Origin of the sequence: Burkholderia sp. 4NA327C6, assembly GCF_005502655.1 — a bacterium.
Classification (GTDB): domain Bacteria; phylum Pseudomonadota; class Gammaproteobacteria; order Burkholderiales; family Burkholderiaceae; genus Burkholderia; species Burkholderia contaminans.
In genome coordinates this window covers 1-56,018 of record NZ_SCNZ01000015.1, presented here as the reverse complement: position 1 = coordinate 56,018, position 56,018 = coordinate 1, and the positions used below count along the sequence as shown (strand labels likewise).

The 56,018-nt window shown below is 68.8% G+C and carries 51 protein-coding genes (1 of these 51 running past the window's edge); 20 read left to right on the top strand and 31 right to left on the bottom strand.

Features of this window, described 5'->3' with window-relative positions:
- The 5 genes from FFS49_RS17190 to FFS49_RS17170 form a co-directional block, all read right to left on the bottom strand.
- Positions 1-104 carry the 5' end (the start) of an SDR family oxidoreductase gene (locus tag FFS49_RS17190; protein ID WP_105817412.1) on the bottom strand. 640 nt of this gene lie to the left of the window's left edge, so the window shows 104 of its 744 coding nt (coding positions 1-104); it begins with the start codon at positions 102-104; the stop codon falls past the left edge of the window.
- Between the two features lie 59 nt (positions 105-163).
- Positions 164-1,288 carry an amidase gene (locus FFS49_RS17185; protein ID WP_105817217.1) on the bottom strand — a complete coding sequence of 375 codons (1,125 nt, stop codon included), beginning with the start codon at positions 1,286-1,288 and terminating at the stop codon, positions 164-166.
- Positions 1,289-1,319: 31 nt separating this feature from the next.
- A complete protein-coding gene (locus FFS49_RS17180) occupies positions 1,320-1,841 on the bottom strand; it encodes a nuclear transport factor 2 family protein (RefSeq protein WP_105817216.1) in 522 nt (173 codons plus the stop codon).
- Positions 1,842-1,849: 8 nt separating this feature from the next.
- Positions 1,850-2,227 carry a hypothetical protein gene (locus FFS49_RS17175; protein ID WP_011356094.1) on the bottom strand — a complete coding sequence of 126 codons (378 nt, stop codon included), beginning with the start codon at positions 2,225-2,227 and terminating at the stop codon, positions 1,850-1,852.
- 102 nt (positions 2,228-2,329) lie between these two features.
- The gene (locus FFS49_RS17170; protein WP_105817215.1) at positions 2,330-3,523 is read right to left on the bottom strand and encodes an acyl-CoA dehydrogenase family protein; all 1,194 of its coding nucleotides are present in this window, start codon (positions 3,521-3,523) and stop codon (positions 2,330-2,332) included.
- 144 nt (positions 3,524-3,667) lie between these two features.
- On the opposite strand from FFS49_RS17170, the gene FFS49_RS17165 reads away from it, so the two are divergent.
- Positions 3,668-5,251, top strand: a complete 1,584-nt coding sequence (locus FFS49_RS17165) for an ATP-binding protein (protein ID WP_105817214.1) — start codon at positions 3,668-3,670, stop codon at positions 5,249-5,251.
- A gap of 59 nt (positions 5,252-5,310) precedes the next feature.
- Here the strand turns inward: FFS49_RS17165 and FFS49_RS17160 are convergent, their stop codons facing one another.
- Positions 5,311-5,697, bottom strand: coding sequence for a tautomerase family protein (locus FFS49_RS17160; protein ID WP_105817213.1), 387 nt, complete (start codon positions 5,695-5,697; stop codon positions 5,311-5,313).
- Between FFS49_RS17160 and FFS49_RS17155 the strand changes: the two genes are divergently transcribed.
- Positions 5,690-5,959, top strand: coding sequence for a hypothetical protein (locus FFS49_RS17155; RefSeq protein ID WP_137910138.1), 270 nt, complete (start codon positions 5,690-5,692; stop codon positions 5,957-5,959). The two genes, FFS49_RS17160 and FFS49_RS17155, sit on opposite strands and share 8 nt — an antisense overlap.
- Here the strand turns inward: FFS49_RS17155 and FFS49_RS17150 are convergent.
- Together FFS49_RS17150 and FFS49_RS17145 are read right to left on the bottom strand one after the other, a co-directional pair.
- Complete coding sequence (locus FFS49_RS17150) at positions 5,934-6,437, bottom strand: aromatic-ring-hydroxylating dioxygenase subunit beta (RefSeq protein WP_039364109.1); 504 nt, start codon at positions 6,435-6,437, stop codon at positions 5,934-5,936. The two genes, FFS49_RS17155 and FFS49_RS17150, sit on opposite strands and share 26 nt — an antisense overlap.
- The gene (locus tag FFS49_RS17145) at positions 6,434-7,717 is read right to left on the bottom strand and encodes an aromatic ring-hydroxylating dioxygenase subunit alpha (protein WP_039364111.1); all 1,284 of its coding nucleotides are present in this window, start codon (positions 7,715-7,717) and stop codon (positions 6,434-6,436) included. The genes FFS49_RS17150 and FFS49_RS17145 overlap by 4 nt, the downstream gene beginning before the upstream one ends.
- A 138-nt stretch (positions 7,718-7,855) precedes the next feature.
- Here FFS49_RS17145 and FFS49_RS17140 point away from each other — a divergent pair, with 138 nt between their 5' ends.
- The gene (locus FFS49_RS17140; protein WP_105817212.1) at positions 7,856-8,776 is read left to right on the top strand and encodes a LysR family transcriptional regulator; all 921 of its coding nucleotides are present in this window, start codon (positions 7,856-7,858) and stop codon (positions 8,774-8,776) included.
- Between the two features lie 98 nt (positions 8,777-8,874).
- Here FFS49_RS17140 and FFS49_RS17135 read toward each other — a convergent pair whose 3' ends face one another.
- The gene (locus tag FFS49_RS17135) at positions 8,875-9,852 is read right to left on the bottom strand and encodes a PDR/VanB family oxidoreductase (RefSeq protein WP_105817211.1); all 978 of its coding nucleotides are present in this window, start codon (positions 9,850-9,852) and stop codon (positions 8,875-8,877) included.
- Positions 9,853-10,020: 168 nt separating this feature from the next.
- Positions 10,021-11,418 (bottom strand): MFS transporter, encoded by a 1,398-nt coding sequence (locus tag FFS49_RS17130; RefSeq protein WP_105817210.1) that lies wholly within the window; start codon positions 11,416-11,418, stop codon positions 10,021-10,023.
- A gap of 410 nt (positions 11,419-11,828) precedes the next feature.
- Here FFS49_RS17130 and FFS49_RS17125 point away from each other — a divergent pair, with 410 nt between their 5' ends.
- The gene (locus tag FFS49_RS17125) at positions 11,829-12,947 is read left to right on the top strand and encodes a porin (protein WP_105817209.1); all 1,119 of its coding nucleotides are present in this window, start codon (positions 11,829-11,831) and stop codon (positions 12,945-12,947) included.
- Positions 12,948-13,015: 68 nt separating this feature from the next.
- Here FFS49_RS17125 and FFS49_RS17120 read toward each other — a convergent pair whose 3' ends face one another.
- Positions 13,016-14,050 (bottom strand): LysR family transcriptional regulator, encoded by a 1,035-nt coding sequence (locus FFS49_RS17120; RefSeq protein WP_071333084.1) that lies wholly within the window; start codon positions 14,048-14,050, stop codon positions 13,016-13,018.
- Positions 14,047-15,021: an AraC family transcriptional regulator gene (locus FFS49_RS17115; protein WP_105817208.1), complete on the bottom strand. Its 975-nt coding sequence runs from the start codon at positions 15,019-15,021 to the stop codon at positions 14,047-14,049. Before FFS49_RS17115 ends, FFS49_RS17120 begins: the two co-directional genes overlap by 4 nt.
- Before the next feature lie 156 nt (positions 15,022-15,177).
- Here FFS49_RS17115 and FFS49_RS17110 point away from each other — a divergent pair, with 156 nt between their 5' ends.
- A complete protein-coding gene (locus tag FFS49_RS17110; protein ID WP_105817207.1) occupies positions 15,178-16,302 on the top strand; it encodes an NAD/NADP-dependent octopine/nopaline dehydrogenase family protein in 1,125 nt (374 codons plus the stop codon).
- Positions 16,299-17,306: a 3-hydroxybutyryl-CoA dehydrogenase gene (locus FFS49_RS17105; protein WP_105817206.1), complete on the top strand. Its 1,008-nt coding sequence runs from the start codon at positions 16,299-16,301 to the stop codon at positions 17,304-17,306. The genes FFS49_RS17110 and FFS49_RS17105 overlap by 4 nt, the downstream gene beginning before the upstream one ends.
- A gap of 134 nt (positions 17,307-17,440) precedes the next feature.
- On the opposite strand, the gene FFS49_RS17100 is transcribed toward FFS49_RS17105, so the two are convergent.
- From FFS49_RS17100 to FFS49_RS17065, 8 genes are all read right to left on the bottom strand, one after another.
- Positions 17,441-18,778, bottom strand: a complete 1,338-nt coding sequence (locus FFS49_RS17100) for an MFS transporter (protein ID WP_071333080.1) — start codon at positions 18,776-18,778, stop codon at positions 17,441-17,443.
- A 166-nt stretch (positions 18,779-18,944) separates the two neighbouring features.
- Positions 18,945-19,991, bottom strand: a complete 1,047-nt coding sequence (locus FFS49_RS17095) for an ABC transporter substrate-binding protein (RefSeq protein WP_046549329.1) — start codon at positions 19,989-19,991, stop codon at positions 18,945-18,947.
- Positions 19,988-21,139 (bottom strand): FAD-binding oxidoreductase, encoded by a 1,152-nt coding sequence (locus FFS49_RS17090; protein ID WP_105817205.1) that lies wholly within the window; start codon positions 21,137-21,139, stop codon positions 19,988-19,990. Before FFS49_RS17090 ends, FFS49_RS17095 begins: the two co-directional genes overlap by 4 nt.
- The gene (locus tag FFS49_RS17085) at positions 21,132-22,565 is read right to left on the bottom strand and encodes an NAD(P)/FAD-dependent oxidoreductase (RefSeq protein WP_105817204.1); all 1,434 of its coding nucleotides are present in this window, start codon (positions 22,563-22,565) and stop codon (positions 21,132-21,134) included. The genes FFS49_RS17090 and FFS49_RS17085 overlap by 8 nt, the downstream gene beginning before the upstream one ends.
- On the bottom strand, positions 22,562-22,906 hold the full coding sequence (locus FFS49_RS17080) for a (2Fe-2S)-binding protein (protein WP_039364151.1): 345 nt from the start codon (positions 22,904-22,906) through the stop codon (positions 22,562-22,564). Before FFS49_RS17080 ends, FFS49_RS17085 begins: the two co-directional genes overlap by 4 nt.
- Before the next feature lie 2 nt (positions 22,907-22,908).
- The gene (locus tag FFS49_RS17075) at positions 22,909-23,703 is read right to left on the bottom strand and encodes an ABC transporter permease (protein ID WP_105817203.1); all 795 of its coding nucleotides are present in this window, start codon (positions 23,701-23,703) and stop codon (positions 22,909-22,911) included.
- The gene (locus FFS49_RS17070) at positions 23,700-24,677 is read right to left on the bottom strand and encodes an ABC transporter permease (protein ID WP_105817202.1); all 978 of its coding nucleotides are present in this window, start codon (positions 24,675-24,677) and stop codon (positions 23,700-23,702) included. The genes FFS49_RS17075 and FFS49_RS17070 overlap by 4 nt, the downstream gene beginning before the upstream one ends.
- A complete protein-coding gene (locus tag FFS49_RS17065) occupies positions 24,678-25,760 on the bottom strand; it encodes an ABC transporter ATP-binding protein (protein WP_039364160.1) in 1,083 nt (360 codons plus the stop codon).
- 294 nt (positions 25,761-26,054) lie between these two features.
- On the opposite strand from FFS49_RS17065, the gene FFS49_RS17055 reads away from it, so the two are divergent.
- From FFS49_RS17055 to FFS49_RS17025, 6 genes are all read left to right on the top strand, one after another.
- Positions 26,055-26,942 (top strand): IclR family transcriptional regulator, encoded by an 888-nt coding sequence (locus FFS49_RS17055; protein WP_105817200.1) that lies wholly within the window; start codon positions 26,055-26,057, stop codon positions 26,940-26,942.
- 334 nt (positions 26,943-27,276) lie between these two features.
- Entirely contained in the window at positions 27,277-28,365 is a 1,089-nt protein-coding gene (locus FFS49_RS17050) for a porin (RefSeq protein ID WP_171026777.1), read from the top strand.
- Between the two features lie 39 nt (positions 28,366-28,404).
- Positions 28,405-28,617, top strand: a complete 213-nt coding sequence (locus tag FFS49_RS17045) for a DUF3311 domain-containing protein (protein WP_137910137.1) — start codon at positions 28,405-28,407, stop codon at positions 28,615-28,617.
- Positions 28,614-30,092 carry a sodium:solute symporter gene (locus FFS49_RS17040; RefSeq protein ID WP_071333071.1) on the top strand — a complete coding sequence of 493 codons (1,479 nt, stop codon included), beginning with the start codon at positions 28,614-28,616 and terminating at the stop codon, positions 30,090-30,092. The genes FFS49_RS17045 and FFS49_RS17040 overlap by 4 nt, the downstream gene beginning before the upstream one ends.
- A gap of 128 nt (positions 30,093-30,220) precedes the next feature.
- Positions 30,221-31,693, top strand: coding sequence for an amidohydrolase family protein (locus FFS49_RS17030; protein ID WP_137910135.1), 1,473 nt, complete (start codon positions 30,221-30,223; stop codon positions 31,691-31,693).
- An 84-nt stretch (positions 31,694-31,777) separates the two neighbouring features.
- Positions 31,778-32,242 carry an Ivy family C-type lysozyme inhibitor gene (locus FFS49_RS17025; RefSeq protein ID WP_046549340.1) on the top strand — a complete coding sequence of 155 codons (465 nt, stop codon included), beginning with the start codon at positions 31,778-31,780 and terminating at the stop codon, positions 32,240-32,242.
- Positions 32,243-32,387: 145 nt separating this feature from the next.
- Here the strand turns inward: FFS49_RS17025 and FFS49_RS17020 are convergent, their stop codons facing one another.
- Positions 32,388-32,909: a GNAT family N-acetyltransferase gene (locus tag FFS49_RS17020; RefSeq protein WP_046549341.1), complete on the bottom strand. Its 522-nt coding sequence runs from the start codon at positions 32,907-32,909 to the stop codon at positions 32,388-32,390.
- 203 nt (positions 32,910-33,112) lie between these two features.
- On the opposite strand from FFS49_RS17020, the gene FFS49_RS17015 reads away from it, so the two are divergent.
- Positions 33,113-33,496, top strand: a complete 384-nt coding sequence (locus FFS49_RS17015) for a hypothetical protein (RefSeq protein ID WP_039364182.1) — start codon at positions 33,113-33,115, stop codon at positions 33,494-33,496.
- Positions 33,497-33,574: 78 nt separating this feature from the next.
- Here FFS49_RS17015 and FFS49_RS17010 read toward each other — a convergent pair whose 3' ends face one another.
- The 3 genes from FFS49_RS17010 to FFS49_RS17000 form a co-directional block, all read right to left on the bottom strand.
- Complete coding sequence (locus FFS49_RS17010) at positions 33,575-34,345, bottom strand: ABC transporter substrate-binding protein (RefSeq protein ID WP_137910134.1); 771 nt, start codon at positions 34,343-34,345, stop codon at positions 33,575-33,577.
- Positions 34,346-34,488: 143 nt separating this feature from the next.
- Positions 34,489-35,718 carry a cyanate transporter gene (locus FFS49_RS17005; protein WP_137910133.1) on the bottom strand — a complete coding sequence of 410 codons (1,230 nt, stop codon included), beginning with the start codon at positions 35,716-35,718 and terminating at the stop codon, positions 34,489-34,491.
- Between the two features lie 207 nt (positions 35,719-35,925).
- Positions 35,926-36,783 (bottom strand): helix-turn-helix transcriptional regulator, encoded by an 858-nt coding sequence (locus FFS49_RS17000; protein ID WP_039364191.1) that lies wholly within the window; start codon positions 36,781-36,783, stop codon positions 35,926-35,928.
- Between the two features lie 95 nt (positions 36,784-36,878).
- On the opposite strand from FFS49_RS17000, the gene FFS49_RS16995 reads away from it, so the two are divergent.
- Positions 36,879-37,772 carry an SDR family oxidoreductase gene (locus FFS49_RS16995; protein WP_039364194.1) on the top strand — a complete coding sequence of 298 codons (894 nt, stop codon included), beginning with the start codon at positions 36,879-36,881 and terminating at the stop codon, positions 37,770-37,772.
- Positions 37,773-38,041: 269 nt separating this feature from the next.
- Entirely contained in the window at positions 38,042-41,032 is a 2,991-nt protein-coding gene (locus FFS49_RS16985) for a non-ribosomal peptide synthetase (RefSeq protein WP_137910485.1), read from the top strand.
- Positions 41,033-41,100: 68 nt separating this feature from the next.
- Here the strand turns inward: FFS49_RS16985 and FFS49_RS16980 are convergent, their stop codons facing one another.
- Both FFS49_RS16980 and FFS49_RS16975 read right to left on the bottom strand, forming a co-directional pair.
- On the bottom strand, positions 41,101-42,480 hold the full coding sequence (locus tag FFS49_RS16980; RefSeq protein WP_137910484.1) for an FAD-containing oxidoreductase: 1,380 nt from the start codon (positions 42,478-42,480) through the stop codon (positions 41,101-41,103).
- Between the two features lie 208 nt (positions 42,481-42,688).
- A complete protein-coding gene (locus FFS49_RS16975; protein WP_137910483.1) occupies positions 42,689-43,267 on the bottom strand; it encodes a hypothetical protein in 579 nt (192 codons plus the stop codon).
- Between the two features lie 274 nt (positions 43,268-43,541).
- On the opposite strand from FFS49_RS16975, the gene FFS49_RS16970 reads away from it, so the two are divergent.
- Complete coding sequence (locus FFS49_RS16970) at positions 43,542-44,180, top strand: LysE family translocator (protein WP_069252865.1); 639 nt, start codon at positions 43,542-43,544, stop codon at positions 44,178-44,180.
- 87 nt (positions 44,181-44,267) lie between these two features.
- Here FFS49_RS16970 and FFS49_RS16965 read toward each other — a convergent pair whose 3' ends face one another.
- Complete coding sequence (locus tag FFS49_RS16965; protein ID WP_137910482.1) at positions 44,268-45,479, bottom strand: hypothetical protein; 1,212 nt, start codon at positions 45,477-45,479, stop codon at positions 44,268-44,270.
- A gap of 401 nt (positions 45,480-45,880) precedes the next feature.
- Between FFS49_RS16965 and FFS49_RS16960 the strand changes: the two genes are divergently transcribed.
- The 4 genes from FFS49_RS16960 to FFS49_RS16945 are packed head-to-tail and all read left to right on the top strand — an operon-like array spanning position 45,881 to position 50,983.
- A complete protein-coding gene (locus tag FFS49_RS16960; RefSeq protein ID WP_137910481.1) occupies positions 45,881-46,654 on the top strand; it encodes a DUF3348 domain-containing protein in 774 nt (257 codons plus the stop codon).
- Between the two features lie 10 nt (positions 46,655-46,664).
- Positions 46,665-49,712: a DUF802 domain-containing protein gene (locus FFS49_RS16955; protein ID WP_137951012.1), complete on the top strand. Its 3,048-nt coding sequence runs from the start codon at positions 46,665-46,667 to the stop codon at positions 49,710-49,712.
- Positions 49,713-49,715: 3 nt separating this feature from the next.
- The gene (locus FFS49_RS16950; protein WP_131931614.1) at positions 49,716-50,360 is read left to right on the top strand and encodes an OmpA family protein; all 645 of its coding nucleotides are present in this window, start codon (positions 49,716-49,718) and stop codon (positions 50,358-50,360) included.
- An 8-nt stretch (positions 50,361-50,368) separates the two neighbouring features.
- The gene (locus FFS49_RS16945; protein ID WP_137910290.1) at positions 50,369-50,983 is read left to right on the top strand and encodes a DUF2894 domain-containing protein; all 615 of its coding nucleotides are present in this window, start codon (positions 50,369-50,371) and stop codon (positions 50,981-50,983) included.
- Positions 50,984-51,015: 32 nt separating this feature from the next.
- Here the strand turns inward: FFS49_RS16945 and FFS49_RS16940 are convergent, their stop codons facing one another.
- The 4 genes from FFS49_RS16940 to FFS49_RS16925 form a co-directional block, all read right to left on the bottom strand.
- Entirely contained in the window at positions 51,016-51,588 is a 573-nt protein-coding gene (locus FFS49_RS16940) for an NADPH-dependent FMN reductase (protein ID WP_137910288.1), read from the bottom strand.
- A 58-nt stretch (positions 51,589-51,646) separates the two neighbouring features.
- Positions 51,647-52,237, bottom strand: coding sequence for a histone acetyltransferase (locus tag FFS49_RS16935; RefSeq protein WP_137910287.1), 591 nt, complete (start codon positions 52,235-52,237; stop codon positions 51,647-51,649).
- Positions 52,238-52,706: 469 nt separating this feature from the next.
- Positions 52,707-53,990: an isoprenylcysteine carboxylmethyltransferase family protein gene (locus FFS49_RS16930; RefSeq protein ID WP_071333057.1), complete on the bottom strand. Its 1,284-nt coding sequence runs from the start codon at positions 53,988-53,990 to the stop codon at positions 52,707-52,709.
- Positions 53,991-54,110: 120 nt separating this feature from the next.
- The coding region (locus FFS49_RS16925) for a collagen-like triple helix repeat-containing protein (protein ID WP_137951011.1) at positions 54,111-56,018 on the bottom strand (1,908 nt) is incomplete at its 5' end.

The following is a 56,018-nucleotide window of genomic DNA, read 5'->3' as shown; positions in this document are numbered from 1 at the left end:
ATATCGGCCAGCGCGACGCGGTAGCCGGCCGCATGAAAACGTTCGGCGATGACGGCGCCGAGCCCGCGCGCGGCGCCGGTGACGAGGACGACTCGGTCTGACATGGTGCGTGTTTCCCTGGTTCGCGCGCGCGCATCCGTCGATGTCGCGCCCGCATCGTGGTTCATGAGGCGAGTGCCGCTTCGAAGTGTGCCGCAATCGCGCAGACATGTTCGTCCGCCCCCCTGCGGCCGATGATTTGCAGGCCGGCCTTCAGCGGCGAACCGGCGAGCGGCAGCGGCAGGCTGAGTGCCGGATGGCCGCTCAGGTTGAACGGCCGGATCAGCGACGACATCGCGATCACCGATACGCCATCGCGCGCCTGCTGCAGCGTGATCGGCAGCGCCGGCAGCGTCGGCAGCACAAGCACGTCCGCATGTTCGAGCGCGGCGTCGACCTGTGCGGTGAAGCGTGCGCGCACGGCTTCGGCTTCTTTCAAAGCCGCAGGCGTGGTCGTTGCGGCCGCACGCAATCGTGCATCGAGGTCGGTGCCGAGCTTGCCGGTTTCGACGAGATGGCCGAACGCGCGCGACGTTTCCGCATTGATCACGGTGAGCCCTGCGACGAATGAAGCCGGCATTTCGTCGAGCACGACCGCGTGCGCGTGCAGGCCCGACGCGCGTACGGCCGCGTCGAGCGCGGCGGCGATGGCCGGGTCGGCATCGACCGTGACGTGCGCCACCGTACAGCCTGCCGCCGAGGCCGCCGCTTGTGCACGATCGAAACCCGGCGCGATCGCGGCCATTACCGCAACCAGCGTGCGGATATCGCGGGCGAACGGCCCGACGCAATCGAGCGTCGTTTCGGCGGGCGCGACGCCGCGCCGCGACACGCGGCCGAACGTCGGCTTCAGTCCGGCCACGCCGCAGCAGGCAGCCGGCCCGCGGATCGAGCCGCCCGTGTCGGTGCCGAGCGCCGCATCGACCATGCCGAGTCCGACGAGCGAAGCGGAGCCGCTCGACGAGCCGCCCGGAATGCGCGTCGCGTCCTGCGGATTGACCGGCGTGCCCGTGTAGTCGTTGATGCCGGTCATGCCGAATGCAAGCTCGTGCATGTTCGCCTTGCCGGCGATCTGCCAGCCCGCGTCGAGCAGCAGGCGGACGACGTCCGCGTGTTGCACGGCCGGCGGGGCGTCGGCGAGCGCCCGGCTCGCCGCGCGGGTCGGATAGCCTGCGATGTCGATCGTGTCCTTGATCGCGATCGTGGGGCCGGGGCCGCCGAGCGTGAAGGTGTCGATGAAGCCTGTCATGGTCGGTATCGTGAGCAAGCGTTGGAAAGCATCAGGACCGTGGCGCGGCGGCGAGCGGCCAGGGGCCGTCGAGCACGCGTTCGGTGCGGAAATGGCGGATCAGCCACGCGGAGCCGTCGCCGGCCGGCGCGAAATCGACGGTCAGCCGCGCGGCGATCAGTTCGGCCGAGCCGTCCGCGTAGCGCGACGCCTGCAGCATGATCCAGCGGCCGCGCGCGCTCGCGTTGCCGGCGCCGATCTCGATCGACTCGGAGGTCAGGAAGTGCAGGTTCGCCGCGAAATGCGGATCGGGCGGCAGGTAGCGGCCCAGCATCGCGACGATCGCGGCCGTGCCTTCGAGGCAGCCGAACTTGCGCGCATACTGCGGGCCGATGCCTTCCCACACGGCATCGGGCGTGAACAGCCCGGCGAGCGCGGGGCCGTCGCCGGCATCCTCGGGCACGTCGCACAGCGCCATGTAGCGCGTGATCGTCGCGCGCACCGCGCGCTCGGCGTCGAGCGCCGCCAGGCGCTGCGCGAGCGCATCGATCAGGCCGGGAGACGGGGCGGTCATCGCGCGCCTCACGCCGCCGGCTTCGCGGCCGGCGGCACCGTCAGCGCACGGCCGACGCGCGCTTCGATCTTGCCGTAGCGCCACAGGTTGTATTCGCCGACCGGCGTCGTGCGATACAGGTTGCACACGGCGACCGTCGTGTCGAAGTCGGCGACGTCGGCCATGATGTAGAAGGTCCACGGCGCGCCGTCGGCCTGGCCGACCACGAGGCGGTCGTCATCCATCACGCCGAGCACGCGCACGCCGGGCATCGCTTCGACGGCGGCGAGCATCGCGCCGTACGCCTGCCACACCTCGCCGATTTTCTCGCGCGGCAGGTCGAAGAAGTTTTGCGACACGCCGCAGCAGAACAGGACGCGCAGCGGCAGCGGATTCGAATCGGACATCTGAGGTTCTCCAGAGGAAACAGTTGAGGGGACGAGCCGGCCGGCGAAGGTGCTTCGGCATCGGCGTCATGCGTGTTCAAAAAGGCTTCCGACGGACGCGGGTTACAGGTAGCCGGGGAACGGCGTGACGCCGGTGAACACCGCGCCGGCGCCGTCGAAGTTGCCTTCGCCGAGGAACGCGTGCTGCGTGACGACCATCGCATCGCGCAGCAGCCGCTGCAGCGGGTGCGTGCGATAGATCGCCGCCGTGCCGCCGAGGCGGTACGCGCGTTCGACGACGCTCGCGCCTTCGCGTGCGATCTGCGTGGCCGCGAGCCGCAGCAGGCTGACCTGGTCGGGCATCACCGGGTTGCCGGCGAGGATCGATTGCCACACGCCGTCGGTTGCGTCGTAGAAGAACGCGCGCGCCGAGCGCAGTTGCGCTTCGGCCTTCGCGAGTTCGATGCGGTAGTACGCGCGATCGGCGAGGCGCGGTGCGCCCGTCGTCGTCTGCCGGCCGCCCGACATCCGGTTCACGACGTCGAGCGCCGCGCGTGCGAGGCCGAGGTTCACGACGGCCAGCACCTGCGCCGCATACGCGACGGTCGGATAGCGGTACAGCGGCTCGTCGACGGTCGGCTCGCCGCCGCGCACGAAGGTCCATGCTTCGGGCACGAAGCGGTCGTCCACGCGCAGGTCGTGGCTGCCGGTGCCCTGCATGCCGACCACGCTCCAGTTCTCGACGATCTCGACTTCGGCGGCACGGAACACGGCCGTGCGCGGCTTGTTCGGCGCGGCGTCCTGCGCACCCGGCACGGCGATGCCGACGCCGAGCCAGTCGGCCCCCTTGCAGCCGCTCGCGAATTTCCACGTGCCGTTCACGCGCCAGCCGCCCGCTGCGGGCCGGGCCGGCTGCACCGGGAACAGGCCGCCCGCGAACACCTGGTCGGGGCCGCTCGCATACAGTTCGGCCTGGGTGTCGAGCGGCAGCGCGGCGAGATACACGTTCGCGGAGCCGAAGCTCGCGACCCACGCGGCCGAGCCGTCGGCGGTCGCGATCCGTTCGATCATTTCGAGGAACGCGGCGGGCGCGAGCGCATCGCCGCCGAAGCGGCGCGGCGTGCCCGCGCGATAGATGCCGGCCTCCTTGAACAAGGCGATCACGTCGCGCGGCACGTGCGACAGGCGGTCGAATTCTTCGCGGCGCGCGGCGACCGTCTCGATCACGGCGTCGAGCGGCGACAGCCGGGCGGCCGGTTCGCCGGCCGCGTGGGGAGCGCTCGGTGCGGTGTCGAGGGCGAGGGCGGCGTGGGGCATGGCTGTCTCCTGGGGCGGATTGGGGTTCGAATGCGGGATGGTCACGACGATGCAACCAGTCTAGGAACGCCGAAAACGCGCAGCAATTGGTGCGTTGGGCCGTGCGACTGGTGACGTTCCGTGCTGCACTAAAGAAATCTTCAGATGCGGGCGGCGCGCGCCGGTGCTATGTTGGGTTTCCGGCCGCGCGATGCCGCGCGGCCTCATCCGAAGCCGATCATGAGTTTTCCCGACGAAGACGATTTCCACCGGTTGCTCGACGCGCTGACGACCTGCGTGCTGCTGCACGACGCGCACACCAAGGCGATCGTGTGGGCGAACCGTGCCGCGTGCATCGCGCTCGGCTTTTCCGTCGAGGAACTGCTGCCGCTGAAGGCGCCGGACATGACGCGCCCCGAACCGAAATACCAGCGCGAGATCGCCGTGAGCGCGTGGGACCGCGCGCTCGTCGACGGGCCGCAGGTGTACGAGTGGTGCTACCGGTCGCGCACGGGCGTCGACATGCTGTCCGAGGCGACCGCTACCTACGTGCCGCTGCGCGGGCGCGACGTCGTGATGGTGCAGTTCCGCGACATCAGCGCGGAAGAGGCGGTGCGGCAGCAACTGCGCCGCTACGAGGCGCGGCTGCGCGAATTCATGCAGGACCTCGACGAAGGCATCGCGGTCGTCACGCCGCACGGCGGTGTGCAGTTCATCAGCGAGTCGGGCCGCCGCGTGCTCGGCCTCGCGCCCGACGAAGCGCTCGGCGAGGTGCTCGACTACTGCTCCGAGGCCGACCGCGACCGGCTCGTCGCGCAACTGCGCGATGCGCCGTCCGCGTATCCGTCCGCGCCGCAGCGCTACCGGATCGTGCGGCGCGACGGCTCGCCGTGCTGGCTGCGCATCCTGTGCCGGCAGGTCGCGATCGAGGACGATCTCGACGGGCTGCTCGTGCAGTTCCGCGACGTGAGCGACGAAGTCGCGATCGAGGAGGCGCGCCGCGCGGAAGCGCGCATGCTCGAACACGCGGGCCGTTACAACGCGATGGGCGAGATGGCGAGCGTGATCGCGCACGAGCTGAGCCAGCCGCTCGCGGCCGTGCGCAATTTCATCGAAGGCGCGGTGCAGCGGCTGGACGGGCGCGGCGCGATCGACGACGCGATCTGGGGGCTGCGCAGCGCGGACCGGCAGGCCGAGCATGCGGCGCTGATCATCAAGAGCGTGCGCGAGTTCATCGTGAAGCGCGAGCCGGTCGTCGCGCTCGCCGACCTGCGCGACATCCTCGCGGACGTCGCGTATTTCATCGAGCTGCGCGCGAAGGAAGCCGGCGTGACGGTCACGATCGTGCAGGCCGGCGAGCCGCTGCCGATCCGCTGCGAGCGCGTGCTGATCGGGCAGGTGATCCTGAATCTCGCGTTCAATGCGATCGAGGCGTTCGCCGGTTGCGAGCGTGTGCCGCGCATGCTGACGCTCGGCACCGCGAACGTCGGCGGAGATGCCGAGCTGCGCGCGATCGACAACGGCCCGGGGATCGCGGCCGATGCGCACGACCGGCTGTTCGACGGTTTCTCGTCGTCGAAGGCCGGCGGGAACGGCATCGGGCTGTCGCTGTGCAAGAGCATCGTCACGCGCCACGGCGGCCGGATCGCTGCGAGCCCGGCCGATGGCGGCGGCCTCGACTGCCGCGTGACGCTGCCGCTCGCCGGGATGAAGGCTCAGGCGGACGCGTCGTCGCGGGGAAATGCTTGATGCCGCGGCCGCCCGGCGGCCGCGGGGCATGAGCGGGCAGGCACGCGCGCAGCGCATGATCAGCGCCCGAGCGCCCGTGCGGTTTGCCCGCCGATGCCGAAATCGGTGTTCGGGATGTCCTTGATCATCACGCGGGTGGCTTGCAGCGGTGCGTCGAGCACGCTGGCGCTCGTCTCCGACAGCGCGGCGATCAGCGCGCGCTTCTGCTCGTCGGTGCGGCCGGCGATCAGGATCGCGACGATCACGGGCAGCGATGGTGGTGCGCCGTCGGCGGCGCTGCGGCCGCCGAGGCCGATGTGCGTCGCGGGCAATTCGGTCAGCAGCACGCGCACCGATTCGATCGGTGCGCCAATTGATTCGACGGTCGCACCGGTCAGCCGTGCGATCAGTTCGGCCTTGCGGGTGTCGTCATGACCGGTCGGCAGGAAAACTTCGAGTGTGGGCATGGTCGTCGGGAAAGGTGAAGGTGACCGGCTCACCTTTGCGTTGGCGGCGGTGAACCGGTCGGTGCTTACAGGTGAACGTGACCGACTCACCGTTGCGTTGGCGGTGGTGAACCGGTGGGTGCTCACAGGTGAAGGTGACCGACTCACCGTTGCGTGGGCGGTGGTGAACCGGTGGTCGCTCACAGGTGAAGGTGGCCTGCTCACCGTTGCGCTGGCGATGGCGAACCTGCGGCCGCTTACAGCAGGAAGCCGATCGCGCTGAGCGCTTCGGTCGAATCGATCAGGCGCACGACCTTCTCGGCGATCCGCATCTCGCCTTCGGCGTCGACGTGCAGCTTGTGCGTGACATCGGCCGCGAACAGCGTCGCGACGCCGCGTTTGTACGCGACGACGACCTGCGCCGATTTCAGCTCGACGGTGCCGGCGCTGCCGCTTTCCAGCGTGAAGCGCGACACGGTGCGCACGGTGCGCGCCGCGTCGGTCGCCGACGCCGAATAGCCGGACACCATCCGCTGCACGCGCTTCTCGCGCATGTCCTGGTCGTCGAACACGTAGTTCAGCGTCGCGGCGAAATCGGTCGTGTCGGGATCGATCGGCACCACGTAGTGGCCGGCGGGATCCCACAGGTCGAGCCACGCGCGATAGTCGCGGCGGTCGAGCATCTCGGCTTCGCGCCACACGAATTCGACCGCGCGGGCGAAGGTCTGCTCGGAAAAGAGGGCGTTGCGGTCGTCCATTATTGTTGCTCCATCATCTTGCGCCATTGCTGGTAGGCCTCGCGCATGCCGGTCTCGTCGGTCGCATGGGCGGTCTTTTCGCCGTTCGCGGCGGTCGTCTCGCGGTTCAGCCCGCGATTCACGAGGATCGGCACGTCGGGGCCTGCGTGCGCGCCGCGCTGTACGCGCTCCCATGCTTCCGCGTCGTCGGGGCTGCCGAAGCCGAACGGGCCCTGGAAGTGCTCGTGAATGCGCAGCCGCTCGCGGTTCGCTTCGTCGGGGCCGCCGTCCATCGCGAGCGCAACATGGCGGATCTCGGTTTCGTTCGCGGAGATCGGCCGCAGCACGCGGAAGAACGCCATCGACAGCGCGAGGTTCGGGAACAGGTTCAGGTTGAAGCCGACGCCCATCAGCGAGCGCACGATGCGGCGCACTTGTTCCGGCGAATGGCGCTCGGCGAGCTTCGCCGCGAGCGGCGCGAAGCGCTCGGGCAGCGGCGCACCGTCGTCTTCGTCGAGGTCGATCAGCTCCGGCATCAGCACCGCGAGGCTGTGGCCGTTGCCGAGCCCGCGGCAGAACGCATCCTCGCTCGTCATGAAGCTCGTGATTGCGGCGGCCGTCTCGTCGTCGATCGACTTCATCCACGACTTGTGCACGACCGGGAAGTGATAGAGGTCGGTCGTGTTCTCGAGCTGGATCTTCCAGTTGCCCTTGAACTTGAACTTGTGCTCGCCGTTCGCCTTGATCGGGTAGCCGGCGCCCTGTTTCATGAACAGGTCGATCCACGGCTTCGCGCCGCCGAGGAAATCCTCGAGCGGTTCGATGTCGTCGTTGAAGCTCGCGAAGATCAGCCCCTGGTACACGCCGACGCGCAGCTTCACGAGCGGCAGGTCGCCTTTCTCGCACACGCCTTCGTAGCCGTCGCCGTACGGCAGCGCGCGCAGCGTGCCGTCGAGTGCGTACGACCAGCTGTGATACGGGCACGTGAAGCCCTTCGCGTTGCCCTTGTGCGATTCGCACACGGTCGCGCCGCGATGGCGGCAGCGGTTCTGCAGCACGTTGATCTCTCCGGTCTTGTCGCGCACGACGATCACCGGCTGCCGGCCGATCGTCGTCGTGATGAAGTCGCCCGGGTTCGGCAGCTCGCTTTCGTGCGCGACCCAGATCCAGGTGCGGTAGAAGATGCGGTCGAGCTCGGCTTCGAACAGCGCGGGATCGTGATACATCGCGGGCGCGATGCGGTCGGGTTGCGCAAGGCCATGCAACGCGCTGGTGTCGATCGTCTGGTAGGAAATGTCGCTCATCGTTGTGTGGGGAAAGAGTCGCGAAATCGGGCCGCGTCGCGCGCGGTGTCGAGTACCCAGTCTCGTCTTCCACTACATATCCGTCAAATTGATCTAAAATTGGCTCGTTAATAAATACGGCAAATGATTGAGGCTACGATGACATCGGTCGATCATCTCGATCTGAACCTGTTGCGCGTATTCCAGGCGATCGTCGAGGAACGCAGCCTGACGAAGGCCGGCGAGCGGCTCGCGCTGTCGCAGCCGGCCGTCAGCTATTCGCTCGGCCGGCTGCGCACGCTGTTCGACGATCCGCTGTTCGTGCGCACGCGCTCGGGCATGCAGCCGACCCCGGTCGCGCTCGAGCTCGCGGGGATCGTCGGCAAGGCGCTCGACATGGTGCGCGTGGCGCTGCGCTACGCGGAGCGCTTCGACCCGGCCACCAGCACACGCACGTTCCGGTTGTCGTTGTCGGATGCGGGCGAGATGGCGTACCTGCCGGCGATCTGCCAGGCGCTGCGCGAGCGCGCGCCGCGCGTGACGCTGAGCGTGCAGCCGCTGCCGGTGGAGGAGATCGAGGAAGCGCTGCGCGCGAGCCGGCTGGATTTCGCGATCGGCAACCTGCCGGAGCTGATGCCGAGCACGCGTCACCAGACGCTGTTCGAGGAAACCTACGTATGCATGACGGGCCGCCGGCGCGGGGTGCCGAGCGGCGCCGCGCTGAGCCTCGACCAGTTCGTGCGCGCCGCGCACGTCAACGTGAAATCGGTCGAGCACAGCCACCACGCGCTCGACGATGCGCTGCGCGCGCAGGGCGTGGGCCGAAACATCGCGCTCGAAGTGCCGCACTTCGTCGCGCTGCCGAGCGTGCTGTCGGTCACGGATCTCTATGCGACGCTGCCGAAGCGGCTCGCGCAGATCCTGAACCGCGACAATGCGTTTCGCCTCTATGCGCTGCCCGTCACGCTGCCGCCCGCGCCGGTGACGATGCACTGGCACGAGCATTTCCATGAAGACGAAGGCAACGCGTGGATGCGCGCGTTGCTGGCCGAGCTCGTCGCGCGGTTCGACGATGCTTGACCGGTGAGCATGGGGCAACGCGTTGGAGGCGCGCGTTGCCGGTGGCGGTCGTCGCGTGCTTCGACGGCGCACGACGTGTCGGGCCAGTGCCGCGCGCGTCAGAGATCGAGCACGAGCACCGCCGAGCGCGCACGCGACACGCAGCAGCAGATCACCGTGTTGCTCGCGCGCTCGGCTTTGCTGAGGCAATGGTCGCGATGATCGGGCTCGCCGTCGATCACGGGCACCATGCAGGTGCCGCACACGCCTTCGCCGCATGACGTGTCGACCTCGATGCCGATGCGCGCGAGTGCGTCGACGATCGACGTGTCGGGCGCGACGCGCACCGATTGCCCGCTGCGCTGCAGGCGCACTTCGAAACCGGCGCCGGCATCCGTGTTGCCCGCAACGGCAGCAGCAGGTTCCGCCGCGAAGCGTTCGAGATGAATCGAATCTTCAGGCAAGCGCGCCGCGGCCGCCGCGACGACCGCATCCATGAACGGCCCCGGGCCGCACGTATAGACGTGGGCGTGCGCGTCGACCGAATCGACGCAGCGGCCCAGCTTGGCCGCGAGTGCGTCGGGCTCGACGCCGTAGTGGAACGTCACGTGCGACGCGAACGGCTCGGCCGCGAGTTCGTCGACGAAGGCCGCATGTTCGCGGCTGCGCGCGAAGTAGTGCAGCCGATAGCGCGCGCCGCGCTTGTGCAGCGCATACGCCATCGACAGCAGCGGCGTGATGCCGATGCCGGCCGCGATCAGCACGTGCTCGCTCGCGCTATCCGTCAGACGAAACAGGTTGCGCGGCGCGCCGATCGACAGCTCGGCGCCGATCTGCACGTCGTCGTGCAGCGAACGCGAGCCGCCGCGCGACTGCGCTTCCTTCTTCACCGCGAACAGGTAGCTGCCGCGCTCGTCGGGGTTGCCGCACAGCGAGTATTGCCGCGTGACGCCGGACGGCGCGGTCACGTCGATATGGGCGCCGGGTTCGTACGCGTCGAACGGCTGGCCGTCGACGCGCGAAACCCGGAAACAGCGGATGTCCTGCGCCGCGTCGATCAGCGCGTCGATCCGGACTTGGTGGCGGTTCGCTTGCATGGGTAAATCCGTGGGGTAGGAGGAAAGCGGCGCGGCAAATACCGCACCGTCATGCGATCGAGAATAGGGACGGGCATCGCATAAATCAAATCGATTAAAAAGCGATGCCTGAATCAGCGGGATGGATGATGGTCGGGCGGTACGATTGCGCCTGATTGCGCCCGATGTTCAGCGCGCGGCGATCGCGTTGCCCGCGTCGGCCGCGTGCGGCGCGGCGGCCGACGCATGGCCGCGTTCGCGATCGAGGCTGCGGCGATAGTGCCGGCACCCGGCGGCGAGCAGCAGCGCGGCGAGCGTGGCCGCCGCGACGTTGACGATCGACATCGAATGACCGACCGCCGCCGGCGCGCCGAACACGCGGTCGGTGAACAGCGCGACGACGGTCGTGCCGATCCCGAGCGCGATCAGGTTCGACACGAGCAGGAACAGCGCGGAGATCTGCGCGCGCATCTGGTTCGGCGCGAGCGTCTGCATCGCGGCGGTGGACGTCGGCATCGGGAACGACGCGAAGAACATCGCGACGACGAGCATCGCGAGCGACGCATGCAGCGAATCGAGCTGCGTGAACAGCGTCGCGGGGATCACCATGCACGCGGCGCCGATCGCGCCGGCGCGCATCGGCGCATCGCTGCGGCCGCGCTTGAGCAGCCAGTCGTTGAGCCAGCCGCCGCAGAACACGCCGGCCGTGTTTGCGACCAGCAGCACGATGCCGAGCGTGTAGCCGGCTTCGACGGCCGTCATTCCGAAGCGGCGGATATAGAACGCGGGCGTCCAGCTCAGCAGGCAGTACAGCGTCATCGCGTAGAACGAGAAGCCGAGGTAGTGGCACGAGAAGGTCGCGCGATGCGTGCAGACGAAGCGCAGCGAATCGCGCATCGACACGCGCCGCACGGCGCCTGAGCGATCCTGCGCGAGCCCCTTGCGTTGCGGGTCGCGCACGGTCGCGGCGAACAGCAGTGCCACGAGGATCCCCGGCAGCCCGACGATCAGGAACGTGACCGGCCACGCATGCACCTGCCCGACCACCGGCAGCGTGAACGCGCTCGCATGCTTGAGCAGCGCGATCACGTAGCCGCCGATCAGGAACGCGACACCGCCGCCGATGAACGAGCCGAGCGAATACACGGCGATCGCGCGCCCGAGCTTTTCCTTCGGGAAGTAGTCGGCGAGCATCGAATACGCGCCGGGCGATAGCGCGGCTTCGCCCACGCCGACGCCCATTCGCGCGATGAACATCTGCACGAAATGCTGGCTGAGCCCGCACGCGGCGGTCGCGACGCTCCACAGCGCGATGCCGAGCGAGATGATCCGCGGCCGCGCGTAACGATCGGCGAGATAGGCGACGGGCAGCCCCATCACCGCATAGAACAGCGAGAACGCGAAACCGTTCAGCAGGCTGAACTGCGTGTCGGACAGTTGCAGGTCGCGCTTGATCGGCTCGATCATCAGCACGAGGACCTGGCGGTCGACGAACGAAAAGACGTACGCGAGCATGCAGATGACGACGACATACCATTCGTACGTATAGCGCTTGCCGTCGGCAGCGCGGGCCGTGGATGCGGACATGCGGATTCTCCAGGAGCGGGCGGTGGAAACGCGCGGCAGCGGCCTGGCGGGCCGGGCGCCGTCGCGGCGCGAACGCGTGCGGGGGCACGTGTCGGAGACGCAGCGTAGTCGGTCAAATCCGGCCGCCATAGCCGGAGTGACAGCCGCGCCACACGGGCATTTACCGACCCGGATAAAGAAAACACCAGGGTCTCGCGCGCCGGCCGCCGCGCAGCGCGCCTGCGGCGGTGCGCGCGTGCATCATGCGGCGCATCTATAAGCGTTATAGAGCGCATTGCGTCGACGTCCGAAATTGTCGTTCCTAGACTCGGCCCGTTTTTGATCGGCAGCGTTGGCCCTTTGCGGCGAACGCGCTTCATGCCACGCGGCGCGATGCCGACCGGCGCCGCAAACTCTACGGAACGACGACGATGAACCAACCGAACGGGCGGGCCGACCGGCTTGCCGTACCGCTTGCCGCGCTGCTTGCCTGCGCGGCGCTGCCCGCATTCGCGCAATCGAGCGTGACGCTCTACGGCCGCATCGACACCGCGATCGAATACGCGAACGCCGGGCCGAACCACGTGACGCGCATGGGCAGCGGCAACCTGTGGGCGTCGCAGTGGGGGCTGAAGGGTGTCGAGGATCTCGGCGGCGGCTACGCGACGATCTTCAAGCTGGAAGACGGCTTCAATGCGGGAAGCGGCGCACTGTCGAACGGCAGCGCACTGTTCGGCCGCGAGGCGTGGGTCGGCGTCACGGGGCCGTTCGGTGGCGTGCAGTTCGGCGAGCTTTACACGATCCTGCACACGACGCTCGTCACGTACAGCCTGCCGGGCCTCGGCGCGGGGCTCGCGTGGGGCAACGCGACGAACAACTTCGTCGGGCCCGCGTTCCTGCGCGTGCGCAACTCGATGCGTTACACGTCGCCGCGCGCGGCGGGCTTCATGCTGAGGGCGATGGCCGCGCGCGGCACCAACGGCGCGGCCGGCCAGCCGGCGACGCTCGGCGATACGTACGGCGCGGGGCTCAACTACGTGCAAGGCGGCCTGTCGGTCGACGTCGACTACATGCAGCAGAAGTTCAGCCCGGTGGCTGCGGCCGCGCTCGGCGACACGAGCCCGGCCGCGAACGGCAACTACACGCTGGGCGCGATTTCGTACGATTTCCGCGTCGTGAAGGTCGCCGCGCTGTACCTGCGCCATCGCGGCGGCCCCGACGTCGCGACCGCGATCGACAGCCAGAGCGCGTATCCGCACAGCGACATCATGGAACTGAGCGCGACGGTGCCGATCGGGCGTGCGTCGCTGCTGCTGAGTGTCGGCCATTACCGCAAGGTCGCGGACAGCGACGGCAACGCCGATTCGTACGGCATCCGCTTCGACTATCCGCTGTCGAAGCGCACCGTGCTGTACACGGGCGCCGCGATGGTGCGCAACGGCGCGCACGCACGCTTCGTCGTGAACGGCGCGGCCGGCGGCGGCGTCGCGGTCGCGAAGCCGGGCGCGACCGCGAGTTCGATCGTCGCGGGCATCCTCACGTCGTTCTGAACGCTTCAGTCGATTCAGTCGCTTTGGCCGCCTCGCGCCTGCGTGCGCATCCGCACCCGCTTGTGCCGCTACGCGCAGGCGGGCGGTTGCGGCGCGAGCCATGCGTCGAACGGCGCCAGCTCGCCGATGTTGAACAGTTCGAGCAGCAGCGCGCGCAGCCAGCGATGGCCGGGGTCGGCGTCGAAGCGCCGATGCCAGTATGCGTTGACGGCCCATTCGCCCGCACCGGCGATCTCGTACAGCGCGCATGGCTGCCTCGCCGCGAACGTGATCGCGATCGTCTCCGGCAGGATCAGCGCATAGTCGCCGTCCTGCAACAGCGCGGGCACCACCAGGAAATCGGGAAGCGCCGCGCGCACGCGCGGCATCAGCCCGTGCCGCTCCAGCAGCTGCATCGATTGCGGATGCGACGCGACCGCGACGAAGCGCAGCGTCTCGGGCGCGTCGCCATCGAGCACGTAATCGTCGGGCAGCGCGACGCGCTGCGCGGTGCGGCGCGGCATCAGCAGCACGCAGCGCTCGTGCAGCAGCGCGGTGCGCTGGAAGTGGCTCGACGCGTCGGCAAAATGCCCGAGCGCGAAGTCGATCCGCCCCGATTCGAGCGCGACGTTGAGCTGGCATTCGTCGACGTGCAGCGTCTCGATCACCGCACCCGGCGCGCGGCGGTCGAATGCGGCAAGCAGCGTCGGCAGGAACGCGCTCGCCGCGAAATCGCTCATGTGCAGGCGGAACACGCGCTGCGTGCTGTCGGGCGTGAAGCGCGAGCCTTCGTCGAGCACGTCCTGCAGGATCGCGAGCGCCTTGTCGACCGACAGCGCGAGCCGCTGCGCGCGCGGCGTCGGCTCGACGCCGGTGCCGGTGCGCACGAACAGCGCGTCGCGGAACATCAGCCGCAGCCGGCCGAGCGCGTAGCTGACGGACGGCTGCGTGACGCCGAGCCGCAGCGCCGCGCGGCCGACGTGCCGCTCCTCGTACACGGCACGAAACGTCTTCAGCAAGTTGAGGTCGAGATCCTGCACGCGCAGTTCGGACGGGTCGGTGTCGTGCGGTGCGGATTCGTTGCGGGCCGGGGCCGCCGGGCGGCCGGGTGCAGAGTGCGTCATCGGGGTTGCCTCGCGGTGACGGAAGGCGCGTGGCCGTACCGCCGCGCATATGCCTTCGCGAAATGGCCGAAGCCATGGATGCCGTGTGCGATCAGCACGTCGGTCACGCTGCGCGCGTCGCCGCGTTGCAGCGCCGCGTGCACGGCGGCGAGCCTGCGATCGCGCACATACGCGGCCGGCGTGGTGTGCAGGAATGCGCGGAACGCGTGCTGCAGCGTGCGCGGCGCGACGCCCGCGACGGCCGCCAGCGCGGCGAGCGCGAGCGGTTCGCCGAGGTGCGCGTCGACGTGATCGCATGCGCGCCGCACGTGTGCCGGCAGCGGCGGCGTGCCGCGCGTGAGCGCATCGCTGTACGAATGCGGCAGGTGCGTGAGCAGCAGCGACATCAGCCACGTGGTGAGGTCGGCGCCGAAGGTCGTCGCGGCGGTGCCGATGCCCGGCTGTGCGCCGAGCCGGCACAGGTATTCGAAGGTCGGCAGCAGCAGCGCGGCGCCCGCGCCGGCGCCACCGGCCGCAAGGTCGAACTGCAGCGGCCGCGTGAGCGTGGCCTGCAGCATGTGCTGCAGCTTGCGTTCGAGCGCGCCGCGTTCGAGCCGCAGCACGAGGTTGCGGCAATCCGGGCTCGTGCTCAGGCGGCTCGCGAGTGCTGGCGACGACACGGTCAGCTCGCCGGGCCCGGCGCGCGCGACGACGCTGCCGGCCTGCAGCTCGCATGCACCGGCGAGCGTCAGTCTGAACAGGAAGTGCTCGGCGTCGTCGCCGAAATCGATGCGCGTTTCGCGGCCGTAGCAGAGTTCGAGCAGCGCGCCGTGATGCAGCGGCACTTCATACAGCTCCGCATGAAACGGATCGAGGCCGCGCGCGGCCATCCGGTGTGGCCCGAGGCGGTGCGCGACCGCGCGTTCGACTTCATCGGGGGCATGCAGCGTGCCGAGCCGGTTCGGCGCATGGCGGGACAGGGCGATATCCATTCACGAACCTCATAGCGGATGCAGATGCGGCGGGCGCAGCGGCGTGCACATTGCCGCGATTGCGTTGCGCGAACGGGCGCGCCGTTGCGCGTTTTGAAGCGACGCGGTGAAAGCTGCCGCGTAGTCTGGGAAACACTCAATCACCGGGAGAAGACGATGAAGGTATGTGTTCTGGGCGGCGGCCATGGGTGCCATGCGGCGGCGATCGACCTGCTCGAGAAGGGCCATGACGTGACGTGGTGGCGGCGCGACCGTGAGCCGCATGCGCGGCTGCGCGAGCTGGGCGTGCTGAACGTGACCGACTATCGCGGCAAGCGCGCGGTGCCGCTCGGCGATGCGCCGGGTGCGATCCGCGTGGCCGGCGATCTCGCGGCCGCGCTGCGCGGCGCGCAGCTCGTCGTGGTGCCGCTGCCCGCCACGTCGCACGACGCGCTCGCCGCGCAGGTTGCGCCGTTGCTGGAGGATGGCCAGGTCGTGTTCCTGCCGCCCGGCACGTTCGGCAGCTTCGTGTTCGCCCGCGCGGCGGCCGAGGCCGGCAACCGTTCGCGCGTCGCATTCGCCGAGACGGGCACGCTGCCGTACCTCGTGCGCAAGCATGGCGACAACGACGTCGTGATCAGCGCGTATGCAACGCGCTTGCCGACCGGCGTGTTGCCGGCGAATGCGGCCGGCTGGGCGTTCGACGTGCTGCGCGCGGGCTATCCGTCGGTCGAGCCGGTCGAGGATGCGTTGTCCGGCGCGCTGATGAACGCGGGGCCCGTGATCCATCCGCCGCTGATCCTGATGAACGCCGGGCCGCTCGAACACTTCGACGCATGGGACATCCACAACGAAGGCACGCAGCCGTCGATCCGCCGCGTGACGAATGCGCTCGACGCCGAACGCATCGCGGTGCGCGACGCGCTCGGCTACCGTGCGCCGCATTACCCGCTCGCGGATCATTATGCGACCGAAGGCGACGAATGGATGTACGGGCGCGGCGCGCACGGCAAGCTGACCGATAGCGGCGACTGGCGCGAGAAGATCGATTTGCGTACCCATCGCTACATGCTCGAGGACACCCGGCTCGGGCTGTCGTTCATCGTGTCGTGCGGGCGCTGGGCCGGCGTGCCGACGCCGGTTGCGCAGGGGCTGCTGAGCATCGCGAGTGCGGTTGCGGAGCGCGACCTGTATGCGCAAGGGCGCACGCTGGAGCGGCTCGGCATTGCGGCGCTGTCGAAGGACGCGATGCGTGCGCTGCTCGACGCGGGCGTCACGGGCGTCAGAGGAGTTTCAGCATGAGCGCGGCCGAATTGACGCGCGTGCACGTGCTCGGCGCGGGGCGCATGGGGCAGGGGATCGCGCTCGTGTTCGCGTTCGCGGGGCTCGACGTGACGCTGATCGACTTCAAGCGGCGCGATGCGGTTGGCCGACGCGCCTTCGACGATCGCACGCGAGACGAGATCGCGAGGCCGTTGCACGCGCAGGTCGCGCTTGGCCGCATCGATGCCGCACAGGCCGAGACGGTCGTCTCGCGCATCGAGATCGTTTCTCGGGATGGCGCTGCGGAAGCCGTGCGTGATGCAGAGGTCGTGTTCGAGGCGCTGCCCGAGGTGCTCGACGCAAAGGCCGGCGCATTGCGCTGGCTTGGCGAGCATGTCGATGCGCGCACAACGATCGCGTCGACCACGTCGACGTTCGTCGTCACCGCATTGCAGCGCCATGTCGTTCACCCCGAACGGATGCTGAACGCGCACTGGCTGAACCCTGCATTGCTGATGCCGCTCGTCGAGATCAGCCGCAGCGACGCAACCGACCCGTCGGTGGTCGATGCGCTCGCCGCGCTGCTCGAGCGCGTCGGCAAGAAGCCGGTGATCTGCGGGCCGGCGCCCGGCTACATCGTGCCGCGCATCCAGGCGCTCGCGATGAACGAGGCCGCGCGGATGGTCGAAGAGGGTGTTGCAAGCGCGGAGGATATCGACACGGCCATCCGCACGGGTTTCGGCCCGCGCTTCGCGGTGCTCGGGCTGCTCGAATTCATCGACTGGGGCGGCTGCGACATCCTGTACTACGCGTCGAAGTACCTGGCCGGCGAGATCGGCCCGCGCTTCGCGCCGGCCGCGAGCGTCGTGCGCAACATGGAAACCGGGCGCGACGGTGTGCGCACGGGGGCCGGCTTCCACGACTATGCGAACGTGGATGTGCCCGCGTACATGCGGCAGCGGCTCGGCGAATTCGCGCGGCTGCTCGATCACCTGGGATTGGCGCCGGTGTTCGACGGCGGGCGGCGCGACCCGCGCGAGTAGTGCTGGTCGCGCGGACCACCCGGCCGCGCGCGCTCGCGGTGCCACGATAGCGCGCACGTGGCACCGAGAGCAGGTGAGCCGCATACCCGCCGGAAACGGCGACGGCACGGATGCGGCCCGCGCGTGCAGCACGCTCACGCCGTATCGCCACGCGTGCCGGCGTCGGGCGCGACGTGTGTCTCGCGCATCACGCACAGCGTCGCGACGGTCACGAGGCCGAGCGCGATGAGGAACAGCGATACGGGCCACGACGCCTGGTAGCGCACGAGCAGCGCGGTCGCGATCAGCGGCGACATCCCGCCCGCGAAGATCGATGCGACTTCATGCCCGAGCGCGACACCGGAGTAACGCACCTCGGTGCTGAACAGCTCGCCGACGAGCGCGGGCAGCGTGCCGATCATCGCGCCGTGGCTCACGGCGGTGCCGACCGTGAGCGCGAGCCACACGAGCGGCGTCGCGCGTGTGTCGAGCAGCCAGAAGAACGGGAACGCGCACGCGACGAGGCTCAGCGCGCCGATCAGGTACACGGGTTTGCGGCCGATCCGGTCGGACAGCCGGCCCCACGCGAGCATCGCGCCCATCTCGACGATCATCGCGATCATCACGCCGGTCAGCATCACGCCGTTCGGGATGCCGACGTATTTGCCGTAGACGAGCGAGAACGCGAGGAAGATGTACGCGCCGCCGTTCTCGGCCACGCGCAGCCCCATCGCGAGCAGGATTTCCTTCGGATGGCGGCGGATGCACTCGACGATCGGCAGGTGCGTGTGCGCGCCGCGCTTGCCGGCCTGCTCGAAGTCGCGGCTTTCCGGCAGATGGCGGCGGATGTAGATGCCGATCGCGAAGATCACGACGCTCGCGAGGAACGGCAGCCGCCAGCCCCAGGTGCGGAACGCGTCGGCCGGCAGCGCCTGCGCGGCGAGAAACGCGGCCGACGACAGCACGAAGCCGCCGCCCACGCCGAGCTGGCTCCACGCGGCGTAGTAGCCGCGCTGTTCCGGCGGTGCGTTCTCGCTGATCATCAGCACGCCGCCGCCCCATTCGCCGCCCGACGCGATGCCTTGCAGCAGCCGCAGCACGACGAGCGCGGCCGGTGCCCACAAGCCGACCTGCGCATAGGTCGGCAGCAGGCCGATCGCGAAGGTCGATGCGCCCATGATCAGCAGCGTCCAGACGAGCGACGCCTTGCGCCCGTAGCGATCGCCGACGTGGCCGAACACGATCCCGCCGAGCGGCCGTGCGACGAAGCCCAGCGCGAAGGCCGCGAACGCGGCGAGACTGCCGGCGAGCGGCGATGCGCCGGGCGGAAAGAACACGTGGCCGAATACCAGCGCGGCGGCCGTGCCGTACACGAAGAAGTCGTACCACTCCATCGCGTTGCCGGCGACGGAGGCGATGACGATCCGGCGCAGCTGCCGGTCGGCGAGCGGCCGGGCGGCGCTCGGGGATTGCACGGTGTCGGTCGGATACATGGCGGACTCTGAAGGGGGAGGCAGGCGCGTGCCGTCTGTGCAGCACTGCGGGCTAGTGTTGTCGGCACCGCGCCCCCGGTCAAATCCGCAGAAAAAGGGGAGGGTCATCACTCCCGCTGATGATGGTCATGCGGCGCGCGGCCGTGCCCGCGCGCCCGGCATGCCGTTACCGCTCGATCTGCCGGTTCCAGCGCGTATCCCACTGCGCACGGCGCGCGTTGATGGCCGTCCAGTCGACGACCGTCACCTTGCGCACGAGATCGTCGACGTTGCCGAGGCTCTGCTGCATCGCGGCGGGCATCTTCGCGACGCGGTTGGTCGGGATCTGCTTGCCGGCTTCGGCGGCTTTCGTCTGCGCGGGTGCGGACAGCAGGAACTGCGCGAGCTTTTGCGCCAGTTGCGGATCGGGATTGTTCGCGACCACGCACAGGTCGACGAGCAGCAGCACCGGGCCTTCCTTCGGGTTCGCGTACGCGACCGGGATGCCCTTGTCCTGCAGGTCGCCGACGCCGGTCGGCGTGAGCGGGAACAGGCCGGCCTCGCCGGTCTGCACCATCTCCGAGATCTTCGCCGAGTTCGGGATGTACTCGACGACGTTCGGCCCGACCGTGCTCGCCCACTTGCTGAAGCCGGGCTCGACGTTCTGCTCGCTGCCGCCGAGCAGCCGGTTGATCGCGAGGAAGCCGTGCAGCCCGAACGTGCTGCTCGACGCCGACTGGAACACGACCTTGCCCTTGTACTTCGGATCGGCGAAATCCATCCACGACGTCGGCGGCGCCCAGCCCTTCTCCGCGAACAGCTTCCGGTTGTACGCGATGCCGGTCATCCCGAGTTGCACGCCCGCGCCGACGTCGTCCTTCATCCGCGCGAACGGGTACAGCTCCTTCAGCACCGGCGAATCGTCGAGCTTCTGGCACACGCCGAGGCTGACCGCGCGCGCCATCACGCCGTCGTCGAGGAACGCGACGTGGATCTGCGGCTTGTTACGGTTCGCGAGCAGCTTCGCGAGCACGTCCGACGACGTGCCGGGCACGATGACGACCTTCACGTTGTTCGCCTTCTCGAAGTCGGGCAGCACCTGGCTCGTATAGGCCTTCTCCATCGGGCCGCCGTTCATGCCGACGTAGATCGTCTTCGTTTGCGCGAACGCGGGCGCGCTCGCGCCGGCGACGCAGAGGGCGGCGGCGGCCGCGATCGTTCCGAGCAGTTTCACTTGTGGGTCTCCTCTTGAGGGAAAGGGATGGTCGGCGTGGCTTGCGGGGCGAATCGACCGATCGAGAACGCGTCGAGCGGCGTGGCGGTTTCTCCGGTCGTGACGAGATCGGCGAGTACGTCGCCGACGCCCGGCGCGAGCAGGAACCCGCCGCCGGAAAAACCGAATGCATGCAGCAGGCACGGCGTCGTGCGGCTCGCGCCGATGATCGGGTTGTGGTCGGGCGTGCAGCCTTCGACGCCGCTCCACGTGCGAATCAGCAGCGCGTCGCGCAGCGCGGGCAGCAGTGCGCACGCGTCGCGCATCGCCGCACGTGTCGTATCGACCGACGGCTGGCCGAACTCGCCGTCGCCGCGGCCGCGCCCGCCGCCGATCACGCAGTTGCCGCGCGCGACTTGCCGCGCGTACACGCCGCCGCCGTATACGCCGAGGTTGTGCGTGATGAACGGCGGCAGCGGTTCGGTCACCCACATGTTCGGGTAGATCGGCTCCATCGGCACGGCTTCGCCGAAGCGCTCGGCGATCGTGTTCGCCCACGCGCCGGCCGAATTGATCAGCCACGTTGCGCTGCACGCGCGGCCGCCTGCTTGAAAGTGGAAGCGCGTGCCGTCGTGGTGAACGTCGTCGACCGGCGTGTGCTCGAACACGTCGGCGCCCGCCGCGCGGGCCGCGCGTGCGAACCCGGGCGACACGAGGCGCGGGTTCGCATGGCCGTCGGTCGCGCACAGCGAACCGCCGAGCGCCGCGCGGCCGAGCCACGGATAGCGGCGGCGGAACGCGTCACCGCGCATCACCTGCAGCGGCAGGCCGTGCTCGCCGGCGAGCGTCGCGTATGCGTCGAGCGCGTCGAGATCAGCGTCGCTGCGCGCGAGCCGCAAGTGGCCCGACACGACGAATTCGCCGTCGATGCCGATCAGCTCGGGCAGGCGATCCCAGATGCGCCGCGCACGCAGCGCGAGCGGCAGCTGCTCGGCCGGGCGGCCCTGGCAGCGCACGCCACCGTAGTTCACGCCGCTTGCCTGCGTGCCGCAGTCGCGCCGCTCGAACAGCCCGACGCGCAGGCCGCGCCGTGTCAGCGCCAGCGCGGCCGATGCGCCGACGAGGCCACCGCCGACGATCGCGACGTCGTAATGCCGGTGCTCACTCATCGCGCGCCTCGTCGGGAATCGCCGCGACATCGTCGCCCGCGAGCGCGGCCGAGATCGGAAACGGCTTCACGGGTGGTTGCACGCGCAACCGGCCGATATCGGCAAGCGGGCGGCCGGTTTCGGTGGCCAGGACGAGCGCGGCCGCATCGCCGCACATGCGGCCCTGGCAGCGGCCCATCCCCACGCGCGTCAGTGCCTTCAAGCGGTTCAGTTCGGTCGCTGCGCCGTCACGGATGCAGCGGCGCAGCGTGCCCGCATCGATCTCCTCGCAGCGGCACACGATCGTGTCGTCGGCGCAGCGCGCGGCCTGCTCGACGGGCAGCGCGAACGCCGCTTCCAGGCCCGCGCGGAACGTGCCGATGCGCGCGAGCGTGCGTTCGAGCGTCGCCGCATCGGGCTTGCCGGACGGCGACGGCGGCGCGATGCCGGCATCGTCGAGCACGGCGAGCGCCGCGCGCCGGCCCGACGCTTCGGCCGCGTCGGCGCCCGCGATGCCCGCGCCGTCGCCCGCGACGTAAATCCCGCGCACCGACGTGCGGCCGGCCGCGTCGCGCTCGGGCAGCCACGCACGGTTGACCGGGTCGAAACCGAACCGGCAGCCGGCAAGATCCGCGAGCTGCGTTTCCGCACGCAGGCCGAAGCCGAGGCCGAGCGCATCGCAGTCGAGCTCGCGCGGCGGTGCATCGGCGCCGGCTGCGCGCCAGGCGAGCCCCGTCACATGGTGCTCGCCGAGCACGCGCTCGAGCGTGACGCCCGTTTCGATCGCGATACCCCGCGCGCGCAGCCAGCCGATGTAATAGAGCCCCTTCGCGAAGATCGACGGGATGCGCAGCAGTGCGGGCGCGGCGGCAGCCTGGCGGCGCAGCGGGCTCGTGTCGAGCACGGCCGCGATCTGCGCGCCGGCCTTCGCATACTGGTATGCGACGAGATACAGCAGCGGCCCCGTGCCTGCGAACACGATGCGCCGGCCGATCGCGCAGCCCTGCGCCTTCAGCGCGACCTGCGCGCCGCCGAGCGTATAGACGCCTGCGAGGGTCCAGCCCGGCACCGGCAGCATGCGGTCGGTTGCGCCGCTCGCGACGATCAGGTGCGAATACGGCACGGTGACTTCGCGGCCGCCCTGCAGCGTATCGACGCGGCCCGCACCGCATGCCCACGCGAGCGTGTCCGGCCGGTAGTCGACGTGCGGCAGCAGCGCGGCCATGGTCCGGTGCACGGCGTCGGCCTTGGCGGCTTCGAACCCGTACAGCGTTCGCTTGCTGCGCACGAAAGCGCCGCTCGCCGGCGGTTGCCGGTAGATCTGCCCGCCCCAGCGCGCGTTCTCGTCGATCACGACGGGGCGCAGCCCCGCGTCGACCAGCGCCTCGGCCGCGCGTACCCCGGCCGGGCCCGCGCCGACGATCACCGGTTGCAGTGCGTCGTTCATCGCGAGTCTCCGGTTGCAACGGGCTGCACGCCTGTGAGAATCCGCATGCCGTCGGCGATCGGCGTCGAGCATGCGCGCACGCGTGCGCCTGCCTCGGTGCGCACCCAGCAGTCCTGGCACGCGCCGATCAGGCAGAAGCCCGCGCGCGGCAGGCCGCTGAATTCGCTGGTACGCACGCGGCGCTGCGCGACGAGGATCGCGGTGAGCACGGTGTCGCCGGCAAGTGCCTGCGCGGGGCGGCCGTCGAGCGTGAACGCGACGGCGGCACGCTCGCGCTCGGCGACGCGCACGAACTGCGCGCCGTCGTCGACGGGTTCGGTTGAACGGGAAACGGAAGTCATCGTCAGTGTTGGCCGATCAGGATGCGGTTCAGGCCGTACACGCGATCGAGCAGCAGCATCGCGCCGGCGGTGATGAAGATGACGAGCGCCGACACCGACGCCATCATCGGGTCGATCGACTCGGTCGCGTACATGTACATGCGCACCGGCAGCGTGACCGTCTGCGGCGACGTGACGAAGATCGACATCGTCAGTTCATCGAAGCTGTTGATGAACGCGAGCAGCCAGCCGCCGGTGATACCGGGCACGATCATCGGCAGCGTGATGCGGCGGAAGATCGTCCACGGGTCCGCGCCGAGCGAGCACGCGGCCTGCTCGATGCTGCGGTCGAGGCCGGCGACGGACGCAAGCACGAGGCGCATCACGAACGGCGTGATGACGATCATGTGCGCGAGCACGAGCCACGCGAACGAGCCGGTCGCGCCGATCAGCGCGAAGAAGCGCAGCAACGCGATGCCGAGCACGAGGCCGGGAATCACCAGCGGCGACAGCAGCAGCCCGTTCAGGAACGCGCGGCCCGGAAACGTCGCGCGGCCGATCGCGAGGCCCGCCGGCAGCGCGATCGCGAGCGACAGCGTCGCCGACGCGAAGGCGAGCTTCAGGCTGTTGAAGAACGCGGTGACGAAGTCGGGGTAGTCGAGGATCGCGCGGAACCAGCGCAGCGACAGCCCGTGGGCCGGCAGCGTCAGCGTTTCGTCCGGCGTGAACGCGACCAGCACGACGATCGCGAGCGGCGCGAGCACGAACACGATCACGAGCGTGTGGAACGCGAGGGCGAAGGGGCCGTTCTTTCTCATCGGGATGCGCCTCCGAGGCTGCGCGCGTAGCGGCGTTCGAGCACGCGGTAGTAGGTGAGCATCACGACGAGGTTCGCGACCAGCAGCAGCACCGCGATCGTCGCGCCGAGCGGCCAGTTCAGCGAGCCGAGGAATTCGTCGTACACGGCCGTGGCCGCGACCTTCAGCCGGCGTCCGCCGAGCAGGCCGGGAATCGCGAACGCGCTCGCCGACAGCCCGAACACCATCAGGCTGCCCGACAGCACGCCCGGCATCAGCTGCGGCAGCACGATGCGGCGCAGCGTCGTGAACGGCGACGCGCCGAGCGACAGCGCCGCGTGCTCGGTCTGCGGATCGAGCCGTTGCAGCGCGGTCCACACGGGAATCACCATGAACGGCAGCATCACGTGCACCAGCGCGATCACGATCGCGAAGGTCGTGTATTCGAGCTTGTACGGCCCGAGGCCGACGAGCCCGAGCGCCTGGTTCACGAGCCCGCTCGTGTTCAGCAGCATGCTCCAGCCGAACGCACGCACGACGACCGACACGAGCAGCGGCGCGAGGATCGCGAGCAGGAACAGCGAGCGCCACGGGTCGCGCATTTTCGACAGCACGTACGCTTCCGGCGTGCCGATCGCGACGCAGATCGCGGTGGTCAGCGCGGCGATCCCGAACGTGCGCAGGAAGATCGTGTGAAAGTACGACGAGCCGAGCACTTCCGCGTAGTTGCCGAACTGGAACGCGGCGATCGCGCCCGTCGCCGGGTCGTAGCGGTAGAACGTCAGCACGAGCGTCATCGCGAGCGGCACGAGCACGAGCGCGGCGAACAGCGCGAATGCGGGGGCGCACATCAGCCACAGCGGCGCATGCGCGCGCCAGGTCGCGCGCGGTGCGCGTCCGGCGGCGGTGCGTGCCGGCGTGGCCGCCGGCGCGTCGGGCTGCGCGAGGCTGGCCGGCACGCCGTCGGTGGTCAGCGGGCGGGAGGGCTGTCGCATTCAGGCCTCCCGGCGCATCACGCGCACCGCGTCGCTGTGCCAGTCGATGCCGACCGGCGCGCCTTCCGCGAGCGGTTCCGCGCCTTCGTTCTGGCAGCATACGAGCACTTCGCCGAGCGCGCTGTCGACGCGGTACAGCCACTGGCTGCCGAGAAAGAAGCGGCTCGTGACGGTCGCGGCGAAGCGGCCGGCGTCGGGGGTGCACAGCCTCAGTTTTTCCGGACGGATGCAGACCGATACCGCGTCGCCGATGCGCACGTCGCGCTCGCGCGGCGGCAGGTGCGCGGTATGGCCCGTCTCGGTGAGATCGTGCCCGAGGTCGATGCGGATCGCGTCGCCGTCGTGCGCGACGATCGTGCCGGGCAGCAGGTTCGCCTTGCCGATGAACTGCGACACGAAGTGGTTCTCCGGGCGTTCGTACGCGCGGTACGGCGTGTCGGTCTGCGTGATGCGGCCGGCCTCCATCACGACCACGCGGTCGCTGATCGACAGCGCTTCCGATTGATCGTGCGTGACCATGATCGTCGTCGTGCCGATCTTGCGCTGGATCGCGCGCAGCTCGAACTGCATGTCCTCGCGCAGCTTCGCGTCGAGGTTCGACATCGGTTCGTCGAGCAGCAACACGGGCGGTTCGATCACGACCGCGCGCGCGATCGCGACGCGCTGCCGCTGGCCGCCCGACAGCTCGCGCGGAAAGCGGTGCGCGAGGGCGTCGAGGCGCACGAGCGCAAGCGCCGCGCGGATGCGCTCGGCGCGCTCGGCCTTGTCGACGCCGCGCATGTCGAGGCCGAAGCCGACGTTTTCCGCGACGCTCATGTGCGGAAACAGCGCATAGCTCTGGAACACGATGCCGAGCCCGCGCCGGTTCGGCTTCAGGTGCGTGATGTCCTGCCCGTCGAGCGCGATGCGCCCGCGCGTGACGTCGACGAAGCCGGCGATCATCTGCAGCGTGGTGGTCTTGCCGCAGCCCGACGGCCCGAGCAGCGACACGAATTCGCCTTGTTCGACCGACAGGTTGACGTCGGCGACGGCGGTGAGGTCGCCGAAGGTTTTCGTCAGATCCGTAAGCGTGAGAAACGACATGGGAAGCTCCGGGTTCGCACACCGCGTGGCCGGTGTACCGATGACGCGGACTCTAGCCAGCCATATTTCGGAGCGTCAATTTCGAATTCTGCTGAACGGGATGAATTTGGAAAAAATTCCGGTCAGCGGAATGGATGGTCGAATCCCGTGAAAATCGTTCCGCTGGATGACGAGCGGTCGAGCCGCGAAACACACGCGTCAATCCCGTGTACACCCGGATGCCCGCGGATTTTCGGCCGGACGACAATGGCGGCTCGCGTATTCCGTTCAATGAAATCATCGAGGAGAGCCGGCATGCAGGAACCCCATTCGCCCGGAATGTCGCCGGGCGCACGCGCGGCGCACCCGGACGAAGACGCCGCCGATCCGGCCGGTGCGCCGGGCACCGGCATGTTGCAGCGTGCGTTCGCGATCTTGCGCGCGCTGGCCGGCATGCAGCAGGACGGCGTGCGCGTCACGCATCTCGCGAAGGCCGTCGGCCTCACGCAGGGCACCGCGCACCGGATCCTGCAATCGCTGATCGCCGAAGGGATGGTCGAGCAGGACGAGCAGTCGAAGCTGTACCGGTTGAGCGTCGACTTCTTCGCGCTCGCCGCGCAGGCCGGCAACCCGAGCAGCATGCGCACGCTGTGCCGCCCCGCGTTGCTGCGGCTGTGCGCGAGTCTCGGCGAGACGATCTTCCTGCTCGTGAAGAGCGGCTTCGACGCGGTGTGTCTCGACCTGTGCGAAGGGCCGTTCCCGATCCGCTCGTTCACCGGCGACATCGGCGGGCGCATCGCGCTCGGCGTCGGGCAGGGCAGTCTCGCGATCCTCGCGTTCCTGCCCGAAGCGGAGCGCGAGGAAGTGATCCGCTTCAACGTGCCGCGCATTCGCGGCTATGGCGTGCTCGACGAGGTGTATCTGCGCACCGAGATCGAACGCGTGCGGCAACTTGGTTACGCGGGCCGCAACAGCGGCGTGCTCGACGGGATGGCCGGCGTCGCGGTGCCGATTCTCGATCGCACCGGGTATCCGGTCGGCGCGCTGAGCGTCGGCACGCTGGCGTCGCGCCTCGGCGACGACCGCATGCCGATGGTCGTCGAACTGCTGCGGCGCCAGGCCGATGCGATCGGGCCGCGCACGAACCCGTTCGACGCCGCGCTGCGGCGGCCGATGCACGGGCTATCCGGGAAAACCGCATAGGCGCATCACGCGTCGCCGTTTCGTCAGCTTGCTTACGCTAGCCATTCACGTCTGAGCAAAGCGCGCCGCGTCCAGCCGACTTGCGCGCTTTCGTTTCTCTTGCAGGGGCGCACCGCCCCCGCTCATCTCCCCGTCATTCGAATTTCAACTGCCGCCCAGTTGAACATTTCATTTCTTGATGTGATTGCGGCTGGATACCATCCAGCGACTGTCTATACAACCCGATCGGCGCGTGTGGGCAGGATCAAAAAAACACAACACATCGATGAACAGGTTTGGAGAGGAGAAGACGGAGATGGTGCGAATGAAGGGTGGGAAGACGGGCGCCGCGTGCATGAGCGCGGCCATCGCGATGGTGTTCGCCGGCGCCGCGCACGCGCAGTCGACGGTGACGCTGTACGGGATCGTCGATGCGGGCGTGACCTACACGAACAACGCGAAGGGCCATGCGCTGTGGCAATTCACCGGCGGCAACGAATCGGGCCCGCGCTGGGGCTTGATCGGCACCGAGGATCTCGGCGGCGGGCTGAAGGCGAACTTCCGCCTCGAGAACGGCTTCAACGTCGCGAACGGCGCGCTCGGGCAGGGCGGCCGGATGTTCGGGCGTTCGGCGTGGGTCGGCCTGAGCGGCGCGAACTGGGGCGCGGTGACGCTCGGCCGCCAGTACAACTCGACGCAGGACATCCTTGGCTCGCTGCAGATGAGCAGCTTCCTCGCGCAGTACTCGACGCACCCGTTCGACAACGACGACATCAACAACACGTTCCGCACCAACAACGCGGTGAAGTACGTGTCGCCGACGATCGCGGGCCTGCAGGCGAACCTCGTGTACGGCTTCTCGAACTCGACCGGCTTCGCGAACGACAACAGCTGGAGCGCGGGCGTCACCTACGTGAACGGGCCGCTCAACGCGGGCGCCGCGTATGCACGCGTGAACCATCCGGCGGTCAGCACGAGCGGCGCGGTTGCTTCGGATAACTACTATCCGGCGTCCGCATCGGTGTTCGGCGCGAGCCTCGGCAACGCGATCCGCCAGCAGATCTGGGGCGCGGGCGGCAGCTATGCGATCGGGCCGGCGACGCTCGGCCTGCTGTACACGGGCTCGAACTTCGGGCAGGCGACGGGCGGCGCGCTGCGCTTCAACAACTACGAAGGCAGTCTGCGCTACCTGATCACGCCGGCGCTGATGGCCGCGGCCGGCTACACCTATACGCAGGTTGCGCGCGCCAGCGACAGCGGCCACTACCAACAGGTATCGGCCGGCGCGCAGTACCTGCTGTCCAAGCGCACCGACGTGTACGTGAACGGCTTCTACCAGAAGGCGTCGTCGGGCGTCGGCCGTGCGTGGATCGACGGGACCGACGGCCCGTCGTCGACGACGTCGCAGGTGGCGGTGGTGGTCGGCATCCGCCAGAAGTTCTGATGTCCTGACGCGTTCGCGTGTCTTCCGGAGGAGACGGAAATGAAACTCAAACTGTTGCTGGCGGCGTTGCCGTTCGTCGGGATGTATGCGGGCGGCTCGATCGCCGAGGTGCGGCCGCTGCTGTTCGGCCTGCCGTTCCTGCTCGTGTGGAACCTGATCTGGATGGCGGCGACCGCCGCGATCCTCGCGATCCTGTTCCATCTCGATGAACGCGACGCGGCCCGCGCCGGCCGCTCGGGAGACACGCGATGAACGCATCGATCCTCATCATCGCGGCGTTCGCCGTGTTCGCGTTGGCGATCGGCGTGATGGCGCGCCGCGGCCGCAAGCTCACGCTCGAGCAGTGGGCGGTCGGCGGCCGCGGCTTCGGCTCGCTGCTCACGTTCCTGCTGATGGCCGGCGAAGCGTTCTCGACGTTCTCGTTCCTCGGTGCGAGCGGCTGGACCTACAGCAAGGGCGTGCCCGCGTTCTACATCCTGTCGTACGGCTGCCTCGCGTTCGTGATCGGCTACTGGATGCTGCCGGCGATCTGGCGTTACGCGAAGGCGCGCGGGCTCGTGTCGTTCGCCGACTACTTCGCGGCGAAGTACGACAGCCGTGCGATCGGCGTGCTGGTGTCGGTCGTCGCGGTGTTCGCGATGGTGTCGCTGCTGATGATCCAGTTGCGCGGGCTCGGCGTGATCGTGTCGGAGATGTCGTACGGGCTGATTCCGCAAGCGGCCGCGATCTGGATCGCCGCGACGCTGATGGCCGTGTACATGGTCGTGTCGGGCATCCACGGCTCGGCGAGCATCGCGATCTTCAAGGACGTGCTGATCCTCGCCATCGCGATCTTCCTCGGCCTGTACCTGCCGATGCATTACTACGGCGGTCTCGGCGCGATGTTCGCGAAGATCGACGCCGCGCATCCCGAACTGCTGCGCATGCCCGAGCATGGCTTCAACCTGAGCTGGTACAACTCGACGATCCTGCTCACGTCGCTCGGCTACTACCTGTACCCGCACGGTTTCACCGCGATCTACGTCGCGAAGGACGAGCGCGCGCTGCGCCGCAACGTGATCCTGATGCCGCTGTACCAGGTGCTGATCGCGTTCCTGTTCCTCGTCGGCTTCGCGGCCGTGATGACCGTGCACGGGCTCGAAGGCGCGCAGGCCGATCTTGCGCTGCTGCGCCTCGTGAAGCAGACGTTCCCCGCATGGTTCGTCGGCATCGTCGGCGGCACGGGCCTGCTGACCGCGCTGGTGCCGGGTTCGCTGATCATGCTGAACGCATCGACGACGATCGCGCGCAACATCTACCGCGAAGGTTTCGCGCCGAACGCGACCGACCGCGAGGTGACGCGCGTTGCACGGATCGCGCTGCCGATCTTCACGCTGGTGGTCGTCTACTTCGTGCTGCGCGGCGGCGCGACGTTCGTCACGCTCGCGATCTTCTCGTCGAGCCTGCTCACGCAGCTCGTGCCGATGCTCGCGTCGAGCTTCCTGAAGCGGCCGTTCGGTACGCGTGAAGGTGCGTTCGCGGGCATCGCGGCCGGCGCGATCGTGATCGCGATGACGAACTACTATGGCGTGACGCTCGCGTCGCTGTTCCCGGGCGCGTCGAACACGCTGACGTCGATCAACCCCGGGCTCGTCGCGCTCGCGGTGAATGCGGTGGTGTTCATCGTGATCAGCGCGGGGCAGCGCAGGCTGAAGGCGCGTATCGCGGCGCCGGCCGGGTCCGTGTGACGGCGTGACGGCGTGACGGCGTGACGGCGTGACGGCGTGACGGCGTGACGGCGTAACGGCGTAACGGCGTAACGGCGTAACGGCCGGAAGGCATTGAAATCAATCGAACGACAACAGGACACTGTGCGATGACTACCGAGGGCAATCAAGCGGACAACCGCGAAGCGATCGACACGCTGATCGCGAATGGCTGCGTGATCACGATGGACCCGCAGCGGCGCGTGATCGAGCACGGCGCGGTTGCCGTGAAGGGCGATCGTATCGTCGCCGTGGGCGGCACCGATGAACTGCAGGCCCGCTACCGCGCCGCACGCACGATCGACGCGCGCCGCAAGGCCGTGCTGCCGGGCCTGATCGATGCGCATGCGCATGCGGGCCACGCGATGCTGCGCACGATCGGCGGCGCGGACGGCGACGCATGGTCGGCCGCGGCCGAGACGATCTACACGCGTGCGTCCGACGAGGCATTCTGGGAAACCGAGTCGCACCTTGCCGCGCTCGAGCGGCTGAAGGCCGGCGTGACGACGGGCGTGTCGCTGCTTGGCGGCGGCAATTCAATCATGCGCGTCGACGATCCGGTCTATGCACGGCGCCATTGCGATGCGGTCGTGCGCACCGGTACGCGCTCGATCGTCGCGGTCGGCCCGTCCCGGCCGCCCGCGCCGCGTGCTTATACGCGCCACACGCCGGACGGCAGCGACACGCGCGACATCGACTTCGACACGATGTACGCAGTGTCAAAAAGCATCATCGACGAATGCCACGGCGATGCCGATGGCCGGATCCGCATCGCGCTCACGCTGCCCGTGTACGGGCCCGAGCACGACCCCGAACTCGCGCAGCACGAACACGACTTCCGCGACCAGGCCGCCCGTTACGGCGCGCTGGCGCGCGAGCGCGGGCTGACGTTCACGCAGGACGGCCATCGCGCGGGTACGCTCGCGTTCGCGCATCGCGAGCTCGGCTTGCTCGGCCCGACGTCGTTCATGTCGCACAGCATCGACCTGACCGACGACGACATCGCGGCATGCGTCGAGACGGGCACCGCGATCGTTCATAACCCGAGCGCGATCATGTCGATCATCGGTCGCTGCCCGGTGCCCGAGCTGATCGATGCGGGCGTGACGGTGGCGATCGCGTCGGACGGCGCGGCGCCCGATCGCGGCTACGACATGTTCCGCCACATGTGGCAGTGCATGCATTACCACCGCCGGCATTTCCGGGACCCGGACGTGCTGCCGCACGGCAAGGTGCTGGAGATGGTGACGATCGACGCGGCGAAGGCGCTGTCGGTCGATCACGAAGTCGGTTCGCTCGAAGCCGGCAAGCTCGCCGACGTCATCCTCGTCGACTTGTTTCGGCCGCACATGATGCCGATGAACATGCCGGTGTATCGCGTGACGTGCTTCGCGAACGCGGCCGACGTGTGCATGACGATGGTCGGCGGCAGGGTGCTGATGGAGGATCGGCGCGTGTTGTCGGTCGACGAGCGCGCGATTCTCGAGCGGGTGAACGAAGTCGCGGAAATCACGATCGAGCGCAGCGGGTTGCGTCATTTGCTCGACGAGCCGAAGACGCTGTGGGGGCGCAGCCGCTATTGACTGACATAATTTGACACGACGGGCAGAACTCTTGTCGGTGTCGCGGCGACTAAGGAATCGCCACATTGACAGGAGTAGAGATAAATGAACGCCAGGATTCCCCTCGCCGCTGCCGCGCTGATCCTTGCCCAGGCCGCATGGGCCGCGGGCCCCACGCCGACGAAAACCTGGACGATGAGCGCGATCCCCGGCGATCGCGCGGCGAGCGACGCGTTTGCCGCGATGAAGAAAGGGCACACGGTGCCTGCGTGGGTGACGAACGGCACCGAATCTCCGGGAACCACCGTCGTGTTCGGCGGGCACGACGTCTACGTGATGACCGCTTGCAAGCCGCACAGGTGCGGGTCGGAGCGCATCGCGGTGCTGTACGACCCGCAGAAGAAGGTCATGTACGGGGTGCTGTCGGTTGCCGGTCCGAAGGAGGGCGCCGAGAAGCTGACGTGGCTCAATATCGGCGGCGGTAACGAATCGATCGACGGACGGACGATTCTGTATGCGGCACTGACGGGCAGCCTCGAGAACCACCCGGACGCGTTCAATTACAAGTGACGCCGGCCGATTGACGGCCGTTCAGGCATCGATCGCCATCGCTGCACGAACGGGCCGGCCGAAGTGAAGCAGGGGCGTCGCGCGATCATGCGCGGCGCCCTTTTTCTTTTGCCGGCGAGGCGCGGTCGGCATGCAACTGCGAAGATCAGCGACGGTAAATGAACTCTAGGTCAGTCGCTTCACCGACCTTGAAATCGTACGTGCCGACCTTCCTGAAACCGGCTTTCTCGTAGAAGGCGATGGCCTTCGCGTTGCCGGACCACACGCCGAGCCACACCGGGCCGGGGCGCTCCGTGGCCAGATAGTCCAGTGCGGAATCGAACAACGCGCGCCCGGCGCCGGTCCCTTGCGTCCCGCGCCGAAGGTAGATCTGATGGATCTCCCCCGACCCGTCGGCCACCTCCGGGTGCGGGAGCTTGCACGGCCCCGCGTGCGCATACCCCACCAGCCGGCCGTCGTCGCTTTCGGCGACCCACGTGCGGCACTGGGGATCGTTGAGCTGGCCCGTGACCGTTTCCACCGAGTAGGCCTGGGTTTCATACGCAGCCAGATCGTGCGGCGGGTAGTCGATATTGAATCCGTCTTGCAGAAAGGTTTCGCGGAACGTGTCGCGCTTCAGTTCGGCGAGCGGGATGGCATCGGAGGGCGTAGCAACGCGGATCAACATGAAGGATGGCTGGATTCGTGGGTCGGGCCGACAGTTTATCCCGGCTGACGACAGGCTTGCGAGCGCCTGGTCGACCTGCGTGCGAGCCGCGCCAGGGGCGTGTGTGCCCGAACCTGATCGACCGCAAGGCGATCGTGCCGATGCCGGTGGTTGACCGCCGACGGACATGCTAGGATTTCCGACAAACAACTTCGGAGACTGCCATGCCGTTCATCTGCGAAAACGTTGCATGCCGCGCCGTGCTGGCTCGCGGGCAGGTCAGGCCCCATCAAGAGGATTCCGGGTGGTGCTTCTACTGCCCGGACTGCAACACCCGGAACGAGTTGATGTATGTCGACGTGGCCGGCGGCGCCGTCGAGCTGGTTCAGCCGGAGCGGGCCAGCCCGCCGCACAAGGTGGTTGCGACGGCCCGACCGCTGCAGGATGGCAAGTACGCGGCACAGTTGAGCGTTCAGCGGGCGCTCGCCGTGAAGGGAACGTACGCGGCCGAAGAACACTGGGATGAACTCGGTGTGTTCGGCGACGCGCAGGAAGCCGTCGCGCACGCGAAGTCGTTCGCAACCGACCTGCTGCAGCGAGCCGCGTAGTCGAAATCATTCGGTCAACGAAGAAGCGGTGTCGCGCATGCATGCGTGACACCGCTTTGCGCTGTCCGTTCTCGCTCGTCAGTTGTAGATGTCGAACGAGAAATACTTCTTCGCGATCCGCTGGTACGTCCCGTCCTGGATCAGGCTCGCAAGCGCCTGGTTGATCTGCGTGCGCAGCGCGTCGTCGTCCTTGCGCACGCCGATCGCCGAACCGACGCCGAGCGTCTTCGGGTCATGCAGCGGCGGCCCCGCGAATTCGAAGTTCGCGCCCTTCGCGGTTTTCAGGAAACCGAGGTCGGCCTGCACCGACGATTGCAGCGACGCATCGAGCCGCCCCGACAGCAGGTCCTGGTAGACGAGATCCTGCGTCTGGTACGTGCGGACGATCACGCCCTTCGGCTCCCAGTACGTGCGCGCATAGGTTTCCTGCGTCGAACCCTGCTCGACGCCGACGCTCTTGCGCTGCAGCGATTCGGGCGTCGGCTGCAGGTTCGAGCCGCGCCGCGCGACGAGCCGGGGCGGCACGTTGTTGATCTTGTCCGTGAACGCGATCTGCGCGAGGCGCTTCTCGGTCACGCTCATCGACGACAGCACGCCGTCGAACTTGCGCGCCTTCAGCGCAGGGATCATCCCGTCGAACGCGTTCTCGACCCACACGCAGCGCACCTTCATCCGTTCGCAGATCGCGTTGCCGAGATCGATGTCGAAGCCGACGAGCTTGCCGTCGGGCGCGAGCGATTCGAACGGCGCATAGCTGGGGTCGACGCCGAGGCGCAGCACCGCCGGGTCTTTCGCGGCGGCGGCGCCGGCCGTCAGCGCGAGCGCGACGGCCAGGACGAGTTGTTTCATGTCTGTCTCCAATACCGATTGATCGTGTTTGTCTTGAAGCGAACCAGCGGCCGTCGGGCGTGACTGCCCGCGCCCGGCCATGCGCGGGCGGCGGGACGTCGCGCCGGAAGCGACCGGCGAAACGTCCGGATTCGAAGGGGGCGTTAGCGGGCGGCGCCGGTGATGCGCGCCATGCCGTGCCGGTAGCCGGCGGGCGCGAACGCGGCGTTCAGTGCGGCCATCGCGACGATCACGCCGAGATGGATCCACCACGCGATCGCGAAGCCGCCGCCCGCGTCGCGCAGCCAGCCGATCAGCCAGGGGCTTGCCGCGACGGTCAGGAAGCCGATGCCCTGCACGAACGCGGCGAGCGCGCCGGCGAGCCGCGCATCGGGCAGGTGGTCGAGCGTGACGATCAGGCTCATCGAGAAGAAGCCGCCGAGACCGAGGCCGACGCTCGCGACCCAGAGCCACGGCGCGAGCGCGGGCAGCGTCGCGAACCCGATGAAGCCGGCCGCCTGCAGCGCGAGCGTGAGCCACAGCACGGCGCGGCGGTCGGGCGAGCGTTTTGCGAGCATCGGCATCGCGAGCGCGCCGATCGCCTGGAACAGTGCCATCCACGCGAGCAGGTTGCCGCTCGCTTGCGGACTCATCCCGATGCTGTGGTAGAACGCGGGCAACCACGCGACGAGGCTGGCGTAGCCGCTGTTGCTGAGCCCGAAGAACAGCGCGAGCAGCCACGCGCGCGGAACGCGGGCGAACGCGGTGAGCGGAACCGATACGGCCGTCGCGCGCACGGCGTCGCGCGGCGCCTTCGCCCGCCACAGCGCGAGCGTCATGAGCGCCGGTACGGCCCACACGGCGAGCGCGAGATGCCAGCCGCCATGCGCGGCGAGCCACGGGCTCGCGACCGCGCCGAATGCGCCGCCGCCGACCAGCGCGGCCGAATAGAGGCCCATCGCGAGCGGCAGCCGGTCGACGAACCAGCGTTTCGCGAGGCCGGGTACGAGCGCCTGGATCACGGCGACGCCTGCGCCCGCGACGATCGCGGTGCCGATCAGGCCCGCGCTGCCACCGGTCCACAGGCGCGCGGTGCAGCCGGCCGCGATCAGCGCCAGCGCGACGGTCAGCGCGCGCTGCTCGCCAACGCGCCGCGCGAGCCCGACGCCGACCCCGGCGACGACACCCATCAGCACGAACGGCAGCGTGGTCAGCAGCGCGGCCGCGCGAAAGCCGAGGCCCGTGTCGGCGCGTACGACGTCGAGCACGGGGCCGAACGCGGTCAGGAACGGGCGCAGGTTGAGGCCGGCCAGCACCAGCAGCGCGAGCGCGCCACAGGACACGGAAGCCGCATGCGGGCGGTGGACGGCTTGCGCGGTGCCGGGGTCGGACATCGGGATGCTCCAGGGAGGGGGCCGGTGGCCCTGTGATGCGATGCCGAAAGGGTAAGCGCGCGCTGCGCCAGGTGAAAATTAAATATTCGACTGGGAATCAGTGCGAAATGCGATGGGGCGGCGCGGGGCGACGGGGACGGATGGGGGCCGCCGGCGGTGGCGGGCGATACGACGTGACGGCATCTTCGTCAGATGAAACACGCGCCGTCATGCGACGGGCATCTGCTCGGCCAGTGCTTGCGCGCGCGCGGCCACCAGCGTCCGGACGAGCGCGCGATCGGCCGCCGTTTCCGGCGTAAAGATCACGAGCGTCTGGTCGGGCCGGCCGCTCACGGCGAACGCCGAGTATTCGAGCGCGATGCGCCCGACGGCAGGATGGTGGATCTCCTTGGTCCCTTCTTCGTGCGAGCGGACATCGTGGTCGCGCCACAGCGCGTCGAATTCCGCGCTCGCCGCGCGCATCTCGTCGACGAATGCCTGAACGGCCTGCGTCGCACCGCCGCGCGCGACGTCGGCGCGAAACGCGCCCACCGCGAACCGCGCGACGCGTTCCCAGTTCGCCTGCACGCGGCGCACGTGCGGATCGACGAAGATGAGCCGCAGGATGTTGCGCCGCTCCGGCGACAGCGCGGTGTAGTCGGTCAGCGTCGCGGCTGCCGCGTCGTTCCACGCGACGACGTCCCACGTCGCCGAGCGTACGATCGCGGGGCTCGCGTCGAGCGAATCGAGCACGTGCTGCACGCGCGGCGACACATGGTCGGCTGCGTGATAGCGCACTTCCGGCAGGTGGCCGACGCCGATCAGGAACAGGTGCTCGCGCTCGGCGTCGTTCAGCAGCAGCGCGCGGGCGAGCCGGTCGAGCACGTCGGCCGACGGCGCACCGCCGCGCCCCTGTTCGAGCCACGTGTACCACGCGGTGCTCACGTGCGCGCGCTGGGCGACTTCCTCGCGCCGCAGGCCCGGTGTGCGGCGGCGCGTGGCCGGCAGGCCGAGCGCGGCCGGGTCGAGTTTTTCGCGGCGGGCCCGAAGGTATGCGCCGAGCAGGTTGTCAGGGGCGTCAGCCATAGCCTGTTAGTTCGTTTACCGGTAAACCGTCACGACTTCACCGTGCACGGCGATCGACAGATAGTAAGCCTCCCTGCCATCCGGAGGTGTTGAACATGCGTGTCTTTGTTACTGGAGCGTCGGGCTTCGTCGGCTCTGCCGTCGTGGCCGAACTCGTTGCTGCCGGGCACTCGGTGCTCGGTCTCGCGCGGTCCGATGCGGCCGCGTCGTCGGTTGCGGCGGCCGGCGCCGATGTCCATCGCGGGTCGCTCGAGGATCTCGACAGCCTCACGCGCGGCGCCGAAGCCGCCGACGCGGTGATCCATACGGGATTCAATCACGACTTCTCGCGCTTCGCGCAGAACTGCGAGCTCGATCGCCGCGCGATCGAGACGATCGGTGCGGTGCTCGCGGGCTCGGCGCGGCCGCTGGTCGTCACGTCGGGCCTCGCGCTCGTCGCACCGGGGCGCGCGGCAACCGAGGACGATCCGCCCGTGCCGGTGTCGTCGACCTACCCGCGGGCGTCCGAAGCGACCGCGGCCGCGCTGGAAGCGCGCGGCGTGCATGCGTTGGTCGTGCGTCTGCCGCCGTCCGTGCATGGCGACGGCGATCACGCGTTCGTGCCGCGCCTGATCGCGTTCGCGCGGGAGAAGGGCGTGTCGGCCTACATCGGCGAAGGCGACAACCGCTGGCCGGCCGTGCACCGGCTCGACGCGGCGCGTGTGTACCGGCTCGCGATCGAACGCGGTGCGGCCGGCGCGCGCTATCACGCGGTCGACGATACGGGTGTGCGGTTCAGGGACATCGCGGAAGTGATCGGCCGGCGGCTGAACGTGCCGGTCGTCGCGAAGACGGCGGCGGAAGCGGGCGAGCACTTCGGCTGGTTCGCGATGTTCGCGGGAATGGATGCGCCCGCAACGAGCGAGCGCACGCGTGCATCGCTCGACTGGGCGCCGACGCAGCCGGGGCTGCTGGCCGATATCGACCGGCCGCGGTATTTCGAAGGCTGAGCGGGGCGGCGGGCGTGCCGTCGTATCCAAACAAGCGGCACGCCCGCGTTGCACCGTTCAGACCGTGACGACGATCTTCCCGACCTGCGCGCCGGTTTCCCTGTACCGATGCGCTTGCGCGATGACGTCGAATGCTTCGCCAGTCGCATCAAACATCTTCATCGTTTCGCCTTTCGTTTCAGCCGCCATCCGTCTCGTGCGCGGAATTGCTTTTTATTCATTCAAATCTATATTGGGATCTGTTCGTTTCGATGCGAGGAATCAAAACGATGACGACTCAATCGAATGTGCTCGAGAAGTTTCAGATGTGCGCGGCCGTACGAGGAGACACGTCGGCCGTGGTGTCGGAGCAAGCGTGCCTGAGTTACCGCGAGCTCGATCGTCGGAGCGACGCGGTTGCCGGTGCATTGCGAGGCCGGGGCATCGGGCGCGGCAGCCTGGTGCCGATCGAGGCGGCGCGTAACGTCGACTTCATCGTCGGTATCCTCGGCATCCTGAAGGCCGGTGCGACGTATGTCCCGATCGACGAACGTTATCCCGACGCCCGCAAGGATCTCATCCTGCGGCAATGCGATACGTCGCTGGTGTTGACGGCCCGCGCGACGCAGCGGGATGCGGCCGTTCCGTTCATCAGTGTGGCGGACCTGTCGGTGCGGCGGCCCGACCGGGACAACGCGCATGCGACGCAACCCGCCGATGCGCCGGAGGGCGCGATCTACGTGATCTTCACGTCCGGCTCCACCGGCGCGCCGAAAGGCGTCATCGTCGAACATGCCGCCGTGGCCACACTCGTCGGCTGGCACAACGCGCGTTTTTCGATGAATGCCGAAAGCCGCGCGACGCTGATGGCGGGCCTCGGCTTCGATGTATCGCAGTGGGAAATCTGGTCGGCCCTCTGCGCGGGGGCGACGCTGTTCCTGCCGGACGACGAAACGCGTTTCGACGCCGATGCGCTTGTCGGCTTCCTCACCCGTCACCGGATCACGCATGCGTACGTGCCGACCGTGATGGTGGCCGACGTGGTGGGTGTCGGCCAGCCGGCGGACCTGAAGCTCGAGTATCTGTTCACGGCCGGCGAAAAGCTCGATCCGGTCGATACCGATCGAGTCAGTTACACGGTGGTCGATTACTACGGGCCGACCGAAGCGACGATCTTCGCGACGTATCACGTCGTTCCGAGCGCGACGCTTGGCCGTCCGGCATCGATCGGACACCCGGTCGGCAATACCGAGATCCTGATCCTGAACGATGCGCAGGAAGCGGTGGGGGAGAACGACGTCGGCGAGATCTGCATCGGCGGGCCAGGCTTGGCCCGCGGCTACCTGAACAACCCTGCGTTGACTCGCGAGAAATTCCGTCCGCATCCGCAACGGCCGGATCGGATCATCTATCGCACGGGCGATCTCGGGCGCCGGCTGAACGACGGCTCGATCCAGTTTCTCGGCCGTCTGGACGATCAGGTCAAGATTCGCGGCAACCTGGTCGAGCTGAGCGAAATCCAGGCGGTGCTCGCCAGAGCGGACGTGGTGCGCAAGGCGCTGGTGCTGGCGTTGCCCCGCATCGCCGGAGCCGGCAAGGAACTGGTTGCGTTCGTCGTGCCGGCTGATCCCGCCGTGCCGCCCGAGCAGGTCGTCGACGCGCTGAAGGCAAGCGTGCGGCAATACCTGCCGGATTACATGTGGCCCGTCGGTCACGTGCTGCTCGACGACATCCCCGTGACGGCGAACGGCAAGACCGACCGGGCCGCGCTGCAGCAGCGTTACCACGACGAACTGCGCAACCGGACCGAGCAGGAGTCGTATACCGCCGTCGAGCGGATCGTGGCGGATGCTTTCGTCGCGCTGACCGGCCATGCGTCGTTTCGCAAGACCGACAGTTTCTTCGACATCGGCGGCAATTCGCTGCTGACGGCGAAGCTTGCCAGGGCGCTGTCGGATGCCGCGGGCACGAAGATGCTGATCCGTGACGTCTACGAGCACTTGTCGGTGGAAGGGCTCGCAGGCGAGATCGAGCGGCGTGTCGCGGCGGCGCTCGAGATCGATCGTGAGCCCGTTTATGCGCTCTCGAACGATATCCGCGTGCCGGCGCAGGCGGATTTCAGTGGCGCCTTCGACGTCGCGCTGCTGGCGCGCCCGCGCACGATTCTGCTGACGGGCGCCACGGGGTTCGTCGGCGTTCATTTGCTGGCGGAACTGCTCGCGACGACGTCGGCGATCGTGCATTGCCTCGTACGTGCGGAAGATGCCGCCGCGGGACGTGCGCGGATCGACGAAAAGCTGCGTGCCTACGACGTGAACCTCGGGCCGGACGAGCGATCCCGCATCCGCGTGTGGGCGGGTGATATCACGCAGGCGCGCTTCGGGCTGGACGAGCGGCGCTACGCGGCGCTGGCGGACGAAATCGACATCGTTTACCACTCGGCTGGCGCGGTCAATTTCATCCAGCCGTATTCGTTCATGAAGAAGATCAATGTGGACGGCCTGACCCAGATCCTCGCTTTCGCCGGGTGCAGGCGCACCAAGGCGCTGATCCTGCTGTCGACGATCTCGGTGTACAGCTGGGGGCATCGCTTCACCGGCAAGGCGATGATGACCGAAGCGGACGACATCGATCAGAACCTGCCGGCGGTGCTCGAGGACATCGGCTATACGCGCAGCAAATGGGTGATGGAAAAAATGGCCGACCTGGCGGCGCAGCACGGCCTGCCGCTGATGACGTTCCGTCTCGGCTACGCGACGTTTCACGGCGAGACCGGCGTCAGCGCCGATTATCAATGGTGGGGGCGGCTCGTGAAGACGTGCATGGCGCTCGGTACCGTGCCCGACCTGGAGGACCTGCGCGAAGGGCTGACGAGCGTGGATTACATGACGAAAGCGCTTGCGTGGATTTCGCGCAATCCGGCGGCGCTGGGGCGGAAATTCAACCTGATCAATTCGCCCGAGGCCAACCTGACGCTTCGGGAGTTCTTCTCGAGGCTGGAACGCTACTTCGGCTTGCGGTTCCGGGTCGTGCCGTTCCGCGAATGGCGCGATGCGTGGAAGACCGATATCGACGCACCGCTCTATCCGTTATTGAGCCTGTTCGACGACAACATTCGCGACGGGATGTCCACGGCCGAGCTGTATCAGAACAATTACGTGTGGGACTGCCGCAACGTGATCGAATTTCTCGAAGGCAGCGGCATCGCGCAGCCGGCATTTTCCCGCGAGCAACTGGCGCGGTACATGGAGCGGTCGATCGGCCATCGGGTTGCGGGGTGAGCGCGACAACCGCATACCGCTTGCCCCCGGGCGACGTCGATGCACCGCCGCCCGCCGCCCGCCGCCCGTCATTCGACCGGATGCAGGTCCTGCAACAGCGTCGGCACGAGCTCCGACACGGTCGGGTGGATGTGCATCGCGCGGCTGATCGTCGTGTACGGCGCTCCCGCGGCCATCACGTCGAGCATGCCGTGCACGACTTCGTCGCCCGTCACGCCAAGGATCGACGCGCCGAGGATCGCGTGGCTGTCCGCGTCGACGATCACCTTCATGAAACCCAGGCTCTCGCCTTTTTCCACCGCACGGCCGACGCGCGTCATCGGGCGTGTGCCGACGAGCAGCCGGCGGCCGGTCTGCTTCGCTTCCGCGAGCGTCATGCCGACGCGGCCGAGCGGCGGATCGACGTACAGCGCGTACGCTGCGATCCGATCGGACACCTTGCGCGGATCGTTGTCGAGCAGGTTGGCCGCGACGATCTCGTAGTCGTTGTACGCGGTGTGCGTGAACGCGCCGCGCCCGTTGCAGTCGCCGAGTGCCCAGATGCCGGGCACGTTCGTGCGCAACTGGTCGTCGACCTCGATGTAGCCGCGCGCGTCGGTCGCGACGCCCGCGCGGTCGAGCCCGAGATCGTCGGTGTTCGGCACGCGTCCGACCGCGAGCAGCAGGTGCGAGCCCGCGACCTCGCGGCCGCCGCCCGTGCAGTCGAGGCCGACCGCAATGCCGCTGCCGTCGCGCCGCGCGCTCAGGCAGGTCGCGTCGAGCTGCACGTCGATCCCTTCGTTTTCGAGGATCTCGCGCACCGCCTGCGACACGTCTTCGTCCTCGCGCCGGATCAGGCGCGAACCCTTCTCGACGATCGTGACCTTCGACCCGAAACGGCGATACATCTGGCCGAACTCGAGCCCGATGTAGCTGCCGCCGACGATCACGAGATGCTCGGGCAGGAAGTCGACGTCCATCATCATCGAGTTGGTCAGGTACGGCACCGTGTCGAGGCCGGGCATGGCCGGCACCTGCGCGCGCCCGCCGACGTTGATGAAGATGCGCTCGGCTTCGAGCAGTGCGTCGCCCACGCGCACCGTGGTCGCGCCTTCGAAGCGCGCATGACCCTGGATGACGGTCGCGTTTTTCAGCCCGCGCACCCACTGCTCGACACCCTGGTTCGAGCGCCCCGAGATCTGGTCCTTGCGTGCCTTCACGGCTTTCATGTCGACGGTGACGGGGCCGCCGACCGACACGCCGTATTCACCGGCGCGGCGCGCGAGGTGCGCGGCGTAGGCGCTTGCGATCAGCGTCTTGGTCGGGATGCAGCCGGTGTTCACGCAGGTGCCGCCGAAGCGGCCGCGCTCGATGATCGCGACCTTCATCCCGGCGGCGGACAGCCGCGCGGCGAGTGGCGGGCCGGCCTGACCGGTGCCGATGACGATCGCGTCGAAGTGTTGCGTCATGACGTCCTCCAGTGCGGGTGCAGCGAGGGAGCGTAGGCGGGCGAGCCGCGTGCGCGGCCGGCGCAGGGTCGCGCGACGGCGAGCGCCTATGGTAGTCCTGTTGGCGTGCGCTCGCGAGCGGTGGCGGGGCGGGATGCGATGGCGTCTGACCGAAGCCGCATCCGCTGCCGCGCGACGCAACCGGTCGCGGCGCGTTGCGCCGGCCGCGTCAGTCCTTGCGTTGCCACTGACTGAACGACACCGGCCGGTGCGCGTCGGTGCGCGTGACGGTGACGTGGTCGGGCTGGTCGTCGAGCGGAAACGATTCGGTGACGATCCGGTTCGAAAACAGCCATCCGTGCGTGCGCGGGTCGTAGCGGAACGTCACGTAGTCGCTCCAGTGCTGCCCGCACGCGACGAAGTTCTGCACGGTGAAATAGCGGCCTTTTATCGCGAAGCCGTTGTCGGCGGCATCTTCGGGATCGAACGGATCGCACTGGCCGCCTTCGTTCGCGCGCAGCACGACCTGGTCGTTGCGCGCGACGAGCCGGAATGTGTGATCCGGCTGTTCCTCGAAGATCAGCAGCGGACGCGGCGACGGCTGCTCGCGCGTATCGACCGCCCGGTGCACGACGACGAGGAAGCTACGCCGCCCGTTGTCGAGATCCGGCCCCGCATGCGCGAGCAGCGGCTGGTAGCCGGGCGGCAACTGCGCGGCCACCGATTTCGGCAGGTCGGCTCCGCGGGCGTTGAACGAAAACGCGGCGAGCATCGGGAGGAACACGATGGGCAGGCGGGAAATGCGCATCACGGGGTGTCCGGTCGAATGTAGGAAGGCGGTGCCGATGGCGAGGATGTTACAAGTCCCGCCCGAGAAACTCGGTGCCCGGCACCGGGTTGAACGCGACGGGCGGCGCGAATCTCGATCATGGGTGGGCGGCGCGACTGACGGGAAAGAGGGCCAGCATAGCAGCGACAAGCCGCTTTCGGGCATACGCGAAGCGTGCCAGAATCAGCGGCTCGACCGTCGGAAACGACACGCAGGCGCTGGCGATTCGGCGTCGCTCACCAAGGAGACTTCGATGACTGCATCGGCTGCCGTACTCGCCATCCTGGCCGCGCTGTTTCTCGGCGCGATGATTCCGGGCCCGAGCTTCGTGCTGGTTGCCCGCAATTCGATCGGGCTGTCGCGCCGCGACGGGCTGGCCACCGCGCTCGGCATGGGCATCGGCGGCATCGTGTTCGGCGGCGTCGCGCTGGCCGGGCTCTATACGCTGCTGCAGGCCGTCGAATGGTTGTACGTGGGCCTCAAGGTGGCGGGCGGCGCGTACCTGATCTACATGGCGTCGAAGATCTGGCGCGGCGCCGACCGGCCGATCGCGATGGACGATCCGCAGGCGATGGCCGGCGGCAGCGCGCGCAAGTCGTTCTGGACGGGCCTCACGACCCAGCTCAGCAACCCGAAGACGGCGATCTGGTACGGCAGCATCTTCGCGGCGCTGCTCCCGCAGCATCCGCCGCTGTGGTGCTATCTGGCGCTGCCGCCGCTCGTGTTCGGCGTCGAGTTCGGCTGGTACACGATCGTCGCGCTGTGCTTTTCCACGCGTCGACCGCGCGAGCTCTACCTGCGCGCGAAGAAGTGGGTCGACCGCATCGCCGCCGGCGCGATCACGCTGCTCGGGCTGCGACTGATCCTGAACGCCCCGAAAGCGGGCATCTGACCGCTTCCATTCCCGATCCGCATCGCACGTCAGCCGGCCATTCCCGTGGCCGGCTGACGGCGCACACCGCGCGAACGCGCATCGGCATCAGGCTTCGCTGAACCGCGCCAGCAGCGCCGCGAACCGCGTGTCGTCCGGAAATGCCTTCACTTCGTAGCGCACCGGGCGATGCACGGTGGCCGTCATCAGGTCGCCGCACGTGTGCAGCAGCTCGGCCAGCGGCACGTACGCGGACTGCCCCGTCGAGCCGCGATGGAGCGCGACGATATCCGTCTCGGGCAGCAGGGAAGGCACGCCGTCGCTCCACACGCCGACGCTGAACAGGCTGCCGTCCTTGCGCTTGTACACCGAGTAGGTCGCCACGAAGATGTCGGTGCCGTCGCGCTCATGCACGTCGTTGAGCAGCATCCGCTGATCCTGGTAGTCGCCCGCGAGCTCGCCGATGCGCAGCGCATGCAGCTTCGCTTCGAGCCCTGCCGGCACGAAGCGCTGCCAGGCGGCGCCGTCCCAGCGCAGCATCAGCGGCGGCAGCGGGCGCGGCTGCGCCTGCGCCTGTTCGGCGAGGTCGACCAGGGCGGCGAGCCCGGCCGGATTGCGGTCGCCGGTGAGCAGCAGCACCGCGCGGTTCGGCGCCATCACGACCGGCGCGCCGGCGATCGGCTGGCGGTGAAGCAGGTCGGTCAGCAGTAGCCGCGCCGCGTCGTAGGAGTCGTCGAATTGCGACAGGAATACGCCGTTCGGCAGCGCGGCCCACGGCTTCGACGATTCGGCCCGCAGGTTGTCGATCGCGATGTCGCAGGCTTCGTCGAACGAGACGCCCCATTGGTCGAGCGTCGCGGTCGGCAGGCGCGCGATGTTGAACTCGCCGTCGTACGCGATGCCGATTTCGATGTTCTCGCAGAGCGGCCGGAACGCCAGCGCCGTGATACCGGGCTGCCCGGCCAGTTGCAGCGTGGCCACGCAGCGCTCGGTCGCGCTGCGGATCACGGGCCGCAGCTTCGCGCGCGCGGCGGCGAAATCCGTCGGGATCTCGTGCTGCATCATCGCGTTCGCCTGCCGCTTCAGCACGGTGTCCCGCTCGGACGGCTTCGCGGCCGCGTAGTCGCGGAACAGGTTGTGCAGGTTGATGATGTTCGACGGCGCATCCGACTGGACGAGGCAGCCCTTCTCGTCCTCGTGCCGCCAGGTGCGGGTGTCGCCCGATGCGCGCAGCGTGGCGATCAGGCGTTCCGCGAAGGCCTGCGGGGTCGGCGGTTTGCCGAAACGGTCGCGCAGGCGCGTGACGAGATTGGCAAGCATCGTGGGCGGTCGGGCCGGGCCCGTCTGTTGTCGTTGTGGGTCGGTGGCGCCTGCTCTCAGTGCGCCGCCCGCGGCCGGCACACGTGGCTCGGCGGGTGTTGCGATGGTAGCGCAACGGGGCCGGTATCGTCGGACGATATTCGCAACCGGTGGGTGATTTGGCGGTGGGTGGCAGGAGCTGGGACAGGATCTGGAGCCAGGGCAAGGGCAAGGGCAAGGGCAAGGGCAAGGGCAAGGGCGCGGCAGGACCGTCCCCGCAGCAGCCCCCGTTCGCCCGCCAAGCCTTGCGCGGTGGGCGTTCGCGTGTGTCGCACGCCGCGCCGAACGGCGCCGCTTCCCCGATTCTGGCGGCCCACCTCCCGGCGACGTGTAAACTGCTGCCTTTTTTGACGGTTTGCAGCATGGTGCAAGCACCTCCGCGCCCGGCACTGAGCGGCCCCGCGCTCGTCCGGCTGCTCGCGCGCCTGGCCGATGCCGACATCGCGGAATCCCGGCAGACGCTGTCCGACCGGCTGAGCCAGTGGCTCGGCTGGACCGACGCGATCACGCTGTCGTCCGCGCTGAACGCGAGCCCGCCCGGCGTCGCGGCCGGCGTGCGCGGCTACGACGCGGAACGCGACTGCGCGCGCGTGCGCCACGAGCTCGCGCAGGCGATCACGGCCGCCAATCGGCCCCGTGCGCGGCGCCGGCCCGGCGATCCGCCGCCGCCGGCCGCCGACACGGCCGATTTCGCGGACTTCCGGCAGCGTTATCTGTCCCTGCAGCAGGACATGGAAACGGCGATCGGCCAGTTGCGCGGCCGCCTGCGGGTCGCGGTCGCCGCCCGCTCGTCCGGGATGGCGCGGCTCGCGACGCTCGACGCGATCATGGAACGCGTGCTCGGCGCGCGCGAGCGCAGCCTGCTGTCGTCGATCCCCGCGCTGCTCGGCACGCGGTTCGGGCGGCTGCGCGACGCGGAGCGGCAGGCGCTGGCCGATGCCGAATCCGCGGCTGCAGCCACGGCCGATCCGGCCGATGACGGCGCGGTGGCGGTCGATGGCACGGCCGTCGCGGCGATCGTGCCCGGCGCATGGCTCGATACGTTTCGCGACGAGATGCAGAGCATCCTGCTTGCCGAACTCGAAGTCCGGTTTCAAACGGTAGACGGGCTGCTCGCGGCCCTTCGCACCAGCTAATCAACACGCTATGTCCAGAATTCGCCTTGATCTCGTTGTCTTCGTCGCCGGTCTGCTCGCTGTGGGCTGGATCGGCGTCGGCTATGTCGCGTCGAACCCGCTGGCGGCGGCCGTCACGCTGCTGATCGCCGCGTGCTACGTCGCCGGCGCATGGGAGCTGCTGCGCTACCGGCAGGCCACCGCCACGCTGTCGCGCGCGGTCGCCGGCCTGACCGAGCCGCCCGCGAAGCTCGACACGTGGCTCGATACGCTGCACCCGGGCCTGCGCGGCGCCGTGCGCGCGCGGGTCGAAGGCGCGCGCGTCGCGCTGCCGGGCCCGTCGCTCACGCCTTACCTCGTCGGCCTGCTCGTGCTGCTCGGCATGCTCGGCACGCTGCTCGGGATGGTCGTCACGCTGAAGGGCACCGGCGCTGCGCTCGAAAGCGCGACCGATCTCGATGCGATCCGCGCATCGCTGATCGCGCCGGTGAAGGGCCTCGGGTTCGCATTCGGCACGTCGATCGCCGGTGTCGCGACGTCCGCGATGCTCGGGCTGCTGTCCGCGCTCGTGCGCCGCGAGCGGATCGACGCGGCCCAGCAGCTCGACGCGAAGATCGCGACGACGCTGCGCGTGCATTCGTCCGCGCACCAGCGCGACGAATCGTTCCGGCTGCTGCAGCGCCAGGCCGACGTGATGCCGACACTGGTCGACCGGCTGCAGACGATGATGACGACGCTCGAAGCGCGCAGCGTCGCGCTGCACGATCGCCAGATCGAAAGCCAGCAGGCGTTTTTCGACCGGACCGAGCGCGCCTATGCGGGCCTCGCGTCGAATGTCGGCGATGCGCTGAAGGAAAGCGCCGCCGAAAGCGCGCGCGTAGCCGGTGCCGCGCTGCAGCCGGTCGTCGCCGCGACGATGACGGGGCTCGCGCAGGAGATGGCTGCGCTGCGCGACACCGTGACGGGCGCCGTGCAGCGTCAGCTCGACGGGCTGACGGACGGCTTCGAGAAGACCACCGGCAACGTGACGGCCGTCTGGAACCGCGCGCTCGACGAACAGCGCCGCGCGGGCGATGCCGTCGCGCAGCAGCTGCAGACGACGCTCGGCCAGTTCACCGACACGTTCTCGCAGCGTTCGGCGGACCTGCTCGACGGCGTGGCGACGCGCCTCGAATCGACTGAAAGCCGCCTGTCGGACGCATGGCGCGATGCGCTGTCGCGCCAGGAGCAGGTCGGCGAGACGCTGGCGGGCCAGCATGCGCGCGCGCTGGGCGAGGCCGCCGCGGCGTTCGAACGCCATTCCGGCGCGACGCTTGCCGCGATGCGCGAGTCGCACGCGGGGCTGCAGGCCGACCTGGCGGCGCGCGACGAACAGCGCGTCGCCGCGTGGAACGATTCGCTGGCCGCGATGGCCGCAAAGCTCGGCGACGAATGGCAGCGCGCCGGCGTGCACAGCGCAGCCCGTCAGCAGGAAATCTGCGACGCACTGGCGCAAACGACGCGCGATCTCACGGCGCAGGCTGCGACGTTCGAACAACGTTCGAACGCGTTGCTGTCGACGATTCGTGATTCGCATACGGGCCTGCAGACGCAACTGGCCGCACGCGACGAAGAACGCCTGTCCGCATGGAACGACTCGCTGGCCGCGATGGCCGCGAAGCTCGGCGACGAATGGCAGCGTGCAGGTGTACATAGTGCGGGCCGTCAGCAGGAAATCTGCGACGCATTGGCGCAAACGACGCGCGATCTCACGGCACAGGCATCGACGTTCGAACAACGCTCGAATGAATTGCTGTCGACGATCCGCGATTCGCACACGGGCTTGCAGACGCAACTGGCTGCACGCGACGAAGAACGCCTCACTGCATGGAACGACTCGCTGGCCGCGATGGCCGCGAAGCTCGGCGACGAATGGCAGCGTGCAGGTGTACACAGTGCGGGCCGTCAGCAGGAAATCTGCGACGCACTGGCGCAAACGACGCGCGATCTCACGGCACAGGCATCGACGTTCGAACAACGCTCGAATGAATTGCTGTCGACGATCCGCGATTCGCACACGGGCTTGCAGACGCAACTGGCTGCACGCGACGAAGAACGCCTCACTGCATGGAACGACTCGCTGGCCGCGATGGCCGCGAAGCTCAACGACGAATGGCAGCGCGCGGGCGTGCACAGTGCGGGCCGTCAGCAGGAAATCTGCGACGCACTGGCACAAACGACGCGCGATCTCGCGGCACAGGCATCGACGTTCGAACAACGCTCGAACGCGTTGCTGTCGACGATCCGCGATTCGCATGCCGGCCTGCAGTCGCAACTGGCCGCGCGCGACGAAGAACGCCTCACTGCGTGGAACGACTCGCTCGCCGCGATGGCCGCCGCGCTGCGCGACGAATGGGCGCAGACGAGCGCGCAGGCCGCGACGCGCCAGCAGGACATCTGCGACACGCTGGCCCGCACCGCGAACGACATCACCGCGCAGGCGCAGGTGCACGCGAGCGACACGATCAACGAGATCGCGCGCCTCGTGCAGGCTGCATCGGAGGCGCCGAAGGCCGCGGCCGACGTCGTCGCCGAGCTGCGCCAGCGCCTGTCCGACAGCCTGGTGCACGACACCGCGATGCTCGAGGAGCGCAGCCGCCTGCTCGCGACGCTCGAAACGCTGCTCGGCGCGGTCAACCACGCGTCGACCGAACAGCGCACCGCGATCGACGCGCTCGTCAGCACGTCGGCCGACCTGCTCGACCGCGTCGGCGCGCGCTTCAACGACACCGTCGATGCCGAAACACGCAAGCTCGACTCGGTGGCCGCGCAAGTCACGGCAGGCGCCGTCGAGGTCGCGAGCCTCGGCGACGCGTTCGGGATGGCCGTGCAGGTGTTCGGCGAGTCGAACGACAAGCTGCTGACCCATCTGCAACGCATCGAGGCCGCGCTCGAGAAGTCGCTCGCGCGCAGCGACGAGCAGCTCGAGTACTACGTCGCGCAGGCGCGCGAGGTGATCGACCTGAGCATGATGTCGCAGAAGCAGATCGTCGAAGACCTGCAGCAGCTCGCCGGCCGGCGGGCGAGCGTCGGAGCGTAACGCATGCACGACGAAATCGACGGCGGCGCAACCTCCGCGCCGGTGTGGCCCGCGTTCGCCGACCTGATGTCGGTGCTGCTCGGCGCGTTCGTGCTGATTCTCGTCGGCGTGATCGGCATGCAGCTTCAGCTCACGTCGAAGCTCGAGGAAGCCGTGCGTGCGCGCCAGCAGGAAGCGCAGCAGCGCAAGTCGCTCGAGCAGGCGCTCGCCGGGCCGCTTGCAGCCGGCCGCGTGACGCTCGTGAACGGGCGCATCGGCATCAGCGGCAACGTGCTGTTCGCGCTGAACTCCGACCAGTTGCAGCCCGCGGGCCGCGACCTGCTGAAGACGCTGGCCGCGCCGTTGGGCACCTACCTGAAGACGCGTGACGAGATCCTGATGATCAGCGGCTTCGCCGACGACCAGCAGGTGCATGCGGGCAACCGCCTGTTCGCGGACAACTGGGAACTGTCGGCCAAGCGTGCGTTGACGGTCACGCGTGCGCTGATCGACGCCGGCGTGCCGGCGTCGTCGGTGTTCGCGGCGGCGTTCGGCTCGGAGCAGCCGGTCAGCTCGAACGCGGACGATGAAGGCCGCGCGAAGAACCGCCGCGTGGAGATCGCGCCGGTGCCGCGCAAGTCGGCCTCGAACGGAGGGAAGGCGAAGTGACCGGCGAAGTGACCGGCGACGCGACGCACGTTCGCGCGACGCTCGACGCATGGCGCGAGCAGGGCGCCGACCGGCTCGATCCGGTGCGCTTTCACCGGATCGACGCGCTCGAACGGCGCGCGGCCGCGCTCGAAGGCGATGCGCGTGCGTTGCTCGACGCGCGGCTGGCGACGCTGATCGAAGGTTTTGCGGAAGTGGTGGCGCGCGCCGGTGAAACGGCGACCGCGAGCAGCGCGCCAGGTGCGCCCGCGCGCGGCGCGCTGGCAGAACTCGTCGAGCGGCTCGCGCGCGATGCGCAGGCCGACCGGCGCGGGCTCGATCCCGAGCTGGTCGACTACTTCCGCACGATGTGGTCGAAGGTCCGCACCGAACAGCAGTATCGCCAGTCGCTCGACCAGGTGCCGCGCAACGCGGGGCCGCTCAATTCGAACAGTCTCGTGCACCGGTCGCTCGCGACGATGCGCGAGTTGTCGCCGGCTTATCTGCAGCAGTTCCTGTCGTATGTCGACGCGCTCGCGTGGCTCGAGGATCTCGCCGGCGGCGGCGCGCAGCCCGAGAAGGAAGCGCCGCGGGCGAAGGCGGCCAAACCGGCGAAGAAGGCGACGCGCGCCAAGGCGCGGTAACGCTGCGCGCGTTCCTGAACGAACGCGGATTGCTACCGGCCCGGTTCCGCCTCGTGGATCGCCGCGCGCAGTGCGTACAGCGCATCGGCCAGCGCCGATGCGAACGGCGGATGCGCGGCGATGCCCGCCGCGTCGAGCTGGCTCCCGAGGATCGGCAGCGTGATCGACGCGGGTTCGACGATGTTCGCCGACATCACCGACAGCGTTTCCCGCAGCGCCGCGTCCGCATGCGTTGCGCGTGGCGATGCGTTCAGCACGGCGACCGGCTTGTACACGACGGCCTCGCATCCCACGATCCAGTCCAGCGCGTTCTTCATCACGCCCGTTACGCCGTGCGCGTATTCCGGGCTCGCGATCAGCAGGCCGTCTGCGGCATTCACGCGGTCGATCAGGTCGCGCACCACGGCGGGCGACGGATATTCGGCGTCGGGATTGAACAGCGGGAATTCACCGAGACGATCGAAGCGCACGATGCGCATGCCGCGCGGCGCGACGAGCGCGGCCGCATCGAGCAGCGCGGCGTTGTACGACTGCGCGCGGAGGCTGCCGCACAGCGCGACGATGTCGACGTGGCGGTCGGCGTGGGGGCGGGGATCGGTGGTCATCGATGGGCGTGTCGGTTGGCGCGTTGCGTAGCGGTGAGCGTCGCGCGGGTCGCACGGATTATCGCACCGGTGTTCGGGCGGCACCGGCCATTCCCGCCGCGCGCGCGAATTCCCCGATCTCCCATCCACGACCGAGCATCAGCCGCCGCGTATGCAGCGCGCCATGCACGTGGTCGTCGACGGTTTCGCCGAGATAACGCAGCGCACGTCCGTCGATATCGACGAAGCCGTGCCGGTAATCCTGCGCGAGCGCCGTCCACAACTGCGCGGCGCCGACCGACTGGCGCGCGCCGCTGATCAGGCACAGGCCAGCGTCGAGTCCCCAGCGATACAGCGTCGTCGCCAGCCCCTTGCGTTGCGCGGATCCGCGCAGCCGCGTATGCGGCGCGCGCAGGTAGCGGTCGGCGCGGCGCGGGATTTCGGGCAGGCGGTTGAACACCGTATAGCCGGCGAGCTGGCGCGCGGCCGGGTCCTCGACATACAGGAAGTATTCGCCGTCCGCTTCGCGGTGGCGGACGATCAGGCCGGAGCGGCCGAACGCGACCGCCGGCAGGCCGTGCAGGCGATGGCCTGGCTGGTAGAGACGCGCGTAGAGCGCGTCGAGTTCATCGTCGATGTCGTGCTGGGAATGCTGTACGTCGATACGCATGGCAAAGGTCGCCCGTCCCGGGCGGTCCGAGAAAGTGGTTCATCGCAAAAGGGGAAAGGAATGGCTGCGGCCCCCGGGCTCGGCGAAGCGAGCCGGGGCCGCGAATCAGCTGGGGATGTGCTGGAAACCGGCGGCGATCGCGGCGAGGCCCGCGATGCAGAGTGCGAACAGGATCAGGACTTTGTGGATCACGTCTCTCTCCTCAAGAATGCGCGGCGCCGAAGGGCGGCATCGCGGAGACGGTGAGCGGCGGGCGCGGCCCGCGCGGCCGTCGTGCGGGACGACGGTCGAAGGTCCGGGCGACGTATCGCTCGCGGACGGGCAGCACCATACGCGACGTGATTCGGGTGGGCAATCGGACAGAGGATGAAAGGCGACGAAAGGCGGAGAATCGCGTCGTTTCGCGACAATTGGCCGCATGAGGGCGGGCCGCTACCCGGGGCAACCGGCCCCGCCTTTTTCCACCGTATCAAGCCGGAGCGCGCTGCCCGAATGCCTGCCTGATTCGCGCGAACAGCCCGTGTTGCTCGATCCATTCGGCATACGCACGATAGTCTGGGTCGCGCATCAGGTGGCGCTCTTCCGTCTTCGCCCGCGTGTAGTAGATCAGGTTGATCGCGACGAGCCCCGCGCAGTGCATGAGCCCGACCTGCCAGCCGAGCGGCTCGACGAACGGCACCGACACCATCCAGTACGACAGGTTCTTCGTGATGTACGCCGGATGCTTCGTGAAGCGGTACGGGCCCGACGTGATGATCCCGCGGTTGGTGAGGTTCGAGAAACGCAGCCCGAACGAGATCGTGCACAGCGCGTAGGTCAACAGCAGCAGGATGATCACCGAGCCCCAGATCACGCGCAGCGTCGGGGCCGACATCAGCCAGTTGTCCCAGAACATCGAGCCTTCGTAGCGGATGTAGTTGTTCGAGAACAGCGACCAGAACGGCTGGTAGCACATCAGCGCGGCCACCCAGCCGAGCGTCGTCGGCTCGACGGTGCGCACGTGGCTGTCGAGGATGCGGAACGTGCACAGGTAGCCGACGGTGCCGAACATCAGGTCCATCGTGAACGACAGGTCGTACATGAACACGAAGGTCGCGATCGTCATCGGCGCATGCATCGCGTTCGCGAGCGACGCGGTCAGGTGATCGGCGTCCTTCGACAGGTAGACGGTCATCAACGGCAGGAAGAACGCCTTCACGCCCCAGCCGGCCAGCATCTCGCGCACCGGCTTCCAGCTTGCGGGCCGCTCGCGGCGGAACAGGAAGCGGCCCCACAGCAGGTACGCGTCGTCGGTCTCGCGCTGGTGGCGGTCCATCCACGCGAAGTAGAACGGCGCGGCGACGATCACGTACGGCGCGAGCGAGCGCAGCAGCGACCAGAATGGCAGGTAGAACCGGCCGTGGTATTCGGGCAGCAGCCAGTAGATCACGCCGATGCCCGCATAGATCGACGTCAGCGCGCCGAGCCGCGTCGCGACGCGCGCGATGCCGAGCGGCCGGACGGCCTGCCGCGACAGGCCCGCGCTCGGGCGCAGGTAGACGCGCGAGATGAAGATTTCGTGCAACGCGATCGTGCCGATGATCGCGAGGCTCGCGATGACCGCGCGCGTGGCTGCGTCGAGGGTCGGCTGGTCGCGCGTGATCCACAGCGCAAAGAGCCCGGCGGTGATGCCGAGCAGGCCGGCGCGCAGCGGCGTGGCGGAACGGGGTGGGCGGTCCTGGACCGCGGCGATGCCGTCAAGCGTGGAATTCATGATCGGATCCTCGTACGGATGAGGGCCGGCGCCCCCGCTTGGCGGGTGACGCCGGCCGTCGGCCGGGCTTTGTATGGATGCGCGCCCGGCCATTGGCCTGTGGTTCTGTCAGATAAAGCGTTACTTCTTGTTGCCGCCGCCCAGCAGTCCGCCCAGGAGGTTCGTCACCGGCGACAGCAGGTTGCCGGCGCCGCCCGCGGCACCACCGTTCGAGCCGCCGGTGAGGCCGCCCACCACGGAGCCGCCACCCGCCGGCGTCGTGACCGAGCCGGCCGCACCGCCGGGGCTGGCCGTGCCGGCGGCGCCCGCGGCGCCTGCCGGCGTCGTCAGCGCACCCGTCACCGTGCCGACCGGGCCGCTCGACAGCAGGCCGCCGAGCGTGCCCGTCACGTTGCCGCCCGGCGTCGTGACCGTGCCGGTGAGGCTGGCGCCGAGCGGCGTCAGCGAGTTGACGAGGTTGGTGACCGGCGCCAGCAGGCCGCCGATACCCGCGCCACCGGTGCCGCTGGTGCCGCCCGTGCCACTCGTTCCGCCGGTACCGCTCGTGCCGCTCGTGCCGCTCGAACCGAGGCCGCCGAGCGCACCCGTCAGCGAGCCGAGCAGGCCCGTGACCGGTCCGAGCGGGCCGCCGCTGCTCGTGCCACTGGTGCCGCCCGAACCGCTCGAGCTGCCGCCGCCCAGGCCGCCCGTCAGCGTGCCGAGCAGGCCCGTGATCGGGGCGAGCGGGTTGCTGCCGCCCGTGCCGCTGCTGGAGCTGCCCGCGTTGTTGTCGTGGACGAGGCCGCCGGTGGACGTCACCGTGTTGCCGAGCTGCGCGACGACGCCGCCGAGCGCGCCGCCGACCGGGTTGTCGGTCGCGCCGCCGACCTTCGTGCCGGCGCTGGCGAGGCCGTTGCCGAGCGCGCTCAGCAGGCCGTTGAGCGGCGTGCCGAGCAGCGTGACGCCGCCGAGCGTCTGCGTGGCGCCCGGCGTCGTGACCCCGCCGGTCAGCGTGTTCGTGATCGGGTTGATCACCTTGCCGACCTGCGTCTCGAGCTGCTGGACCGGCGAGCTGTTCAGCGCCGTGTTGAGGCCCGACGCGGTCGAGTTGACGGCGCCGCCGACGGTGTTGACGAGATCGCCGACGAGCGTCGTGACCGGCGACAGCGGCGACAGCGGGCCGGAGCCGAGGCTCTTCACCGCGTTGCCGAGGTTGTTGACCGCGCCGCCGACGCCGGTCAGCAGGCCGGTGGTCGACGTCAGCGTCGGTCCGAGCGGGTTGGCCGACACGCCGATCGAGCCGAGGCCGGCCGCGACGCCGTTGCCGAGCGCCTGCACGCCGTTGCCGAGGCTCGTGACCGCGTTGCCGACGCTGGTGGCCGTCGTCGGGTTCGTGCCGGGGATCTGCACGCCGCCGATCTGCGCGCCGCCGGTTGCGACCGTCGTGCCGAGTGCCGTTACGAGGTTGCCGGATTTCTGGAGGACATTGCCGAGGGGGGTGACGCCGGTGCCGGAGGTGCCCGACGTACCGGAGGTGCCCGAGGTGCCCGACGTGCCGGAAGTGCCCGACGTGCCGGAGGTGCCCGACGTGCCCGACGTGCCCGACGTGCCGGAAGTACCCGACGTGCCGGAGGTACCCGACGTGCCGGAGGTACCCGAGGTGCCGGAAGTGCCCGAGGTACCGGAAGTACCCGACGTGCCGGAAGTACCTGACGTGCCGGAAGTACCCGACGTACCGGAAGTACCCGACGTGCCGGAAGTGCCCGAGGTGCCGGAAGTGCCCGACGTGCCCGACGTGCCGGAAGTGCCCGACGTGCCGGAAGTACCCGACGTACCGGAGGTGCCCGAGGTGCCGGAAGTACCCGACGTACCGGAGGTGCCCGAGGTACCGGAAGTACCCGAGGTGCCGGAAGTACCCGACGTACCGGAGGTACCCGAGGTGCCGGAGGTGCCCGAGGTACCGGAAGTACCCGAGGTGCCGGAAGTACCCGACGTACCGGAGGTACCCGAGGTGCCGGAGGTGCCGGAGGTGCCCGAGGTACCGGAAGT

What these genes read in the sequence shown, in the direction of transcription:
- FFS49_RS17180 (WP_105817216.1), bottom strand. Translation starts at nt 1,841, where the DNA reads ATGACCGCCCCGTCTCCCGGCCTGATCGATGCGCTCGCGCAGCGCCTG.
- FFS49_RS16930 (WP_071333057.1), bottom strand. Translation starts at nt 53,990, where the DNA reads ATGAATTCCACGCTTGACGGCATCGCCGCGGTCCAGGACCGCCCACCC.
- FFS49_RS17085 (WP_105817204.1), bottom strand. Translation starts at nt 22,565, where the DNA reads ATGAACGACGCACTGCAACCGGTGATCGTCGGCGCGGGCCCGGCCGGG.
- FFS49_RS17130 (WP_105817210.1), bottom strand. Translation starts at nt 11,418, where the DNA reads ATGTCCGCATCCACGGCCCGCGCTGCCGACGGCAAGCGCTATACGTAC.
- FFS49_RS17125 (WP_105817209.1), top strand. Translation starts at nt 11,829, where the DNA reads ATGAACCAACCGAACGGGCGGGCCGACCGGCTTGCCGTACCGCTTGCC.
- FFS49_RS17100 (WP_071333080.1), bottom strand. Translation starts at nt 18,778, where the DNA reads ATGTATCCGACCGACACCGTGCAATCCCCGAGCGCCGCCCGGCCGCTC.
- FFS49_RS17065 (WP_039364160.1), bottom strand. Translation starts at nt 25,760, where the DNA reads ATGTCGTTTCTCACGCTTACGGATCTGACGAAAACCTTCGGCGACCTC.
- FFS49_RS17175 (WP_011356094.1), bottom strand. Translation starts at nt 2,227, where the DNA reads ATGTCCGATTCGAATCCGCTGCCGCTGCGCGTCCTGTTCTGCTGCGGC.
- FFS49_RS17005 (WP_137910133.1), bottom strand. Translation starts at nt 35,718, where the DNA reads ATGTCCGACCCCGGCACCGCGCAAGCCGTCCACCGCCCGCATGCGGCT.
- FFS49_RS17165 (WP_105817214.1), top strand. Translation starts at nt 3,668, where the DNA reads ATGCGGGCGGCGCGCGCCGGTGCTATGTTGGGTTTCCGGCCGCGCGAT.
- FFS49_RS17080 (WP_039364151.1), bottom strand. Translation starts at nt 22,906, where the DNA reads ATGACTTCCGTTTCCCGTTCAACCGAACCCGTCGACGACGGCGCGCAG.
- FFS49_RS17045 (WP_137910137.1), top strand. Translation starts at nt 28,405, where the DNA reads ATGAAACTCAAACTGTTGCTGGCGGCGTTGCCGTTCGTCGGGATGTAT.
- FFS49_RS17075 (WP_105817203.1), bottom strand. Translation starts at nt 23,703, where the DNA reads ATGAGAAAGAACGGCCCCTTCGCCCTCGCGTTCCACACGCTCGTGATC.
- FFS49_RS17025 (WP_046549340.1), top strand. Translation starts at nt 31,778, where the DNA reads ATGAACGCCAGGATTCCCCTCGCCGCTGCCGCGCTGATCCTTGCCCAG.
- FFS49_RS17030 (WP_137910135.1), top strand. Translation starts at nt 30,221, where the DNA reads ATGACTACCGAGGGCAATCAAGCGGACAACCGCGAAGCGATCGACACG.
- FFS49_RS17050 (WP_171026777.1), top strand. Translation starts at nt 27,277, where the DNA reads ATGAGCGCGGCCATCGCGATGGTGTTCGCCGGCGCCGCGCACGCGCAG.
- FFS49_RS17015 (WP_039364182.1), top strand. Translation starts at nt 33,113, where the DNA reads ATGCCGTTCATCTGCGAAAACGTTGCATGCCGCGCCGTGCTGGCTCGC.
- FFS49_RS16935 (WP_137910287.1), bottom strand. Translation starts at nt 52,237, where the DNA reads ATGCGTATCGACGTACAGCATTCCCAGCACGACATCGACGATGAACTC.
- FFS49_RS17145 (WP_039364111.1), bottom strand. Translation starts at nt 7,717, where the DNA reads ATGAGCGACATTTCCTACCAGACGATCGACACCAGCGCGTTGCATGGC.
- FFS49_RS17070 (WP_105817202.1), bottom strand. Translation starts at nt 24,677, where the DNA reads ATGCGACAGCCCTCCCGCCCGCTGACCACCGACGGCGTGCCGGCCAGC.
- FFS49_RS17090 (WP_105817205.1), bottom strand. Translation starts at nt 21,139, where the DNA reads ATGAGTGAGCACCGGCATTACGACGTCGCGATCGTCGGCGGTGGCCTC.
- FFS49_RS16940 (WP_137910288.1), bottom strand. Translation starts at nt 51,588, where the DNA reads ATGACCACCGATCCCCGCCCCCACGCCGACCGCCACGTCGACATCGTC.
- FFS49_RS16965 (WP_137910482.1), bottom strand. Translation starts at nt 45,479, where the DNA reads ATGCTTGCCAATCTCGTCACGCGCCTGCGCGACCGTTTCGGCAAACCG.
- FFS49_RS17160 (WP_105817213.1), bottom strand. Translation starts at nt 5,697, where the DNA reads ATGCCCACACTCGAAGTTTTCCTGCCGACCGGTCATGACGACACCCGC.
- FFS49_RS16955 (WP_137951012.1), top strand. Translation starts at nt 46,665, where the DNA reads ATGTCCAGAATTCGCCTTGATCTCGTTGTCTTCGTCGCCGGTCTGCTC.
- FFS49_RS16980 (WP_137910484.1), bottom strand. Translation starts at nt 42,480, where the DNA reads ATGACGCAACACTTCGACGCGATCGTCATCGGCACCGGTCAGGCCGGC.
- FFS49_RS17185 (WP_105817217.1), bottom strand. Translation starts at nt 1,288, where the DNA reads ATGACAGGCTTCATCGACACCTTCACGCTCGGCGGCCCCGGCCCCACG.
- FFS49_RS17140 (WP_105817212.1), top strand. Translation starts at nt 7,856, where the DNA reads ATGACATCGGTCGATCATCTCGATCTGAACCTGTTGCGCGTATTCCAG.
- FFS49_RS16995 (WP_039364194.1), top strand. Translation starts at nt 36,879, where the DNA reads ATGCGTGTCTTTGTTACTGGAGCGTCGGGCTTCGTCGGCTCTGCCGTC.
- FFS49_RS16975 (WP_137910483.1), bottom strand. Translation starts at nt 43,267, where the DNA reads ATGCGCATTTCCCGCCTGCCCATCGTGTTCCTCCCGATGCTCGCCGCG.
- FFS49_RS16960 (WP_137910481.1), top strand. Translation starts at nt 45,881, where the DNA reads ATGGTGCAAGCACCTCCGCGCCCGGCACTGAGCGGCCCCGCGCTCGTC.
- FFS49_RS17055 (WP_105817200.1), top strand. Translation starts at nt 26,055, where the DNA reads ATGCAGGAACCCCATTCGCCCGGAATGTCGCCGGGCGCACGCGCGGCG.
- FFS49_RS17000 (WP_039364191.1), bottom strand. Translation starts at nt 36,783, where the DNA reads ATGGCTGACGCCCCTGACAACCTGCTCGGCGCATACCTTCGGGCCCGC.
- FFS49_RS17020 (WP_046549341.1), bottom strand. Translation starts at nt 32,909, where the DNA reads ATGTTGATCCGCGTTGCTACGCCCTCCGATGCCATCCCGCTCGCCGAA.
- FFS49_RS17120 (WP_071333084.1), bottom strand. Translation starts at nt 14,050, where the DNA reads ATGACGCACTCTGCACCCGGCCGCCCGGCGGCCCCGGCCCGCAACGAA.
- FFS49_RS16970 (WP_069252865.1), top strand. Translation starts at nt 43,542, where the DNA reads ATGACTGCATCGGCTGCCGTACTCGCCATCCTGGCCGCGCTGTTTCTC.
- FFS49_RS17010 (WP_137910134.1), bottom strand. Translation starts at nt 34,345, where the DNA reads ATGAAACAACTCGTCCTGGCCGTCGCGCTCGCGCTGACGGCCGGCGCC.
- FFS49_RS17105 (WP_105817206.1), top strand. Translation starts at nt 16,299, where the DNA reads ATGAGCGCGGCCGAATTGACGCGCGTGCACGTGCTCGGCGCGGGGCGC.
- FFS49_RS17110 (WP_105817207.1), top strand. Translation starts at nt 15,178, where the DNA reads ATGAAGGTATGTGTTCTGGGCGGCGGCCATGGGTGCCATGCGGCGGCG.
- FFS49_RS17135 (WP_105817211.1), bottom strand. Translation starts at nt 9,852, where the DNA reads ATGCAAGCGAACCGCCACCAAGTCCGGATCGACGCGCTGATCGACGCG.
- FFS49_RS17040 (WP_071333071.1), top strand. Translation starts at nt 28,614, where the DNA reads ATGAACGCATCGATCCTCATCATCGCGGCGTTCGCCGTGTTCGCGTTG.
- FFS49_RS17115 (WP_105817208.1), bottom strand. Translation starts at nt 15,021, where the DNA reads ATGGATATCGCCCTGTCCCGCCATGCGCCGAACCGGCTCGGCACGCTG.
- FFS49_RS16985 (WP_137910485.1), top strand. Translation starts at nt 38,042, where the DNA reads ATGACGACTCAATCGAATGTGCTCGAGAAGTTTCAGATGTGCGCGGCC.
- FFS49_RS17170 (WP_105817215.1), bottom strand. Translation starts at nt 3,523, where the DNA reads ATGCCCCACGCCGCCCTCGCCCTCGACACCGCACCGAGCGCTCCCCAC.
- FFS49_RS16950 (WP_131931614.1), top strand. Translation starts at nt 49,716, where the DNA reads ATGCACGACGAAATCGACGGCGGCGCAACCTCCGCGCCGGTGTGGCCC.